The sequence below is a fragment of the Synechococcus sp. R55.3 genome (genome assembly GCF_047461975.1).
GTDB lineage: Bacteria > Cyanobacteriota > Cyanobacteriia > Thermostichales > Thermostichaceae > Thermostichus.
Genome location: NZ_JANSIG010000006.1, coordinates 1,334 through 57,464, shown reverse-complemented (window position 1 = coordinate 57,464; position 56,131 = coordinate 1,334). Strand labels below are relative to the sequence as shown.

57 protein-coding genes and 1 tRNA gene (1 of these 58 only partly in view) are annotated in these 56,131 nt (G+C 59.0%); 34 read left to right on the top strand and 24 right to left on the bottom strand.

The window, feature by feature from the left end; all coding sequences use genetic code 11:
- Positions 1–418, top strand: the 3' portion of a protein-coding gene (gene ruvB, locus NW849_RS01965; protein WP_414355682.1) for a Holliday junction branch migration DNA helicase RuvB. It extends 719 nt beyond the left edge of the window; the window shows 418 of its 1,137 coding nt (coding positions 720–1,137); the start codon falls outside the window, past its left edge; it ends in the stop codon at positions 416–418.
- A gap of 62 nt (positions 419–480) precedes the next feature.
- Here the strand turns inward: ruvB and NW849_RS01960 are convergent, their stop codons facing one another.
- Positions 481–3,174 carry a phycobilisome rod-core linker polypeptide gene (locus NW849_RS01960; protein ID WP_414355681.1) on the bottom strand — a complete coding sequence of 898 codons (2,694 nt, stop codon included), beginning with the start codon at positions 3,172–3,174 and terminating at the stop codon, positions 481–483.
- 193 nt (positions 3,175–3,367) lie between these two features.
- Between NW849_RS01960 and NW849_RS01955 the strand changes: the two genes are divergently transcribed.
- On the top strand, positions 3,368–5,557 hold the full coding sequence (locus NW849_RS01955) for a glycosyltransferase 61 family protein (protein WP_414355680.1): 2,190 nt from the start codon (positions 3,368–3,370) through the stop codon (positions 5,555–5,557).
- Here the strand turns inward: NW849_RS01955 and NW849_RS01950 are convergent.
- The 13 genes from NW849_RS01950 to nifB form a co-directional block, all read right to left on the bottom strand.
- Positions 5,558–5,641, bottom strand: a tRNA-Leu gene (locus NW849_RS01950).
- 156 nt (positions 5,642–5,797) lie between these two features.
- The gene (locus NW849_RS01945) at positions 5,798–6,952 is read right to left on the bottom strand and encodes an OFA family MFS transporter (protein WP_414355679.1); all 1,155 of its coding nucleotides are present in this window, start codon (positions 6,950–6,952) and stop codon (positions 5,798–5,800) included.
- A gap of 200 nt (positions 6,953–7,152) precedes the next feature.
- Complete coding sequence (gene nifT, locus NW849_RS01940) at positions 7,153–7,353, bottom strand: putative nitrogen fixation protein NifT (RefSeq protein WP_011430645.1); 201 nt, start codon at positions 7,351–7,353, stop codon at positions 7,153–7,155.
- Entirely contained in the window at positions 7,350–7,613 is a 264-nt protein-coding gene (locus tag NW849_RS01935; RefSeq protein WP_414355678.1) for a nitrogen fixation protein NifZ, read from the bottom strand. The genes nifT and NW849_RS01935 overlap by 4 nt, the downstream gene beginning before the upstream one ends.
- Positions 7,610–7,759, bottom strand: coding sequence for a hypothetical protein (locus NW849_RS01930; protein ID WP_011432085.1), 150 nt, complete (start codon positions 7,757–7,759; stop codon positions 7,610–7,612). The genes NW849_RS01935 and NW849_RS01930 overlap by 4 nt, the downstream gene beginning before the upstream one ends.
- A complete protein-coding gene (gene nifV, locus NW849_RS01925; protein WP_414355677.1) occupies positions 7,749–8,936 on the bottom strand; it encodes a homocitrate synthase in 1,188 nt (395 codons plus the stop codon). Before nifV ends, NW849_RS01930 begins: the two co-directional genes overlap by 11 nt.
- 253 nt (positions 8,937–9,189) lie before the next feature.
- Complete coding sequence (gene nifK, locus NW849_RS01920; RefSeq protein ID WP_414355676.1) at positions 9,190–10,725, bottom strand: nitrogenase molybdenum-iron protein subunit beta; 1,536 nt, start codon at positions 10,723–10,725, stop codon at positions 9,190–9,192.
- 65 nt (positions 10,726–10,790) lie between these two features.
- The gene (gene nifD / locus NW849_RS01915; protein ID WP_414355675.1) at positions 10,791–12,254 is read right to left on the bottom strand and encodes a nitrogenase molybdenum-iron protein alpha chain; all 1,464 of its coding nucleotides are present in this window, start codon (positions 12,252–12,254) and stop codon (positions 10,791–10,793) included.
- Positions 12,255–12,349: 95 nt separating this feature from the next.
- On the bottom strand, positions 12,350–13,228 hold the full coding sequence (gene nifH / locus NW849_RS01910; RefSeq protein WP_414355674.1) for a nitrogenase iron protein: 879 nt from the start codon (positions 13,226–13,228) through the stop codon (positions 12,350–12,352).
- A gap of 277 nt (positions 13,229–13,505) precedes the next feature.
- The gene (gene nifU, locus NW849_RS01905) at positions 13,506–14,417 is read right to left on the bottom strand and encodes a Fe-S cluster assembly protein NifU (RefSeq protein WP_414355673.1); all 912 of its coding nucleotides are present in this window, start codon (positions 14,415–14,417) and stop codon (positions 13,506–13,508) included.
- 56 nt (positions 14,418–14,473) lie between these two features.
- A complete protein-coding gene (gene nifS, locus NW849_RS01900; protein ID WP_414355672.1) occupies positions 14,474–15,673 on the bottom strand; it encodes a cysteine desulfurase NifS in 1,200 nt (399 codons plus the stop codon).
- A 39-nt stretch (positions 15,674–15,712) separates the two neighbouring features.
- Positions 15,713–16,006, bottom strand: coding sequence for a ferredoxin III, nif-specific (fdxB, locus tag NW849_RS01895; protein WP_414355671.1), 294 nt, complete (start codon positions 16,004–16,006; stop codon positions 15,713–15,715).
- A gap of 25 nt (positions 16,007–16,031) precedes the next feature.
- Positions 16,032–17,468, bottom strand: a complete 1,437-nt coding sequence (nifB, locus tag NW849_RS01890) for a nitrogenase cofactor biosynthesis protein NifB (protein WP_011432078.1) — start codon at positions 17,466–17,468, stop codon at positions 16,032–16,034.
- A 760-nt stretch (positions 17,469–18,228) separates the two neighbouring features.
- On the opposite strand from nifB, the gene NW849_RS01885 reads away from it, so the two are divergent.
- From NW849_RS01885 to NW849_RS01820, 14 genes are all read left to right on the top strand, one after another.
- Entirely contained in the window at positions 18,229–18,522 is a 294-nt protein-coding gene (locus NW849_RS01885) for an Asr1405/Asl0597 family protein (protein WP_414355670.1), read from the top strand.
- Positions 18,523–18,576: 54 nt separating this feature from the next.
- Positions 18,577–19,122, top strand: coding sequence for a ferritin-like domain-containing protein (locus NW849_RS01880; protein WP_414355669.1), 546 nt, complete (start codon positions 18,577–18,579; stop codon positions 19,120–19,122).
- 42 nt (positions 19,123–19,164) lie between these two features.
- Entirely contained in the window at positions 19,165–19,389 is a 225-nt protein-coding gene (locus tag NW849_RS01875) for a DUF2949 domain-containing protein (protein WP_414355668.1), read from the top strand.
- 3 nt (positions 19,390–19,392) lie between these two features.
- Positions 19,393–19,752: a Mo-dependent nitrogenase C-terminal domain-containing protein gene (locus NW849_RS01870; protein WP_414355667.1), complete on the top strand. Its 360-nt coding sequence runs from the start codon at positions 19,393–19,395 to the stop codon at positions 19,750–19,752.
- On the top strand, positions 19,743–21,149 hold the full coding sequence (gene nifE / locus NW849_RS01865) for a nitrogenase iron-molybdenum cofactor biosynthesis protein NifE (protein WP_414355666.1): 1,407 nt from the start codon (positions 19,743–19,745) through the stop codon (positions 21,147–21,149). The genes NW849_RS01870 and nifE overlap by 10 nt, the downstream gene beginning before the upstream one ends.
- Positions 21,137–22,474, top strand: coding sequence for a nitrogenase iron-molybdenum cofactor biosynthesis protein NifN (gene nifN, locus NW849_RS01860; RefSeq protein ID WP_011430662.1), 1,338 nt, complete (start codon positions 21,137–21,139; stop codon positions 22,472–22,474). Before nifE ends, nifN begins: the two co-directional genes overlap by 13 nt.
- A gap of 81 nt (positions 22,475–22,555) precedes the next feature.
- Positions 22,556–22,975, top strand: coding sequence for a nitrogen fixation protein NifX (gene nifX, locus NW849_RS01855; RefSeq protein WP_011430663.1), 420 nt, complete (start codon positions 22,556–22,558; stop codon positions 22,973–22,975).
- Between the two features lie 2 nt (positions 22,976–22,977).
- Entirely contained in the window at positions 22,978–23,433 is a 456-nt protein-coding gene (locus tag NW849_RS01850) for a NifX-associated nitrogen fixation protein (RefSeq protein WP_414355665.1), read from the top strand.
- Positions 23,434–23,499: 66 nt separating this feature from the next.
- Positions 23,500–23,763 carry a CCE_0567 family metalloprotein gene (locus tag NW849_RS01845; RefSeq protein ID WP_414355664.1) on the top strand — a complete coding sequence of 88 codons (264 nt, stop codon included), beginning with the start codon at positions 23,500–23,502 and terminating at the stop codon, positions 23,761–23,763.
- Entirely contained in the window at positions 23,760–24,125 is a 366-nt protein-coding gene (nifW, locus tag NW849_RS01840) for a nitrogenase-stabilizing/protective protein NifW (protein ID WP_414355663.1), read from the top strand. Before NW849_RS01845 ends, nifW begins: the two co-directional genes overlap by 4 nt.
- Before the next feature lie 42 nt (positions 24,126–24,167).
- On the top strand, positions 24,168–24,467 hold the full coding sequence (locus tag NW849_RS01835) for a 2Fe-2S iron-sulfur cluster-binding protein (RefSeq protein WP_099813376.1): 300 nt from the start codon (positions 24,168–24,170) through the stop codon (positions 24,465–24,467).
- Between the two features lie 28 nt (positions 24,468–24,495).
- Entirely contained in the window at positions 24,496–24,873 is a 378-nt protein-coding gene (locus tag NW849_RS01830) for a ferrous iron transport protein A (RefSeq protein WP_011432067.1), read from the top strand.
- Between the two features lie 99 nt (positions 24,874–24,972).
- Positions 24,973–25,230 carry a hypothetical protein gene (locus NW849_RS01825; protein ID WP_011430669.1) on the top strand — a complete coding sequence of 86 codons (258 nt, stop codon included), beginning with the start codon at positions 24,973–24,975 and terminating at the stop codon, positions 25,228–25,230.
- Between the two features lie 343 nt (positions 25,231–25,573).
- Positions 25,574–27,226, top strand: a complete 1,653-nt coding sequence (locus NW849_RS01820) for a helix-turn-helix domain-containing protein (protein ID WP_414355662.1) — start codon at positions 25,574–25,576, stop codon at positions 27,224–27,226.
- 28 nt (positions 27,227–27,254) lie between these two features.
- On the opposite strand, the gene NW849_RS01815 is transcribed toward NW849_RS01820, so the two are convergent.
- Entirely contained in the window at positions 27,255–27,464 is a 210-nt protein-coding gene (locus NW849_RS01815; protein ID WP_414355661.1) for a TOBE domain-containing protein, read from the bottom strand.
- Between the two features lie 258 nt (positions 27,465–27,722).
- Between NW849_RS01815 and modA the strand changes: the two genes are divergently transcribed.
- Entirely contained in the window at positions 27,723–28,484 is a 762-nt protein-coding gene (gene modA / locus NW849_RS01810) for a molybdate ABC transporter substrate-binding protein (RefSeq protein WP_414355660.1), read from the top strand.
- A gap of 37 nt (positions 28,485–28,521) precedes the next feature.
- On the top strand, positions 28,522–30,309 hold the full coding sequence (gene modB / locus NW849_RS01805) for a molybdate ABC transporter permease subunit (RefSeq protein WP_414355659.1): 1,788 nt from the start codon (positions 28,522–28,524) through the stop codon (positions 30,307–30,309).
- Positions 30,310–30,327: 18 nt separating this feature from the next.
- Here the strand turns inward: modB and cobJ are convergent, their stop codons facing one another.
- A complete protein-coding gene (gene cobJ, locus NW849_RS01800; protein ID WP_414355658.1) occupies positions 30,328–32,226 on the bottom strand; it encodes a precorrin-3B C(17)-methyltransferase in 1,899 nt (632 codons plus the stop codon).
- Between the two features lie 76 nt (positions 32,227–32,302).
- On the opposite strand from cobJ, the gene NW849_RS01795 reads away from it, so the two are divergent.
- The 4 genes from NW849_RS01795 to NW849_RS01780 are packed head-to-tail and all read left to right on the top strand — an operon-like array spanning position 32,303 to position 34,669.
- On the top strand, positions 32,303–32,983 hold the full coding sequence (locus NW849_RS01795) for a hypothetical protein (protein ID WP_011432060.1): 681 nt from the start codon (positions 32,303–32,305) through the stop codon (positions 32,981–32,983).
- Between the two features lie 60 nt (positions 32,984–33,043).
- Complete coding sequence (locus NW849_RS01790; protein ID WP_011432059.1) at positions 33,044–33,508, top strand: FKBP-type peptidyl-prolyl cis-trans isomerase; 465 nt, start codon at positions 33,044–33,046, stop codon at positions 33,506–33,508.
- Positions 33,509–33,552: 44 nt separating this feature from the next.
- The gene (locus NW849_RS01785) at positions 33,553–34,179 is read left to right on the top strand and encodes a 5-formyltetrahydrofolate cyclo-ligase (protein WP_414355657.1); all 627 of its coding nucleotides are present in this window, start codon (positions 33,553–33,555) and stop codon (positions 34,177–34,179) included.
- A gap of 31 nt (positions 34,180–34,210) precedes the next feature.
- Positions 34,211–34,669, top strand: a complete 459-nt coding sequence (locus NW849_RS01780; RefSeq protein ID WP_414332474.1) for an FxLYD domain-containing protein — start codon at positions 34,211–34,213, stop codon at positions 34,667–34,669.
- On the opposite strand, the gene NW849_RS01775 is transcribed toward NW849_RS01780, so the two are convergent.
- Positions 34,577–35,947 (bottom strand): amidohydrolase family protein, encoded by a 1,371-nt coding sequence (locus NW849_RS01775; protein ID WP_414352109.1) that lies wholly within the window; start codon positions 35,945–35,947, stop codon positions 34,577–34,579. The genes NW849_RS01780 and NW849_RS01775 overlap by 93 nt on opposite strands.
- A gap of 401 nt (positions 35,948–36,348) precedes the next feature.
- Here NW849_RS01775 and NW849_RS01770 point away from each other — a divergent pair, with 401 nt between their 5' ends.
- From NW849_RS01770 to NW849_RS01740, 7 genes are all read left to right on the top strand, one after another.
- Positions 36,349–37,377, top strand: a complete 1,029-nt coding sequence (locus NW849_RS01770; protein ID WP_099812061.1) for a BMP family protein — start codon at positions 36,349–36,351, stop codon at positions 37,375–37,377.
- A 7-nt stretch (positions 37,378–37,384) separates the two neighbouring features.
- The gene (locus NW849_RS01765; RefSeq protein ID WP_414355656.1) at positions 37,385–38,911 is read left to right on the top strand and encodes an ABC transporter ATP-binding protein; all 1,527 of its coding nucleotides are present in this window, start codon (positions 37,385–37,387) and stop codon (positions 38,909–38,911) included.
- A complete protein-coding gene (locus NW849_RS01760; RefSeq protein ID WP_414355655.1) occupies positions 38,901–39,950 on the top strand; it encodes an ABC transporter permease in 1,050 nt (349 codons plus the stop codon). Before NW849_RS01765 ends, NW849_RS01760 begins: the two co-directional genes overlap by 11 nt.
- A gap of 6 nt (positions 39,951–39,956) precedes the next feature.
- The gene (locus NW849_RS01755) at positions 39,957–40,913 is read left to right on the top strand and encodes an ABC transporter permease (RefSeq protein ID WP_414355654.1); all 957 of its coding nucleotides are present in this window, start codon (positions 39,957–39,959) and stop codon (positions 40,911–40,913) included.
- A gap of 66 nt (positions 40,914–40,979) precedes the next feature.
- Positions 40,980–41,663, top strand: coding sequence for a dual OB domain-containing protein (locus NW849_RS01750; protein WP_011432051.1), 684 nt, complete (start codon positions 40,980–40,982; stop codon positions 41,661–41,663).
- Entirely contained in the window at positions 41,660–42,277 is a 618-nt protein-coding gene (locus NW849_RS01745) for a DUF488 family protein (RefSeq protein WP_414355653.1), read from the top strand. Before NW849_RS01750 ends, NW849_RS01745 begins: the two co-directional genes overlap by 4 nt.
- Positions 42,274–42,705 (top strand): DUF488 family protein, encoded by a 432-nt coding sequence (locus tag NW849_RS01740; RefSeq protein ID WP_414355652.1) that lies wholly within the window; start codon positions 42,274–42,276, stop codon positions 42,703–42,705. Before NW849_RS01745 ends, NW849_RS01740 begins: the two co-directional genes overlap by 4 nt.
- 126 nt (positions 42,706–42,831) lie before the next feature.
- On the opposite strand, the gene NW849_RS01735 is transcribed toward NW849_RS01740, so the two are convergent.
- Entirely contained in the window at positions 42,832–42,966 is a 135-nt protein-coding gene (locus NW849_RS01735; protein ID WP_414355651.1) for a hypothetical protein, read from the bottom strand.
- A gap of 195 nt (positions 42,967–43,161) precedes the next feature.
- Here NW849_RS01735 and hflX point away from each other — a divergent pair, with 195 nt between their 5' ends.
- Together hflX and NW849_RS01725 are read left to right on the top strand one after the other, a co-directional pair.
- Complete coding sequence (hflX, locus tag NW849_RS01730; RefSeq protein WP_414355650.1) at positions 43,162–44,928, top strand: GTPase HflX; 1,767 nt, start codon at positions 43,162–43,164, stop codon at positions 44,926–44,928.
- 115 nt (positions 44,929–45,043) lie between these two features.
- Positions 45,044–46,792, top strand: a complete 1,749-nt coding sequence (locus NW849_RS01725) for a diflavin flavoprotein (protein WP_414355649.1) — start codon at positions 45,044–45,046, stop codon at positions 46,790–46,792.
- A gap of 103 nt (positions 46,793–46,895) precedes the next feature.
- Here the strand turns inward: NW849_RS01725 and NW849_RS01720 are convergent, their stop codons facing one another.
- From NW849_RS01720 to NW849_RS01695, 6 genes are all read right to left on the bottom strand, one after another.
- Positions 46,896–47,342: a hypothetical protein gene (locus NW849_RS01720; protein WP_414355648.1), complete on the bottom strand. Its 447-nt coding sequence runs from the start codon at positions 47,340–47,342 to the stop codon at positions 46,896–46,898.
- Positions 47,343–47,578: 236 nt separating this feature from the next.
- Complete coding sequence (locus NW849_RS01715; protein ID WP_414329433.1) at positions 47,579–48,229, bottom strand: precorrin-8X methylmutase; 651 nt, start codon at positions 48,227–48,229, stop codon at positions 47,579–47,581.
- An 85-nt stretch (positions 48,230–48,314) separates the two neighbouring features.
- Positions 48,315–48,656, bottom strand: a complete 342-nt coding sequence (locus NW849_RS01710) for a histidine triad nucleotide-binding protein (protein WP_011432043.1) — start codon at positions 48,654–48,656, stop codon at positions 48,315–48,317.
- 84 nt (positions 48,657–48,740) lie between these two features.
- A complete protein-coding gene (locus NW849_RS01705) occupies positions 48,741–49,079 on the bottom strand; it encodes a hypothetical protein (protein WP_414329426.1) in 339 nt (112 codons plus the stop codon).
- Positions 49,080–49,868: 789 nt separating this feature from the next.
- A complete protein-coding gene (locus tag NW849_RS01700) occupies positions 49,869–51,950 on the bottom strand; it encodes an FAD-dependent oxidoreductase (RefSeq protein WP_414355647.1) in 2,082 nt (693 codons plus the stop codon).
- Between the two features lie 78 nt (positions 51,951–52,028).
- Positions 52,029–52,730 (bottom strand): molybdenum cofactor guanylyltransferase, encoded by a 702-nt coding sequence (locus tag NW849_RS01695; RefSeq protein ID WP_414355646.1) that lies wholly within the window; start codon positions 52,728–52,730, stop codon positions 52,029–52,031.
- A gap of 77 nt (positions 52,731–52,807) precedes the next feature.
- On the opposite strand from NW849_RS01695, the gene NW849_RS01690 reads away from it, so the two are divergent.
- The 3 genes from NW849_RS01690 to NW849_RS01680 form a co-directional block, all read left to right on the top strand.
- Positions 52,808–53,092 carry a DUF2103 domain-containing protein gene (locus tag NW849_RS01690; protein WP_011432039.1) on the top strand — a complete coding sequence of 95 codons (285 nt, stop codon included), beginning with the start codon at positions 52,808–52,810 and terminating at the stop codon, positions 53,090–53,092.
- Positions 53,093–53,200: 108 nt separating this feature from the next.
- A complete protein-coding gene (locus NW849_RS01685; protein ID WP_414355645.1) occupies positions 53,201–54,643 on the top strand; it encodes a TIGR03279 family radical SAM protein in 1,443 nt (480 codons plus the stop codon).
- A 4-nt stretch (positions 54,644–54,647) separates the two neighbouring features.
- Positions 54,648–56,131 (top strand): UPF0182 family protein (locus NW849_RS01680; protein WP_414355644.1); only part of this gene is annotated, 1,484 nt, incomplete at its 3' end.

The following is a 56,131-nucleotide window of genomic DNA, read 5'->3' as shown; positions in this document are numbered from 1 at the left end:
CTCCACCGATCCAGAAGGGGCTGCAGAGATCGCCCGCCGTTCTCGGGGCACACCCCGCATTGCCAACCGCCTGTTCAAGCGGGTGCGAGATTACGCCCAGGTGCGAGGGGACGGCCACATTAGCCGAGAAGTGGCAGCAGCCGCTCTGGAGCTGTTCCAGGTGGATCCTATGGGGCTGGATTGGACAGATCGCAAGCTTCTGACGGTGCTGGTGGAGCAGTTCGGTGGAGGGCCGGTTGGCTTGGAGACGATGGCCGCGGTGACGGGTGAGGATCCCCAAACCATTGAAGAAGTGTATGAGCCTTATCTGTTGCAGATCGGCTACTTGCAGCGTACACCCCGTGGCCGAGTGGTCACTCCCGCTGCGCTACGGCATTTGGGCTATGAAGCCCAATCCCCCCTGCCTTTGTGGAGCTAACTCGTCTCTCCCCTCACCCCCGACCCCTCTCTCACAAGAAAGAGAGCAGTTGAGAGCCCCATCTAGCTACGGTCATTGCCCACAGGGCTGAAGCTGGGCACCACCAGCTCGCGGTTTTGCTTGGTGAGACGACCGTACAGCTCCTGGGTGTTGGGGAAGTTGGCCGCCGGCAAGGTGGGGAAGCGGCGATAGGGCACCGTGTCTTCGCCGAAGAGATCCCGATATTCCTGGGTGTTCAGCAAAGCGCGCACAAAGGCTTTCACCCCCTGGGTGGCCAAGATCTGGTTGTACTTGCGGATCTCCTGCTGATTGAGGGGCGCACGGCCCAGAAAGTGCTTGGTGCCCAGCTCGATCACCTTGGTATTGGGATAGGGGGCATAGAACTCGGAGCGGTACAGCTCTGAACACCCCAGCGCCTCGATGAACTCCTTGACGGTGATCTCGCCGTTGCGCAGCTTGGACTCGGCGGAGCTGAGCTCGGCACTGATGTTGTAGATGTCCATATCCCGCTCGAAGACCTGCCGATAGGCGGCGCGGATGAGGTTGTTCACTTCCGCTTTGTTGGCCAGGCTGGTGAGCTTGAAGATGGGGATCTCTTGGCGTACCTTGGGCACCCCCTGCTGAGCCCGCCGCTGGATTTCCAGCTCGCCGGAAGGCATGTCCTGGGGCTGGCCCAACTTGACAAATAGCGGAATGTCCTCGTCGGTGCGAATGGGCTTGGTCACTGCCATGTCGGTGGAGCCGGGGCGCATCCGCCGCAGCGCCAGGCCGCCGGGGGTGAGGTAGCGCTCGTAGGGCACGATATCTTCCCCGAAGACCCGCTGGTACTCCTCGCCGTCCAAGATGGCATCCACCACCGCGTAGAACCCCTGCTTGGAGGCAATGTCAAACAGGCGGTTCATCTCTTGCCGTCCGTAGGTGGGTCGGCCCAGTAGCTTGCGGTGGATGAACTCGATGGCTTTGCAGACATACAAGCTGGACCAGTACTTGTTGCGGAAGAGATCCGACTTGGCCAGTTGGCGCACAAACTCTTTGACGGGAATTTCCCCCGACTCCAGCTTGATCTCCCAGCGGGTCAGCCGTTGGCCTTCGTAGGGCACATAGCCGTATACCTGTTGGTAGCAGGCGCGGATCACCGCCTGGGTGGATCCCTCGCTGCCGACAATGCCGGCCCGCACCCCCAGCCGTCGGCTGCGATCTCCCGGAGTCTGGGTGAGCTTGAAAACCTTCGGGCCAAGGCTGCCGGGATCCCCTGCTGCTCTGGGATTGGTGCGCTCGTTGGTGAGGGCAAAGCCGCGCCGGATGAGGATGCGCTTGACATCTTTGTTGAAGGGAGCAGGGCGGGCGCTGAGGGAACGGGTTTCCTTGGGGAAGATGGCCCCAAATTGGATCTCTAGCGGGTCATTGCCGGAGCCATAGGCATGCTGATCCGGCAGGGGCCGGTTGTAGCGGGCAAAGAGGGTAATGAACTGGGGCACCTTGCGGCGGGGGGCAGCGTAGTTGTAGAGGTCGAATTTGGCCCCCCAGTTGGCGCTGGTTTGCGCTTCTACCCCCAGCTTGCGCAGGTAGGGTACCGTCTCTTCGCCGAAGTAGTCTCCGTACTCGCGGCTATCCACCAGGGCGTCCACCAGGCCGGCCAGGCCCTTGCTGGAGATGATGGAGAAGTAGGTCTGCACTTCCTCGCGGGTTTCGGGAGCCCGCCCCAGGAAGTGGCGGAAGGCCAGCTCCACGACGCGGCTGTTGATGTAAGGCTCGTAGAACTGCTTGCGATACAGCTCCGATTTGCCCAGGCGGCGAATGAACTCCTTCATGGAGATCTCGCCGTTTTTCACCTTCGACTCCAGGTCGGAAAGCTTGAGGCCGTAGGCGCGGCGGATATCCCGCTCAAACACCTGTCGATAGGCGGCCTTGATGACTTCTTCTTTCTCGGCGTTGGACAGCCCCGGCTTCATGGCAAAAACGGGAACTTTTTCGGCAGCCAAGTTGTAAACCTGGGGTAGCTGCAGCCCTTGCAGAGGGATCCCGTCGGCGGTGCTGGCATTGCGCTGCCGCAGCTTGTCGGAAGGGGCGGGGGCGATGAACTCGCTCAGCAAAACATCGAAGTATTGGTTGATGATGGCAACCGCTTCGGCATCTTTGCGGAAGTAGCCAGCCGCTGCCCGCTTCATCTCTTGAATGGCGACAATGGTGGCCTCGGCGGAGCAGGCGTTTTCGATGATCTCCCGCAGGCCGCGGGTGTTGACGGCGATGATGCTGGGATCCCCGGCCACCAGGGCGTAGGTAACGTAGCGCAAAAACCAGCTCAGATCCCGCAGCGATTTGCGCATGTTGGCAGCTCCGTAGCGGGAGATGTTGATGGGGCGGAAATTGGGGGGAATCTCCACGCCGCTGGCGCTGAAGATGTTGCGGATGGCCTCGATGAATCCGCCGGTGGATTCCACGTAGAAGGCAGTACCCAGCTTGAAGGCTTCTTTCTCGTCTTGGGTCGCTTCTGGCCGCTCCAGATAGGCCATGGGCGAGCCCCCTGTGAAGATGCGGTTGGCTGCCCGGCTGACGATGATTTCCGAATTGGCCGCAATGACCTCGGCAATCTCTAGCCGTTTCAGGCCGCTGGAGAAAAAGTCCTCGAGGCGATCCAGCTCGGTGCGTCCCAGATAGCGATCCTGCTGTTCCGCCTGGGAGATGGTCGATACAGGCACGGTTTGGTAGAGACGGGGGTTGGAAACGACTGCGCCAGCGGATACGTTGATACCCATCGATCTTTTAAACTCCGTTTTGATCGAAAAAACTGCCGACAAAGGCCGAGGACAGTGCCATCGAAGGGGGTGAAGAGGCTGACCCACGACTGGAGGAGCATCCCTCTTTGAGCTGAGAAGGATCGCTGTCCGATCCCTGAGGGGGAAGCCAAGCCTAGAATACTAGGGGCACGGGCCCAGAGTGGGGAGGTTGTTGCAGTTTGTAACACTGTTTCTCATCCACAAAGACATGGCTCTCAACCCAGCTCTACCCTCCCATCTGTTGTCTTCCGCTTTTCTCCTTGAGGATTGGGAGCAGGGACATTACGAACGCGTTACCCAGGTTTTACAGCAACAGCTCGAGCAGGGATCCCCCTCTCCAGAGCTGTATTGGGAGCTGGGAGTCGCCTATCTCCTGCTGGGTCGGGAACTGGAGGCGCAGCTGGTGTGGCAAGAGGGCTTGGCGATGCTGCAAGCGGGGGGGGTGGCCGAATCCGAGGCCGTCTACCACCTGCTGAGGAGCTTGCAGGCTTTGGCGGAAAGCCTGTGGGAGAAGGGCCATTGGCCGCAGGCAGCAGCTCTGTATCGGCAGCTTCTGGAGTTGGGGGATGGGCTTTCTGGGCTGGAGCTGTCTTCTGGCCAGGCTTTGGCTGCCCACCGCATTGGCCTGACCCAAGAGCGGAGCCGGCTGTGGGCTGCGGCAGCGGAGTGGTTTGAGCGGGCTTGCCAGCAGGATCCGACGGCGGCAGAGAGTTTTTGGCGCTGGGGCTTGGCCCTGATGAAGCTGGGCCGTTTGCGAGAGGCGATTTCCCCTCTGCAGGAGGCTGCGCGGCTGCGCCCTGAGTGGGGGGATCCCTGGGTACAGATGGGCCTGGCGTGGCTGGATCTGCAGGATCCAGTTCAGGCTGTGGGGTGTTTCCAGGCGGCTGAGGCGCGGGGCACCGGGACAGCGCAGCTCTACAGCTACTGGGCGGAAGCGGAAGTGCGGTTGGCTCACCCTGAGGCGGCTTGGGAGAAGGTTTGCCGAGCGGTGGCAGCGGAACGGAATTGGGTGCAGGCGTGGTGCGAGGGCAGTGGCAGAGAAAGCCCTCTGCGGTCTGGACTGGAGCAGGCATGCAGAGGGGAGGGCCCCGATTGCCTGCTGTACTCGGCTTGGCGGCAGCGTTGGGCTCCAGAAGGCGTTGCCCTTCAAGCGGACTCTTTTTCCCAGAACACCCCCCCTACAACTGACTTCTGGCCGGTGCCAACCCAAGGCTACCTCACCACCCGGCAGTGGCATCAGGCCACGGGCGAAGGGGACTACCAACTGCTGGATCCAGGGGGGGTTCTCTGTCTAAAAGCGCCCCCTGCCGCTGATCCCGACATTTTGCAAAAGTTGCGCCCGCAGCGCATCCCCTTGGCAGAGACCTTTGTCGCCCAGATCCCCCGAGGATCCGTCCACGTGGGCCACTATCCCCGCCACCTCTACGCCAGCTTTGCCAGCGGGGTGCTCACCCGCCGGGGAGAATTGCTCGCCGATCTATCCCTGAGCTTGCCGCCGCCGGAGTTCCTCGACTGGGACTACAGGCCAGATCACCTGCGACACCACCCCCTGCTGGGCTTGCCCCATCTCCCCCCACCGATCCCACTGGATGGCCCCGTTGCCCTTTTGCCCTTGGGGGCAGTTAATTACTTTCACTGGATGGTGGATATTCTGCCGGCCCTCGATATCCTGCAGCGGTCGGGCGCCCTGGAAAAGGACATCCCCATCTTGATCCACGGGTATCAGGGAAAACCCTTTCAGGTGCAGAGCTTGGCTGCTTTGGGGATCCCAGCCGAGCGCATCCTCAGCTTTGAGCAGTTGGGGGGATCCCATCTGCAAGCCCAAAACCTGATCGTGCCCTCAGCAGGCGCTCCGGTGGGGTGCTTGACGCCTAGGGGATTGGAGGTGCTGCGGCAACTGGCCCAGCCGAGTTTATCCATTGACCCCTTACAACCGCGGCGAATTTACATCAGCCGTCGCTCTGCCCGCTGGCGGCGGGTGATCAACGAAGCGGAGGTGCTGGCCTGCTTGCGCCCCTGGGGATTTGTACCGGTGCAGATGGAAACCCTCTCTCTTCCCGAGCAAATAGCCCTAATGCAAGGGGCAGAGGCGGTGATCGGGATCCACGGGGCGGGCCTGACCAACCTCGCCTTTTGTCCACCCGGCACCACCGTCATCGAGATCTTGCCCAGCAATGCAGTGCTTCCCTATTTTTGGAGTATTGCTCAGGTGGCAGGGTTAAGGTATTTCCCCTTGGTGGCGCCTGTTTGCGATCCGGCTTTGGTGGCTCTTCTTTCCAGCCCCGATTTGGATCGAGAAGATGCCTGGGTTCGGATCCCGGACTTGCTGAATGTGCTGGAACAGACAGGGATCAAGGGATGATGGGATCGGAGGGACTCGAACCCTCACGTTCTTGAGGAACAACGGATTTTAAGTCCGTAGCGTCTACCATTCCGCCACGATCCCAATCTGTCGGCAATAGCCGTACTACTCTACCAAACTGCTTGCCTTGGGGGGGCAAGTCTTTAAGTTGGTTCACCCAGCCCTGCAGTGGAGGGTATGAAGTAGGGGATTGCTGCCCCTGCTGATGGGATCCCTGCTGTGCCCGCTGGCTTGAAGCTCCTACAACTTCTCTTTCAAAAAAGCGTTGGCCACCCAGATCCCTGCCACCGCCAAGACGGCCATCCCATAAAAGGTGTAGCTATAGCTGCCTAGCCTATCCCGAATTTGGCCCGTGATCATCGTTCCCGTCAAAGCCCCAACTCCATAGGCGGTAAACACGATGCCGTAGTTCTGGGCGTAGCGTCCCGGATCGAACAAGCGCAAGGTCAGGGCGGGAGCCATAGCCAGCCACCCCCCCAGGCAAAACCAAAGCAAGGAAAAGGCTACCCAATAGCCCAGAAGGGATCCCTGGGGAGGCAGGAGCATCAGCCCACAGGCCAGCAGGATGAGCCCGTAGGATCCCGTAGTGACCTGATGGGGATGTAAGCGATCGGCCAACCAGCCAAACAGAGGACGGCTGATCCCGTTGAAAAGGGCGAAGAGAGCCACACTGTTGGCAGCCGCAGTGGGATCTAGGCCGATCAGCTCTTCCCCCACGGGGCCGGAAATCCCAATGGCGCTTAAACCGATCAGAGTGCCGATGGCGTAGCAGATCCACAGGCCATAGAAGGAGGGGTTTCTCAGCAGAGGGAGAGAGCGCCTAGAAGCCGGTAGAGGGTGATCTGGGCTGTCCGTGGATTTTCTTGGAAAAGATAGGGAAGGGATCCAATCGGGGGGAGGAAATCTCAGTTGGGTTGCGATCCCCAGGATCACTGCCGCGAAGAGGATCCCCAAAATCAGCAGCGTAGGTCGAACCCCCAGCGCCTCGATCAAGCAGTTGGCCAGGGGAGCAGTGAGCAGGGGAGATAGGCCAAAGCCGACAATGGTGGATCCCACCGCCAATCCCTTGCAATCGGGAAACCAACGGGCTGCCACGGCCATTGGCACTCCATAGGCTATTCCCACACCGCTGCCGGCAATGACTCCATAGCAGAGGGCAATCCACCCAATAGAAGGGGCAAAGCTAGCCAGCCCATAGCCCAAACCCACCAAGCTGCCCCCCAGAGCCAGTACTCGGCGGGATCCCCAGCGGGGGATGACAAACCCTGTGATGGGCATGAGGGTAGCGTAGAACACGAGGGCAACCGTGTAGGGCAGCAGGCTCTCACTGGCCCCAATCCCCAGCTCTGTTTCCAGGGGCTTGCGGAAAATGCTCCAGGAATAGACGGTTCCCAAGCAAAGAAGAACCAGGAGCCCCAGGAGGATAAAAAGCCATCTCCCCATATGGGCCGGTTGTCCATACAAAGTAACGGGGGATCCAACCCTTTTCATGGGTATTTGGAGCTTGTTAGAGCTGAGTTCAACCCATTCTCTCAGCCCTTTCGAGGATGAGCCGATAGGAATAGAATTGCTTGAATTGTTCAGCCAACCGTTGGCTAGAGGCGTTTGGCCTCTACCGTCTTGGGCAGAGACAAAGGCTCCGGCAGCTCCGGGATGGACAATTCCCAACCGTTGCTCAAGGTGAAAATGGTTTCCCCGGCCTCTGAACGGGTGGCAACAACCGATTCTTCCAGATCTTTTTTGGGAACGTAGACCATCAAATGCCCGTAGGCACTTTCGTGCAGGATGACTTTCATAGCCCTTTCTCCACAAGTTCCAGCTCTTGGGCACGGCACCCCACCACCAAGCCTTTGGCCAAGCAGTGGACGGCATAGACGTAAAACCGTTGTAGAAAGGTGCCAATGGAAATCACGTAACCTTCGTCGCCCGGAACGGCCAAGATTTTCCCCACCGGCTGGCCGAAGAAGGTGCCATCGTTGCGGATGACCTTACGGATGCGGACTTTGTCGCCCAGCTCAAATTCGGGAGGGCGATCCAGCTCCAGTTCGTCGCTCATGGGGTACCTCCTGTGATTTCTGCCAGCACCTGACAAAGCTCTTGGCGGGTTAGGCTGCGGCCTACTTGGCGCGCCCGTCGAGACACGGCTGCCAAAATGGCCTGAGATTTGGAAGTTTCCTTTCCGGACAAGCGGTTAGACAACATCGGGATGGCTCTCCTCTGGGATGGGTTCTGGAGTGTGTTGCGCCCATTGCGTCAGCGTTGCGCGGCAATAACGGGCCAGTTCCGCCGGTGGGATCGGATGCTTGCAGTGGGTGACGTGCTGCCGCACCTGTTCCAGGAGCTTTTCCAGTTGGCCAGGTGGGATCTGCTCGACAGGGATCCCCTGTTCCTTGAGGATTTGCAGCAGCAAATGCCTGCCGGAGTGTTTGCCCAACACCAGCCGCCGCTGGCTGCCTACCGCCTCTGGCGGGAAAGGCTCATAGGTCTGGGGATCCCGTAGCACCCCTGCAGCGTGAATGCCCGACTCGTGGGCAAAGGCGTTGTCGCCAACGATGGCCTTCCAGGGGGGGAGGGGAGCACCGCTGGCCCGTGCCACCTGTTGAGACAGCTCCCGCAGACGGCAGGTATCCACCCCAACATCGATCCCCAAGGTGTAGCGCAAAGCCATCACCACCTCTTCCAGGGGGGCATTGCCGGCCCGTTCCCCCAGGCCGTTGACGGTGGTGTTCACCGACTGAGCGCCGGCGCGGATCCCGGCTAAGGCATTGGCAGTGGCCATGCCCAGGTCGTCGTGGGTATGCATCTCCACAGGGATATCGATGGCCCGCACCAGACGGCGAATCTGCTTGTAGGTGCTAAAAGGATCCAAAACGCCCACCGTATCGCAGTAGCGGAAGCGCCGACAGCCCCAGCTTTGGGCCATTTGGGCCAACTCGATCACCTGCTCCAGGGGGGTGCGGCTGGCATCTTCTGCCCCCACCGAGACCCACAGCCCTTGCTCCAAGGCCATCTCCACGCATTGGCGCAACTGTCGCAGCAGCCGAGGGCGATCCCCTTGGAACTTGGCAGCGATTTGCCGATCCGAGACCGGCACGGAGATGTGGATCCGCTTGAGGCCGCAACGAATAGAGGCGAGGATATCGCTGGGCACAGCCCGGTTCCACCCCAGCAGGTGGGCCCGCAGCCCCAGGCTGAGCATGGCGCGAATGGCTTCCGTTTCCACGGCGCCCATGGCCGGGATCCCCACCTCGATCTCGGGCACGCCAATGGCATCCAAGAGGGCAGCAATGGAGATTTTCTCGGGGATTTGGAAGGCTACCCCTGCCGCTTGCTCCCCATCGCGTAGGGTGGTGTCGTTGATGGTAACAGAGGAATTCATGGGATCCATCCTCCAAGACCTACGGCCCGCCTAGGCAATCGGTAACCGTCGATGGTGCTCCGCACCGCTAGCGGGACCCCGGTTGCGTCAGGGCAATCATGTCCAGGGTAGAAAGCTCAACCAAGTTGCCGCAGAATTCATCAGATTCCTGTAAGGCTTGGCTGTTCCTCTTAGCGGGGTGGAGTCTTTGGAGCAGGGGATCCTTGACAAAGTCCGACAAAGTCCGGCCTTTGGGATCCCGCTGCTCTGGCCATCAACGAATTAAGTCGAAGGAGATGTCGGTTTTGCCGGGGATGATGCTGCGCCGATCTGCCTCATCCAGAATGGTGTTGACAATCCAGTTAAGGAGGTTGAGCGCCCCCACATAGCCATAGGTGGGGTAGCGGTGCAGGTGGTGGCGGTCGAAGATGGGGTAGCCGATGCGCACCAAAGGTGTGCCCGTATCCCGCCACAGGTATTTGCCGTAGGAATTGCCGATCAGCAGATCCACCGGCTCGGTGAACATCAGAGAGCGCAGATGCCAGAGATCCTTGCCCCCCCAGACGGTTGCCCCCTGTCCATAGGGACTGGAGGCCAGCAGTGCCCGCGCCTCGGCTTCGAACTCCTCGTTGCTGTTGGTCACCACCACATGGATCGGCTCCGCTCCCAGCTCCAGCAACAGGCTGAGCAAGCCCATCACCAGATCCGGATCCCCATACAGGGCTACCCGCTTGCCGTGGATCCACGCTTGGGAGTCGGTGAAAGCATCCACCGCCCGGCCCCGCTCGATCTCCAGCTCGGCGGGAATGGGCTTGCCCGTTAACTGGGATAGCTGCATCAAAAACTCATCCGTGCCCCGAATACCCACTGGCCGCGCCGTCAGGGTGGGCCGACCCGAGGCCTCTGCTAGAAACTCCAGGGTCTTGGGCGTGGTGTAGCGCTGGAAGGAAAAAGTAGCCTCGGCGTTGAGGCATTGGGCAGCCGCCTCCAAAGGGGTTCCTCCGGGATACATGTGGAAAGTGCCGTCGTTGGGCGAATCCAAATAGTCGGAGTTGTCCGCCAGCAGGGTCAGCGGGATCCCGAATAAGCCGAAGATGCGCTTGATCTCCCGCAAGTTGCCCATGTAGGTATCGAAACCGGGGATGACGTTGATGTAGCCATTGCTACCCGTGCGGCCCACCGGCTCGGTGAGGGTGCTGAGAATGCTCTTGAGCATGTTGTCGTAGCCGGTGATGTGGGATCCCACAAAGCTTGGCGTGTGGGCATAGGGCACCGGGAAGTTGTGGGGAATAACTCCCTCATTTCTGGCCGTGGTGATGAAGGCTCCCAGGTCATCCCCGATCACCTCCGCCATGCAGGTGGTGCACACGGCGATCATCTTGGGCTTGTAGAGGGCGTAGGCATTTTCCAGTCCCTCGATTAGGTTTTTGAGGCCGCCAAACACCGCCGCATCTTCCGTCATCGAGGTGGAGACCGCCGAAAAGGGCTCCTTAAAGTGGCGGGTGAGATGGGTGCGAAAATAGGCCACACACCCCTGGGATCCATGGACAAAGGGCAGAGTTCCCTCAAAGCCGACAGCGGCGAAGATGGCCCCTAAGGGCTGGCAAGCCTTGGCAGGGTTTATCGTCAAAGCTTCCCGCTGAAAGTTTTTCTCCCGGTATTCCCAAGATTTTGTCCATTCGGCCACCCGGGCCACTTCTTCTGGGGAAGGGAGATCTTCAAAGGTTTGCTTGCACTGCAGAAGCGCCTGATACTCCGGATCTTGAAACAGGCGGGCATGATCTTTGATGTCTTGGATATCTTGCGGCATGGTCGGTCTCCTAATGAGGGGCAGGGGAAGGAAGGGCCGTTGGCGTCTGGGATCCCGGCGGCAAGCTAAGACTTCCAGGGGGCTTTGACCAGATCCCAGGTGGGGCTATTCAAAGCCAAATCCATATCGCGAGCGAACACGGCAAAGCCGTCGTAGCCGTGGTAGGGGCCGGAGTAGTCCCAAGAGTGCATCTGGCGGAAGGGCAAAGCCATCTTTTGAAAGACGTACTTCTCCTTGATGCCGGAGGCGATGAGATCTGGCTTCAACCTCTTGGCAAATTCTTCAAACTCGTAGCCGGACACGTCATCGTAGATGAGGGTGCCGTCGTCGATGTACTGGGTGGTGCGCTTGTAGTCGTCGCCGTGGCCGAATTCGTAGCCGGTGGCAATCACCTCCATGCCCAGCTCCCGGAAGGCCGGGATGACGTGGCGGGGTCGCAGTCCGCCCACCATCAGCATCACCCGTTTGCCCTCGAGGCGGGGACGATACTTGGCAATGACAGCCTCGCTCTGGGGCTGGTACTTGGCGATCACCTGCTCCGCCTTGGCCTGAATGGTCTCGTCGAACCGCTGGGCGATGGCCCGCAGCGACTTGGCAATTTGGGTGGGGCCAAAGAAATTGAACTCCAGCCAGGGGATCCCGTAGGCTTCCTCCATGTGGCGGCAGATGTAGTTCATGGAGCGGTAGCAGTGGATGAGATTCAGCTTCACCCGAGGGGCAAGCAGCATCTCGTTCCAGGTGCCATCGCCGGAAAACTGGGTCACTACCCGCAGGCCCATCTCCTCCAGCAAAATCCGGGAAGACCAAGCGTCGCCGCCGATGTTGTAGTCCCCAATCAGGGCCACATCGTAGGGGCCGGGCTCAAAGTTGAGGGATCCCTCCTTCGCTTTCTTGTCAGCAATGGGCAAAACCCAGTCCCGCACTGTATCGTTAGCAATGTGGTGGCCCAGGGACTGGGAGACCCCCCGAAAGCCCTCGCAGCGCACCGGCACCACCGCTTTGCCAATCTCTTTGGCCGCTTTTTTAGCCACCGCCTCGATGTCATCCCCAATTAGGCCAACGGGGCATTCGGATTGGATGGTAATGCCTTTGGCCAAGGGGAAGAGTTCGCTGGCTTCTACCAAGAGTTTGGCCAGTTTTTTGTCCCCCCCAAACACCACATCCCGCTCCTGGAAATCAGAGGTGAACTGCATGGTGCCGAAGGTGTTCACCCCGGTGATTCCCACGTAGTAATTGCGCCGTCCCGACCAGGAGTAGTAGCCGCAGCCCACGGGGCCGTGGCTGAGGTGGATCATGTCTTTGACCGGCCCCCACACCACTCCTTTGGAACCGGCATAGGCACAGCCGCGAGTGGTCATGACGCCGGGGATGGATTTAATGTTAGATTTTACTCCGCAATCTGCTTTGCCCTCGTCATAGACGTTGAGGTGCTTAGCTCTCTTTTTCTGAGCTTTTTCGGGGTAGGTTTCCAGAACCTCCGTTACGATTTTCCGGGTTTCCTCTTTGAGGGTACTTTTCAGAGTAGTCATGAGAACCTCAGCTATTGGGTGTCATGGATAAAAGCCACAGTGCGAAGGGGGGCTGAGGGAGGAAACCAGCTACCCCCAGCCCGTCTTTTCGGGGATCAGACAGGGGCCAGCTCTTTTTCGGTTTTGCCGATGAGGTGGGCGATTTTCTGGTCGTCGTCCAAAACGCCGAACTCTATCAACAACTGCTCCAGCTCATCCATAGAGATGGGGGTGGGGATCCTCAGATCCGTGTTGTTGATGATTTTTTTGGCCAGGGCGCGGTACTCGTCAGCTTGGTTGCAGTTGGGGGAGTACTCGATCACCGTCATGCGGCGCAATTCCGCGTGCTGAACCACGTTGTCGCGGGGGATGAAGTGCAGCATCTTGGTGTTCAGCTTTTCGGCCAGAGCCTCGATCAGCTCGATCTCGCGATCCACTTTGCGGCTGTTGCAGATCAAGCCACCCAAGCGCACGCCGCCAGAGTAGGCGTATTTCAGCACGCCGCGGGCGATGTTGTTGGCCGCATACATGGCCATCATTTCGCCGGAGCAAACAATGTAGATCTCTTGGGCCTTGCCCTCCCGAATGGGCATGGCAAAACCGCCGCAGACCACGTCCCCCAGCACGTCGTAGCAGACAAAGTCCAGATCCTCGTAGGCACCGTTTTCTTCCAAGAAATTGATGGCGGTGATGATGCCTCGTCCGGCACAGCCAACACCAGGCTCGGGGCCACCGGATTCCACGCAGCGCACCCCTCGGTAGCCGGTGAGCACCACTTCTTCCAGCTCCACGTCTTCTACGGATCCCCGCTCAGCAGCCAGGTGAAGGACGGTGGTCTGGGCTTTGCAGTGCAACATGAGGCGGGTGGAATCGGCTTTCGGGTCGCAGCCGACGATCATGATCCGCTGCCCCAATTCGGCCATACCGGCAACGGTATTCTGACAGGTGGTGGATTTGCCGATACCGCCTTTGCCGTAGAATGCAATTTGTCTCATGGTTCAGTTCTCCTAATGAAGACTTGAGGAAAAACTTGAGGGCGACTTAAGGGTTAGAAATCTCTTGCCAATGGGCGCAACTGGTCGCATTAGCGAGACGGGATCCTTACTGCAAAGGATTTCAGCTCGCGGGAAGGCAGCCTTGGATCCCTTGGAATCCAAAAGCAAACCGGTTGAACGGTGGGGCTCTCCCGAATCGAGGCAGGAGATGGGGGAAGCGACGGGGAGTAACAGTGGGGCAGATCATAGGGCTCTCAGGCTTATCGAGAATGGGGAACTAGAGGGCATGCACGGTTAAGGTGGGCCACACCTGTTCTTGCAGGCGGGTTTCGATGAGCAACCGCAGGGTGTTTTGCTGGCTGGGGCAGGTGGTGCAGGATCCCTTGAGGCGCACCCACACCTGATCCCCTTCCAGGTCGTAAAGCTCCACATCGCCGCCATCGGCCAACAGCAGCGGGCGAACTTCCTCCTCCAGGACGGCCTGAATGCGGGCGATCTTTTGCAAGGTGGTGAGGGGAGAGGGAGCAGCGGGAGAGGGCTCTGTCTGGTTTTGGGAGTTCCCTTTTGAATTTCTTGAATCTTCTGAAGGGGTTGCGTCAGTCTCGGCCAGAACAGCGGCGATCAGGTCTTCAATCTGGGCCAGGCAGGAACCACAGCCACCACCCGCTTTGCTGTAGGCTGTTACTTCCTCAGCGGAGGTGAGGTGGTTTTCCCGGATCAAGCGGCGGATCTTTTGCTCGCTGACGCCAAAGCAGGAGCAGACCAAAGCGCTGTCATCATCCGTGTGGTCAGGCAGAGGAAGGCCGCGATAGCTGTAGATGGCTGCCTCCAGAGCCTCTTGCCCCATCACCGAGCAGTGCATCTTGGCGGGGGGCAGGCCGCCTAGGTAGTCAGCGATTTGGCGGTTGTCGATCCGCAGGGCTTCATCCAGAGTGAGGCCGGTGATCAGCTCCGTCAGAGCCGAGGAAGAGGCGATGGCGCTGGTGCAGCCGAAGGTTTGGAAGCTGGCAGCTAAAATCCGCTCGCTAGCCTCGTCCACCTTTAAGTAGAGCCGCAGGGCATCGCCGCAGGTGATGCTGCCCACTTCTCCAACCACCACCCGAACACCGGGCTCGGAGCTGGGATCCATCGCCCCTTGGTTTTTGGGGTGGTAGAAGAGTTCCAAAACTTTTTCGCTGTAGTCCCACATGGCTGGATCCTGAGTTGAGGATGCGAACGGTCGAGGGAAGATGAGTTTGAGGGGGGTCAGCGGCGAGCCAGTTCCCGTTCCTGCTGTTGCAGCCAGTCTTCCGCCTCGTGGCTGAAGGGGGAGATGGCCCGCAAATGCTCAATGATCCCCGGCAAAACCTCCAGCACCCGCTCCACCTCTGCCGGCTGGGTAAAGCGAGAGAGGCTGAAGCGGATTGAGCCGTGCAAAACGGTGTAGGGCAGGCCCATGGCCCGCAGCACATGGGAGGGCTCCAGGGATCCGGAAGTGCAGGCGGAGCCGGAGGAGGCGCAGATGCCGTATTTGTTCAGCCAGAAGAGGATCGCTTCCCCTTCCACGAACTTGAAGCCCAAGTTGGTGGTGTTGGGCAGCCGCTGAGTGGGGTGGCCGTTAACCTGGACATCCGGGATCCGCTGTAGCAAGCCCTGCTCCAAGCGATCCCGCAGCAGCCGCTCCTGGGGATCCCCCAGGTGGGCTTGGGCCAGCTCCGCTGCCTTGCCCAGGGCGATGATGCCCGGCACATTTTCCGTTCCGGCGCGACGGCCCCGCTCTTGATGTCCTCCCAGCAACAGAGAACGGAAGCGAAAGCCCCGCCGCACATAGAGGGCGCCGATCCCCTTGGGGGCATGCAGCTTGTGCCCGGAAAGGGTGAGGAGATCCACTGGCAGGCGCTGCAGATCGAGGGGGATTTTGCCCACCGCCTGCACTGCGTCCACATGGACAACAGCCCCGTAGCTGCGGGCCAGGGATCCCACCGCCTCGATGGGGAAAAGCACGCCCGTCTCGTTGTTGGCGGCCATGCAGCTCACCAGGGCAGTATCGCCGGTCAGGGCTGCCTCCAGCTCCAGCAAGTCCAGGCAGCCTTGCTCATCCACCGAGAGGTAGGTGACGCGGTAGCCTTGTTTTTCCAGGTGCTTGCAGACGTTGAGCACCGAGGCGTGCTCTACCTGCGTGGTGATGATGTGGCGCTTCTGGGGTTGGGCTGCCAAGGCTGCATAAATGGCCGTGGTGTTGCCTTCGGTGCCGCCACTGGTGAAGACGATCTCCGTCGGGTCGGCTCCCAGAAGGGCTGCCACCTGTTCGCGGGCTTGGTTGAGGGCACGCCCCACCTGGCCGCCAAAACTGTGCATCGAGGAGGGGTTGCCGTAGAAGGTCTGCAAATAGGGCAGCATCGCCTCCAGAACCAGGGGATCCACGGCGGTGGTGGCGTTGTTGTCCAGGTAGATCACGGGGTTCATACAGGCTCCGAATCGATACAAGGTAGGGGTTGGGCAACGTTAAACGGCTTGCGGAGCGTGGGAATGGCACTGCTTTGGGCAAATGCGGGCGCAAGCCTGACAGCCGATGCAGAGGGCGGCATTGAGGATGGTCATCACTTTGCGCTCACTTTCCTCTTCCTCTTCGTTTTCGACAAACTCGCCGTCTTCGTTGAGGGCTCTGAGGGCGAACACACCCCGGCCACAGACCTTGAGGCAACGGCTACAGCCGAGGCAGCGGCTGATATCCAAGCTTTCGATAAACTGTGGGATCCAGGGCAGTCCGCCTTTGGTGAGAGCAGTTGCAGTAGCCATGGCCGCGTCTCCAAAAGATGAGGTCTCAAGATCGGGAAGATTTGCTGTCCAGGGCCTGGTTGACCAACCAGGTGCGGTAAAACTTGAGGGCCACCGTTTCGATGAGGTCGTAGTCTTCCACCACTTCGATGCCGGCCTCGCGAATACGCTTCATGGGGCAATCGCCGATCTTGGAGACCAGCACGGCTCGGCAATCCCTGATGAGATCCAGGATTTGCTCTAGGTTGTTGTCCTCCCCGGATCCCCCGTGGCAGTACTGCGGGATCTTGCGGTGGCCGACAAACTGCGCCCCACGGGCGTTGACCTCGTAGATCAAAAACTCCCGCGCATGGCCGAAGTGGCGATTGACCAAGCCACCGCCTTTGCTGGCCACGGCCACCAGGATGGAGGGGCTGTCGGGAGGCAGGTCGGCTGTCCAGTGGGTCGGGGCTGCCTGCTGCTGAGCTTGCAGTTGGGCAATGCTTGCCTGTACCTGGCGGCGTTTTTCGGGGTCGTACTCGGGGGTCATCTGCATAAAGCGCTCCTTGGTGAACTCTTGGCTGCGGTCTTCCCCCAGAAGGCCCACCGCGTCCGCCCGACACTGGCGACAGTGGCGCATCATCCGCATGTTGCCGGAGCACCGATCTTGCAGGGCTTTCAACTCCTGAGGGGTGGGGCCCCGCTGGCCGATAAGGCCGAAGTAGGTGCCGTGTTCAGGCGCCGAGATCAGGGGCATGATGTTGTGCAAGAAAGCCCCTTTCTCCTGGATCACCCGGTTCACTTCCAAGAGGTGGGTGTCGTTGATGCCGGGAATCAGGACGGAGTTGACTTTGCAGAGGATGTCTGCCTCCCGCAGCAGATCCAGGCTTTCCATCTGCCGTTCGTGCAGGATGCGGGCTGCCTCCACCCCTCGAATGCGCTTGCGCCGCCAGCGGATCCAGGGGTAGATCTTGGCTCCGATCTCTGGATCCACCATGTTGATGGTCAGGGTGACGTGGTCAATGTTCAGCCGTTTGATCTCGTCGATGTAGTCCGGCAACATCAGGCCGTTGGTGGAAAGGCAAAGCTTGAGATCCGGAGCTTTCTCGGCAATGCGGGCAAAGGTCTCGAAGGTTTGCTTGGGGTTGGCCAAGGGATCCCCAGGCCCAGCAATGCCCACCACCGTCAGTTGCGGGATCTTGCCGGCAATCACCAGCACTTTGTGGGCGGCTTCCGCCGGGGTAAGCAGCTCGCTGACCACACCGGGCCGGCTCTCGTTGGCACAGTCGAACTTGCGGTTGCAGTAGTTGCACTGGATGTTGCAGGCGGGGGCTACCGCCACGTGCATGCGGGCGTAGTGATGGTGAGCTGCTTCGCTGTAGCAGGGATGGGTGGCGATGCGTTGCTGCAGATGAGGGGGGAGAGCCTGGCGGGGGCTGCTGCTGCAAGCGCAGGCCGATGGGAAGGGGGATCCCTGGCGGGGCGGAGTTGAAAGGGGCGGCATAGTGGGGTCAACCAGGGGATAGAACGTTACTGGCGGTTATATCAACCGCCCTCTGCCCGCTCCGTTGCACTCAGCCCGGTAGAACTGATCGAGTTTATTGGCTTTGTACTCAAGACCTGCAAAGCCTGATGGCAGGCCAAATCCAACTTTTTTTAGGGGTCAAGGGTCTGGTTTTTCAAGGCCGGGGATGCCGTATTTTGACCCAAAGGGGCGGGGGATCCGGCTGTGGGGAGGATCCCCGGAATCCCTGATTCGACAAGGGCTTGGGGCAATGCTTAAGAAATACTAAAAATCTGCTCAGATGCACTCAAGCGCCGCAGCCTCGGCTGCGTTTTGCATCAATTGCTACGATTTAATATCGTATCAGCCCAAAAGTGTATTGAAAATAGCCGTTTGAGTTTGAGGAAAGATCCCCCTGGGGCAAAGTCCTCGCCAAGGAAGTGAAGACTATTGCGGCGGCAGGCCGTCGGACTTTCTTGTTGTGACAGGGGGGATGTACTCGCTCAAATACCCATACCCTTCCCCGAAAATACTGGATCCCTGCGGGCAAAAGACTCAACCCCCTGCCCTCAGAAAAACTTTTTTTGCCCTCTGGGCCAAGCTTCCAGGGTTTGAGTACATCGGCAATAACTCAATCAATCCTGATCGCCCGCTGCCAAGCCTGAGCCACCGCAGCCGCTTGCTATAAGCGGGGGAACAGAAACCCAACGGTTCTGCCCCTCTGTTGAGACTCGCCCCCTGCTTCCCAACCGGTGAGCTTATGTCCCCCCTTGTTTCTCCCCCACCGAAAACGGCTGAAGTGCTGCAGGTGCCCCGTTGCGATCGCTGGCGGATTCTCTACCGTCTGCAGGAGCTGGATTTGACCTGTGGCTGTACCCCGACCGGCCAACTGTGGGTGATGATTCGCACCCCCACCGAAGCCCTCCTCGTCCACAGTGTGCTCCGCCTTTTCACCCTCAACCGCTCTGGCTGGCTGAGTTGGTTGGATCGCTGCTGGTCTCTCCAGACCTGGGATCCCCCTGAGAGACATTCGGGATGGGACGAGCGCCCCTGAACCTCCGCCGTTTGCCTTCTTGCTTCTCCTGTTCACCTCGTTTTGGTAGCGCCAATGACCACTCCATCCCCCTCAACTCGCTCCTTCCAACAAGTCCGAGACAACCCCGTTCACCTGGGACGGGAGATCACGGTTCCCATCTGCGAGGGCCTCAACCTGGCTTGGGCCAGTCTTCAGGGGCTGTATTTGCAGTATCTGAAGCACCATCTGGTTGTCGAAGGAGCAGAGTTCTACTCAATTCACCAATTTTTCAACGAAAGTCTACAGGAAGTTCAGAACCACGCCCATGAGGTGGGGGAGCGCCTGAACGGCCTAGGTGGGATCCCGGCCTCCAGCTTTGCCAAGCTGGCGGAGCTGTGCTGCTTCAGCCCGGAAGGGGACGATGCATTGGCCGTGCGGCCCATGCTGGAAGCGGATTTGCGGGCCGAGCAAAGCCTGATCGATCTGCTGCGTCGCCAGGCGGCTCTGGCGGAAAGTGTTGGGGATCGCGCCACCCGTCACCTCTACGAGCAGATTTTGCTGCAGACAGAAGAACGGGCCTTTCACCTGGCCCACTTTCTCGCTGCCGACAGCTTGGTTTTGGGCTTGTCCCCACCCTAGCCTGCCCATTCACGCCCACCTCTCGTTTTGGGAGACTCTGCCATGCTTACCCCCGATCGGGCGCCGCTGCTCCAGTTTTTGCAAGTCGAGCTTGGGATCCCGGAATCCGCCCTCACCTTCGCCCTGAAACGGCATGGGTGTGAACAGGGCCCCCTGCCGATGATCCTCTGGCATTACGGGCTGATTTCTTTGGAGCAACTGGAGCAGATTTTTGAATGGTGCGCTCTACGTTCCCTTGTTACAAGTCCTACCCATTCGGAGGTTTAAGCCATGACTTATCCCTACCCTTCTCTTCCCTATCCCAGAGTCGGCAACCCTTTGGGATGGCTCGGCCTGGTTTTTAACCCAATTTTCAGATCTGCCCTGCAGTGGCCACGCCGCTGGCTCAACAGCATTGAAATTCGCGGATCCCGGCAGGCCCGTTGGATTTGTCGTTTGATCCCGGCTTCCTGTCCCTTTGAGCGGGATATCCGACTGGGATCCCGCACCGTCCACATTCCGGCCCTCTGTCGCATCAACCCCCTCTACGAGGAGATCATCGCCCTGCGGCTACGGGCGGCGGCTTATCTGGCCGAAGCTGCGGCTCAACCCCAGCCCCCCTCTTCTCAGGAGATCCCATCATGCCCATGATCAGCCGAACCAAAGTGGCGGAGCTGCTCAACGAGACCGCCTGCGAGCACAACCACAAGAAAGACGGCAAAGGCAAAAACAAAGTCTGTGCCGAGCAAGCCAAGCCAGGAGGAGCGCAGGGAGGCTGTGCCTTTGACGGGGCTTCGATTGCCCTGGTGCCGATCGCCGATGCCGCCCATCTAGTACATGGGCCAATCGCCTGCAGCGGCAACTCTTGGGGGACGCGGGGCAGCCTCTCTTCCGGCTCCCGACTCTATCAGGTGGGCTTCACCACCGATCTGAGCGAGAACGAGATCATCTTCGGAGGGGAGGAGAAGCTGTTCCAGGCCATCTGCAACTTACAGGCCAAATACCGACCTGCCGCCATTTTCGTCTATCTCACTTGTGTGACTGCCCTCATTGGGGATGATGTAGAGGCGGTGTGTCAGCGGGCCAGCCGCCAGCTTGGGATCCCGGTCATTCCGGTGAATGCGCCCGGCTTTGTGGGCAGCAAAAACTTGGGTAACCGTCTGGCCGGAGAAGCGCTGCTGGACTATGTGATCGGCACGGCCTCCCCGGAATACACCACCCGCCGCGACATTAACCTCATCGGCGAGTACAACATTGCCGGCGAGCTGTGGGATGTCTTGCCTCTGTTTGACGAGCTGGGGATCCGCATCTTGGCCAAGATCACCGGCGATGGCCGCTACCACGAGATCTGTACCGCCCACCGGGCCAAGCTGAACGTTCTCATCTGCGCTAAAGCCTTGCTCAATGTGGGCCGCAAGATGCAGGAGCGCTATGGGATCCCCTACATTGAGGCTTCCTTTTACGGGCTGCAGGAGATGAACCACTGCCTACGGGCCATTGCCCAAGGGCTGAAGGATCCCGAACTGCAGGAGCGTACCGAGGCCCTCATCGAGCGGGAAACTCGCGCCACCGAGGCGGCTTTGGCCCCCTACCGGCAGCGGCTGGCGGGCAAACGAGTTGTCCTTTATACCGGCGGCGTGAAAAGTTGGTCGATCATCTCCGCCGCTCGAGATCTGGGGATGCAGGTAACGGCCACCAGCACCCGCAAAAGCACCGAAGAAGACAAAGCCCGCATCCGCGAGCTGCTTGGCCAAGAGGGCATTCTCCTGGACAAGGGCAGCCCCCAAGAGCTGCTCCAAGTGGTGAGGCGCACGAAGGCGGACTTGCTCATCGCCGGCGGACGCAACCAGTACACCGCCCTCAAGGCCCGCATCCCCTTTCTGGACATCAACCAGGAGCGGCACCATGCCTATGCCGGCTATCGCGGCCTGGTGAACTTGGCGCGGGAAATCGATGCTGCCCTCCACAGTCCCATTTGGGAGCAGTTGCGACGGCCTGCCCCCTGGGAGACCTCAGCAGCAAAGGAGGTGGGAGGATGGCCCAGTTGATTCAAGAACGCAAGCCCCTCAGCGTCAACCCCCTCAAACTCAGCGCTCCGCTGGGGGCGGCCCTGGCCTTTCTGGGGATCAAGGGCTGTCTGCCCCTCTTCCACGGTTCCCAGGGCTGCACGGCCTTTGCCAAAGCGCTGCTGGTACGCCATTTCCGCGAGGCCATTCCCATGTCCACCACTGCCATGTCCGAGGTGGACACCATCTTGGGAGGCGAGGAGAATGTCGAAGCTGCCATTCTCACCTTGGTGGAGAAGGCCCAGCCGGAGCTAATCGGCCTCCTCACTACCGGCCTCACGGAAACCCGCGGCGACGATATGCCGCGCATCCTGCGAGAGCTGCGCCGGCGCCAGCCGCAATTGCAGGATCTGCCCATCGTGTTGGCCTCTACGCCTGACTTTAAAGGATCCCTGCAAGACGGCTATGCCATCGCCGTCAACAGCTTGGTCAGCACCCTGCCGGAATCGCCGTCGGGATCCGTCCGCCCTGCCCAGGTAACGGTGCTGTGCGGGCCTGCCCTCACCCCTGCCGACGCCCAGGAGATCAAAGAAATGGCGGAGGCTTTTGGCCTAGAGCCGATCCTGGTGCCGGATCCCGCGGGTTCCCTGGACGGACACTTGGGCACCGGCTTTAGGGCGACCCCAGACGGCGGCACCACCCTTGAGCAATTGCGCCAGCTCGGGCGTTCCGGCCTCACCATAGCTGTCGGCGAGAGCATGCGCCCTGCCGCTCAGATCCTGGCCCAGCGCTTTGGCACCCCCTATCGGGTTTTCCCCCACCTGACCGGTCTCAAGGCTGTGGATCCCTTTTTGGCAACCTTGGCCGATCACAGCCAGCAGCCGGTGCCCTCTCGCTACCGCCGCCAGCGCAGCCAGGTTCAAGATGCCCTCCTGGATTGCCACTTTTTCTTCGGCAACCAGCGGATTGCCTTGGCCCTAGAAGCCGATCTGCTCTGGGGGTGGGTGGACTGGCTGCTGGATATGGGCTGTCAGATCCAGGCGGCCATCAGTCCCACACCGGATCCCCACTTGACCACCCTTCCCATTGAGGCAGTGCGGGTGGGAGATCTGGGGGATCTGGAGGAGCTAGCACCCGGGGCTGACCTGCTGGTGGGCAACTCCCACGTGGCGCGCCTGGGCAAGCGGCTGGGGATCCCGGTGCATCGGATGGGGATCCCCATCTTCGACCGGCTGGGGGCCAACCACATCTGTCAGGTGGGCTATCGCGGCACCCTATCCCAACTGTTTGCTGTCGGCAACCTGCTGATGGAGCAGGAGGAAGCCCGTCACCCCAGCCCACCCCAGGTTTCTGGGCATGGATTCTAAGGGATCCAGAGCTTCGAAGGGCAGCCCAAGTGCCCCTAGCTCCCCCAAACCCTCAAGTTCACGTTTCTAAGGAGAACCCTCATGCAAGTGGCCTTTACAACCCGCGACGGCAAGCACGTCAATGCCCACTTTGGCTGGGCCAACCAGATCGACCTCTACGAAGTCACCCCCGAAGGCTACCGCTTCTGCAAAACCCTTACCTTTGGGGGCAACTTGGAGGCAGATGGCAACGAGGACAAGCTGGTGCCCAAGCTGCAGGCTTTGGCCGATGTCACCCTCATCTACGTGGCTGCCATTGGCAGCAGTGCCGCCGCCCGCCTGATCAACCGCCGCATCACCCCCATCAAAGTGCAGTCGGAAGAAGAATCCATCGAGAGCTTGCTGCAGCGCCTGGTATCCACCCTGCACAACCCTCCCCCCTGGCTGCGCAAAGTGCTCTTGGCCGAGCGCGCCCGCAAAGCCGAAGCCCCAAATCCCTCTACTTCCCCTGCGGAGGTTTAGCCATGACGGTTACCCCTCTTTCCCCCTCGACCAGCCCCATCCTGCAGGAGATCGTCCGCCAGCTGCGGGCGGCGGATCCCTACGGCACCTACCGCACCTGGAGGGATGAGTTGCTGCTCAAGCCCTTTGTCGTCACCAAAGCCCAGAAGCGCCAAATATCCCTGGAAGGGGAGGTGGATCCGGCAGTGCGGAGCCGCATCCTCATCTACTACCGCGCCATTGCCGCCCTGATCGAAAAGGAGACGGGCCTCCTGGCTCAGGTGGTGCTGGATCTCAACAGTGAAGGTTTTGGTTGGGTGCTGGTCTTCTCAGGGCGGCTGTTGTTGGTGGTCAACACCCTGCGAGACGCCCATCGCTTCGGTTTCGAGTCTCTCGAACAGCTCAGCGAAAAAGCCACTGCCCTTATCGACAAAGGGATCCAACTGGCCCGAACCTACCCTGAGGTGGGCCGACTGTAGCCGCTTGTCTCCGTCCCGGCAGCCATTTTTTCTTCTTTTTCTTCAGCAATTAGGAGTGCCTTGCCCATGTTGAATGAGAGTGACGTTGAGAATGTTGTGAACGGCCTGGATTTCGAGCCCTTTAAACACCTCTCTGCCGACCAGCTCCGCACCGAGATCAAACGACTAAACAGCAAAGCAGGCCAACTGAAAATGGATCTGCACGATCTGGCCGAGGGGCTACCCGACGGGTTCGAGCGACTCCCCGACTTGGCAGCCCGCACTTACGCCCTATTTGCCCGGCTGCACACCCTCAGACAACGCTTGAAAACCCTGGAGACCTGCCGATGAGTTGGAACCACAACCGCCGTTGGAAAGACTTCCAAGCCCTAGTCAATGCCGAGGATTATTTCGCTTTTTTCGAGCTCCCCTACGATCCGCGGGTGGTCAACGTGAATCGCCTGCATATCTTACGCAAATTCGCTCAGTATCTAGGCCCTCTGGAGTGTTTCCAGGGCAGCGAAGAAGAGCGATTGGAGCAAGCTCGGCAAGCGCTGGAAAAAGCGTACCAAACCTTTCTCACCTCTACTCCGCAGCAGGAGAAGCTATTCCGAGTCTTTCAAGACTACGGTTGTCCAGATGCTGTCGGCGGCTGTGCCGGCTGCAGCTCTTTGGGAGAGCGGGGCGAATGCAGCCCTGGGATCCCTGCCTAAGCTCCCTTGTTTACCCCTCGTCAACTCTCTGGAGATCTCATCATGGCTACCTACACAGTTCACTTGGTTAACCCAAAACGACGGCTCGACACCTATATCTCAGTAGATGAAGATTCGACCATCCTAGAAGCGGCTGAGGATCAAGATGTGGATTTGCCCTCTTCCTGCCGCTCCGGTAGTTGTTCCTCTTGCGTGGCCAAAGTGGTAGAGGGAGAAGTCGATCAATCGGAGCAAACCTTTCTGGATGAGGAACAAATAGCCAAAGGATTTGTGCTGCTCTGCGTGGCTAAACCTCGCTCCAATTGTACGATTCGCACTCACCAGGAAGCTTACTTGGTTTGATAGATCGCTGCTTCCAAGCTGCTCGCAAATGGACTCGGGCAAGGCTCAAATGGCCTCTTCTAAGATTAGGGATCCCTATATGTTGGCACCGCCCACCGTCCCTAAGATCTCAATAACCATATCTCCTCTCCAACTCATGAAGGTTGGAGAAGAAGGTCGCATCTACCAACTGCGCGGATCCGAAGCTGCTTGCGCCCAATTGCAGCAAATGGGTCTCACTCCAGGTACCTATCTCCAGGTTATCCAACGTCACCCTGAGTGGATCCTACTCCTACCCAGTGGCCAACTTTCCCTTCCTGCTCATTTAGCTAAACCCATCTGGGTTTACATGGATCCCCGTTGCGCCTTGATGTCTACCCAAGAACCGAATAAGAAAACAATCTTAAATTTGCCAAGAGCCTTCTAAAATGTAGTCTATTTACCCAATTTTTAACCTGTAATGAGGGACACTCAAAGTAAGGGAAGCTCATCTCTTCATAACCTATCTTGATTTGGGAGCAAAGCCATGAACACCTGTTTGTTGCACCTGGGCTCCATCCTTAAAGCTGCTGAAGAGCTTAGCCTTGTGGAAAAGCCTTTCCCCAAGTTGCAACACATCCAACTCTGCACAGGACTAAGCCCAGAGGAAATCGTGCGGGCGCTGGAGCTAGAACCCAATCCCTTGGGTTGGCATCTGGAGCCAAGCCACAACCTGGCCGATGAATCGGCGTATTGGGTGGGCGGACGACCTTGTGTCGGCTTGGTTATTGAGCGTTTTGCCTGACACTTGCTGCAGTTCGGATCCCTAAAAGGCTCTCAAGGGGGGAGGAGTAGCCTGCAAAGCCATCTCAAAAGTTCACTGCAAACATTAGAAGTTAAGAGAAAACAAAGCTTTCCAGAAGGTTCACCCTAGACCAAATCTCCCTGGCCTGCCGGGGATCTTTTGAGGTATCGTTCAATCCAGTTCACGAATTGAGCTTAGGAAACAGACCTTAAACTAAGGTCTCTCGCCGGGCTGCCACGGCTTTGCGAGGAAGGTCTCCATGGCCGGGTTTAGGGTTTTGCAGATGCGATAGCAGGCGTGAACAAAGGAGAGCTACAGGGAAACGCTATGGAGTTCGAGGGCTATGGCTTATCAAATCTCAGGGGATTGTATCGGTTGCCACGCTTGCGTAGATAGCTGTCCTACGAAAGCTATTGTTGTTCAGGATGGGGAATACTGGATTAATCCTCTGTTGTGCAATGACTGCGAAGGTTTCTTCCCAGAACCTCAGTGCGTTAGCCTGTGTCCCGGTTCTGCCCCGCAGCCTTATGAAGCCATGAAGGGGCGCAACCGCACGGTCACGGCCCGCATTCGCAGCAGTCCACCTCTATTTTTGAACGGCCATAGCCAGGCTTTTGCTTCGTCAATTGTGGTCTGGGAAGCTTGCAATTTCCTATCTCAATTTCAATCTCTCAATCTGCAAAAGCAGGGAGATAACCAGGTTTGCTATCAGAAATCTGTTGGCCACAACCAGGGATCTCTGACCCTAACTCTATGTTTGGACGGGATCCCACAAAGTGCTCCGATCGATGTGCGAACTGCCTGTTTGCATCTTATTTTTGCTGCCTATGCCGCCGGGTTGGATAGCCCCTGGAAGGAATCCTTTGTTTTCACCGACTCACAATTGGAGTCCTATTTGGGCTGGGATAAACGTAAAGATCTGAGCAAGATGACCCGTCTCCACCTGTTCATGACCTGGATAGAGCAGCTCTGTCGGATTCAAGTCTCCATCGATTGGCCGGATCAGGGGCGGGTGAAGGGGTTTTCGGTACCGGCTGGCCCTCTGTGGAGGCTGCTCAAGATGCATCGCCACTTTCAAAAAGATGAGCAGGGCTGCAACCATCTGGTGGGCCTGACTTGGGCGATTCAGCCCGGCGAATGGACACGGTACTTTCTCAATCGACAAGGGTGCCGCCAGGGGCAAGCCTTTTATCAGTACAGCAGCCTGCCCCTATCCCTGCTGCAGGCCGTGATGAGCCATTGGCAACACCATGAAGGAGCCATGCGCCTGCTGCTGTGGCTGTTGTTCAAAGTGAGGATGGGGCGGCAACAGCGTCTGACGGTGCCCACCCTGATGCGAGTGGCCTACGGGGAAGAGCGACTGCAGGAAGCTTATCTCAATCTCCAAGAACGCAAACGGCTGGTGCGCACCTTTGAAAGCGATCTGGAGGTTCTCAACCACTACGGCCTCAAGCCGGAGTTCGATCCCCTCACCTATCCTTCTTCCATTCAACCCCTGTGGGCTCGCCTGGAAGCTGTGCCCGAGGATGCGGACGAGGCATTGAACTTTTGGATTGAAGATGCCAACAACGGTGGCTTGCTGACGGCTGCCGGGCCGCGGGGCAAGTGGGGACTCTTGATGCAGGCTCGCATTCAACGATTTCATCTGCCCTCCGACTGGCATCGTCGAGTAGTTCAAGAAGCCAGATCCCCAACCCGAGAATCGGGATCCCGGCGGCAGCGTAGGGCAAAGTCTGCGCCTGCTGCAACAGCCTCTGATCTCCCTTGCCATCCCGAAGACCCAAAAGATTTTTCCTCAGGCAAGGCTTTGCGTGGGGCAGATATCTCAGCGGCACGCCAGCAAAAGGGAATCAGCCAGCGGGAATTGGCCCAGAGGCTGGGGCGCAGCCAGAGCTGGGTGCGGGATGTAGAGAATGGGCGGCTTCAGATCAGCCTAAACGATCGCCAGCGCCTTATCAAAGCCCTGTATTTGGATCCCAGGCAACAGCAAGTCTAGGCCAGTCACTCAATTTGCTAATCCACCACTAATCCACGGCGATGACCACATCTGAGGCTTTAATGGCAGCATACGCTTCTTTTCCAACTGCTATACCCAACCGTTCGGCAGAGTGCTTAGAAATAATGGCTGTTATTTCTATACCCGGTGCAACTTCCAGAATAATTTCGGCATTGACCATGCCCACCTGGACACTTTTTACAGTTCCTTTAAACAAGTTGCGAGTGCTGATTTGCATGATTTCTCCTTTGTTGAACACTTAAAGCAACAGGGGTGTTGACCAAACTGAACAAGAAGGGATCTCGGCAGATGGCCATTCAACATTGGTTTCAATACTATCAGATGCTTATCGTTGCCTCTGGGGAGGAAGGGCTGCCGATAGTCTAGGTGTGTATCTACAGATACAAATTACAACCCAATTCCGACAGTCAAAAGCACCGAACCATTGGCGGATTTTCCTGTTCTGAGAGTTGTCACGGGTCAAAGAAGAATGGCTATGAAACGAAGAACTGCAATGTTATTCCTAGGGATCCTGGCCGCCCTGGCTTTGAGGTGGGGGTCGGCTCCCGGCTTGGCACAATCTCAGCCCATTTTGGTGGGGGCTGCGGTGAGCTTGCAACCGGCTTTAACGGAAATCGACCGGTTGTTCACCGCCCGCTATCCCGACATCAAGGTTGAGTACAACTTCGCCAATTCCGGCTCTCTCCAGCAACAGGTGGAGCAGGGGGCGCCTCTGGACGTGGTATTTTTCGCAGCCGCCTCTTTTATGGACGCCCTTGCCCAGCAAAACCTGCTGGTGGCAGGATCCCGGCGAGATCTTCTCAGCAACCGCATGGCTTTAATTGTGCCTGCCAATGCCAGAACCAAGGTTCAGGATTTTGCCGACTTGGTGGCGGAAGAGATCCGGGTTTTGTCGATTGGAGATTTGCAGGCCATGCCCGCCGGACGCTACGCCCAGGAAATTCTCACCCAAGCAGGGGTGTTTGAGACGCTGCGGCCCAAGATGGTGTTTGCCAGCACGGTGCGGGAAATCTTAACGGCGGTAGAACAGGGCAATGCTGACGCTGGGATCCTGTTTACCTCGGATGCTCAGCTTTCAAATCGGGTGCGAGTAGTGGCTACGGCGGATCCCATTACGCCAATTATCTACCCGGTGGCCTTGGTGCGCGATACTCCCGCCGGACGGTCTTACTTGGAGTTTTTAACCTCAGAAGAAGCAGCAGAGGTGTTTGTGAAGTACGGCTTTATCCGCCTGTGAGGGATCCCTCTGCAATGGCGCGGATGAGTTACTCCAAATGAGCGACTACGACCTATCCCCGCTTTGGATCTCCCTACGGATTGCCGGCTTGGCCACGGGCATCACCTTTGGGGTGGGGACGCTGGCGGCTTACGGGATGTTGCACTACCGAGGTCGCTGGCGCTCTCTCATCGAGGCCCTCTTGTTGGCGCCGCTGGTGTTGCCGCCCACCATGGTGGGCTTCCTGTTGCTGCTGCTGTTTGGCCGGCGAACCCTTCTGGGACAACTTTTGGCCTCGCTGAACTTGTCGGTCATCTTCACCTGGTATGCCGGGGTGATCACGGCAGCGGTGGTGGCCCTGCCCCTGATGTACCGCACGGCCCTGGGAGCTTTCCAGCAGATCGACCCGACGCTGGTGGCGGCAGCCCGCACCCTGGGAGCAAGTAGGGCCAAGATTTTTACGCGGGTGCTGATCCCACTGGCCTTGCCGGGGATCCTAGCGGGGGTTACCCTCAGTTTTGCTCGCGCTCTGGGGGAGTTTGGCGCCACCTTGATGCTGGCAGGCAACATCCCAGGCCGCACGCAAACCCTATCCATGGCCATCTTCTTTGCCGTTCAGGCGGGGGACATGCGGGGGGCAGCCATTAGCTCGGCCTTGGTCTTGATGTTGTCCTTGGGGGTGATGACGGCAGTTAACCTTTGGTTTCAGCGACAGCCTCTGCAGCAGCTTCCCCCTCGCCCCCTGCGGGTTCTGGCCAGAAGGGATCCGGATTTCTCAACTCCGGCCCCCCGCCTCTGGGTGGACATTGACAAGAAGCTGCCCCAATTTGAGCTGCAGGCGCAACTGAGCTGCGACGGGCGGCCATTAGGACTGCTGGGGGCCTCTGGATCCGGCAAAAGCCTACTTTTGCGCTGCATTGCCGGGATCGAAACCCCGGATGGTGGGCGCATTTTGCTCAACGAGCGGGCGTTGTTTGACGCCGAACAGGGGATCCGGCTGCCTCCGGCTCAGCGGCGGGTAGGGGTGATCTTCCAGAACTACGCTCTGTTTCCCCACCTCACCGTTGCCCAGAACATTGCCTTTGGGATCCCTGCGGGCTTGAGCGAGGCCGAAAAACAGGAGCGGATCCAGGCCCAGCTGCGGTTGGTCAAGCTGAAAGGCTGGGAAAACCGCTACCCCACCGAGCTCTCTGGAGGACAGCAGCAGCGGGTGGCCCTGGCGCGAGCGTTGGCTTCTGAGCCGGAGATCTTGCTGCTGGATGAGCCTTTTTCTGCTTTGGATGCCCACCTGCGCAGCCAACTGGAGCAGGAGATGGGGGAAATCCTAGCGGGCTACAAGGGAGTCACGCTTTTGGTAACCCACAACATTGAGGAAGCCTTCCGCCTCTGCGGGGATCTGGCTGTAATGGAGCAGGGGCGAATCATTGCCCAGGGGGACAAGCGTCAGCTATTTGAGGCTCCCCCCTGCCTTAGTGTGGCGCAACTGACGGGTTGCAAAAACATCTCGCGGGCCAAGCTCCTGGGCCCTCAACGGGTGCTGGCCTTGGATTGGGGCTGTGAGCTGCAGGTACAGGGATCCCCAGCGGGAGAATACATCGCCATCCGCGCCCACCACCTCACCTTCCGGCCCGACGGGAAGCTGCCCAACACGTTTCCCGCTTGGCTGGTGAAGTGGAGCGAGACCCCCCACCGGCTGACCCTCTTCTTTAGGCTGGGCGGTCCTCCTGCCCACAGCCAGGACTACCACCTGCAAGCCGAGGTGTGGCGGGAGCGCTGGCGAGAGGTGGAAGGTTGGGGATCCCCGTGGTGGCTGCAGTTGGATCCCCGGCATCTGATGGTGTTTTGAGTCTGGGCTTAACACCCGTCAAGTGGGTTCTTCGCCCAGGCAATAGCCCCGCGGGGTAATCAGCCGGTCTCCATGGCGAAAGGTCTGAGAGTTGCCGATAAAGACCAGGGTGAGCATGTCCACCTCCTCTGGATCCAGCTCCCCCAGGGTGGTAAGGCGGAGAGTTTCGCCAGGGCGGTAGAGGTTGCGGGCCAAAGCCACGGGGGTATGGGCGGGTCGGGCCTGCAGAAAGATCTGTAGAGCCTTGAAGAAGGGATCCACCCGCTGCCGGGAGCGGGGGTTGTAAAGGGCCACCACAAAATCGGCAGCTGCAGCCGCCTGCAGGCGTTTTTCGATCACCGGCCAAGGGGTAAGCAAATCCGAGAGGGAAATGGCGCAGAAGTCGTGCATCAGCGGAGCCCCCAGCCGGGCAGCAGCCGCCTGGAAGGCAGAGATCCCCGGCAGCACCTCCAGAGAAGGGCGGATCCCATCCCAGCCAGAGCGGACCAAGCACTCCAACACTAGCCCCGCCATGCCGTAAATGCCCGCATCCCCCGAAGAAATCACCGCCACCTTCAGCCCCTGCTGCGCCCAAGCGATGGCCTGTTTGGCCCGCTGCAGCTCTTGGGTAATGGGAGAGGCCTCCCGGATTTGGCCGGGGTGCAAAAGGGGATCCACCAGATCCAGATAAAGCTGGTAGCCAACAACCACATCGGCCTGAGTTAAAGCCATACGGGCAGCCAAAGTCAATTGACCCAGATCCCCAGGACCAGTGCCGATGAGCCAGAGGTGGCCGCTGCGAGGGGAATACTCCTGCGCCGCGCGGGCAATGGCCAGGGTGCAGGCCCCTTCGGTTTCTGACGTGAAGACCTGCTTGGGGCAGAGAAGAGTTGCCTTCCCCTCCGCAACGCAAGAGGGCCTCTCAAAAGCTCGGTCACCTCTTCCCCAGATCTGAGCCGCCAAAAGAGCAGCCGCCTCGGCTACGGAGGGAGTGCCCACCGCCTGCCGAACGGCCTCCGAAGGGTGGGGAACCGGGATCCCAGCCAAAGCCTCTGCCGGGAAAAACTCAATGGGCCAGCCATAGGCTTGGGCCAGCTCCAGAAGACCTGGCTCGTTTTGCTTCAGCTCCAAGGTGGCCAAGCCGGCAATGGCCTCGAACGCCAGCCCATGGGCCTGCAGCAGGCGGCGCAGGGATCCCTCTAGCCAAGCGCGGGTGGTGCCCCGCTCGCAGCCCACCCCCACCCACAGCACCCGCGGATGCCAGTGCACTGTCGGGATCCCCGTGGGAGGGGAGAGGTATTCCCCAATCCAGATCTGGGCAACGGGATGGGGAGGAGAGGAGGCCACTAGGGGATGATCTGCCGGCCAAGCTTGTCGCCAAAGCCGCGTGCCGCAGGTCTGGTGAACGGCCACCGGCTCTCCCCGCGTCAAGGCGGCTGCCACCCCGTTCCAATCTCCAGCGCCCCGCCGCCAGCCGTAGGGATCCCCCAGCAAATCCAAAGGCGGGATCCCCAGCCCCTCGGAAGCAGAGGTGAGAACCGGCTGGGCTCCCAAGGTAGCGGCCACCTGCCGCGCCAGGGCATCGGCCCCCCCCACATGTCCCCCGCACAGGCTAATGGCCCAGCGACCGGCTTCGTCCACCACCACCACCGCTGGATCCCGCTGCTTGTCCTGCAAGAGGGGGGCAATGAGCCGCACCACCGACCCTGCGGCCAAGATGAAGAGACAGCCCTGCACCTGGGGCCAGGTTTGGGCAACGGCTTCTGCTAGGGAGCCTGGCGCTGTGGGATCCTTGGGATCCCCGTAAGCCTGCCAGGGGGAGGGCAGCCCCTGCGGGTCAGCTTTGCTCCAGCAGCTCACCTCCTTGCCCAAGAGCGGGATCAGAGAGTTGGCCAACTGGCGGGCGCGCGGGCTGGGGGCAAACAGAGCAAGCTTCATCGAGCGTGGGCCAAGGCCAGGATTCTCCCCGGATCCTATACTGGACATAGAGCCACCCGCGAAGGGAAAAGTGCCGATGGTCATCCCACCTGGACTGATGCTGCCCCTAATCCCCCTGGAGGTTTTGCTCTCCACGAAGGGGCTGATGTTTTTGCTGCTATCGGCCTATGGGGGGGCCATGTGGACATTCTTAAGCGGCGCTCCCCGCGTCCACACCATCATCGTGCCGGACTTGGAGCAGGCCAGAGGGTTTTACGAGAAGGTGTTGAAACTGCCGGAAGCGGAGCTGCCCCTGCAGTACTACTACGGCTACGAGCAGAGCATGGTCGGCTACAGCCTAGGATCCGCTTACTTTCCAGGGGATATTGGCCTCAGTCCCCGCTTCGATGCCAAAGCCCGTCCCACCTCTGGGCCCACCCAATTGGATACCCCCGGACTTTGGTACCAACTCTCCGACAATGTTCAATTGCACGTGATCCCTGGCTCTACAGATCCCTATGCGGGGTCCGGTTCCTACGGCAACGCCTCTAGGCCTAGCTCCTCATCTGCTTCTGCTTACGGGACTGTACCGGCAGCGGGCCGCAGCAGCGGCGTTCGCTATCGCCATGTCAGCTATGAGCGGGAGTCCCTTAAGGCCCTTCTGAAGCGAATCAACAAACAAGGGATCCGCAACAGCATTCGCTCCGAGAAGCCCTTCGTCTTTTGGGTGCGGGATCACCAGGGTCAGATTATCGAATTTGCCGAACTGAAAGGCTAGCGGGATCCTCTAAGATTGGTAAAGGAAAGCCAAAAGTCGGCGGTGGGGAGACGCCAACGGATGAAACGGGTGCTGCTGTTGGTGCTGGGCTTGCTGTGGCTTGGGGTGTGGGGCGGCCAGCCGGCCATAGCTCTATCGCGGGCCAAGGACAATCCGGTGGTGAGCGTGCAATCCCCAGCCAAGGACTTCATCACCACCGAGTCGGGATTGCAGTACTACGATATTGCTCAAGGCAGTGGGCCTTCGCCTCAGCCGGGGCAAACGGTGGTGGTCAACTACGTGGGCAAGCTACAGGATGGCACCATCTTCGATAGCTCCTACAAGCGCAATCAGCCTTTTGTCTTCACCTACGGAGTAGGGCAGGTGATCCGTGGCTGGGAGGAAGGGCTGGCCACCATGCGGGTGGGGGGCAAGCGGTACTTGCGCATTCCGCCGGAGTTGGCCTATGGCAGCCGCGGGGCAGGCGGGGTGATCCCCCCCAACGCCACCTTGGATTTTGAAGTGGAGCTCCTGGCCATCCAGTAGATTCAGATCTTGCAGAGACCGAATATCCAGGCGGCATTGGGCTTGTGCAGGAACTCCCTTCCCCGGAACTGTCTTCTTCTTGGCGGCCCAGTTCTCTAGCAGCAGATCCTGCCCTAGAAAAAGCTCGCCTGCGCCAGCATTTTCGCCAGGTGCGGCAGGGGTTGGACAGATCCCTTATCAGTCAAAAGGTAGTGGCTCACTTGGCTTCTTGCCCCCAGCTCTTGGCTGCCAAAACCATCCTGGCTTACGTAGCTTTTGGCTCCGAGGTAGATCTGGGATCCCTGTTTGCCCTTTTTCCAGAGAAGCAGTGGGGGATCCCCCGTTGTCTGCCGCGGCGGCAAATGCAGTGGCACCGCTACCAGCCGGCTGAGCTTGTCCCCAACTGCTGGGGCTTGCTGGAGCCTTCTCCCGGCAGCACAGTTATCGACCCTGGCAAGGCGGATTTGATCCTGGTGCCCGCCCTGGCCTGCGATCGTTGGGGAAGGCGTTTGGGCTATGGCGGCGGCTATTACGACCGCTTTTTGGCCGCTTTGCCGGATCCCAGTGTGCCCAAGTGGGGCATCCTCCCCCAAGCCTGCTTGCTGGAGCAGCCCCTGCCTCAGGATCCTTGGGATCAGCGCCTGGATGGGATCCAAACCGAGGAGAGGTTCTACGAGACGGGGATCCCCTAGACTAAAGAGGGTGGGCCTTGGAGGAAAAACGATGAGCCAAGTTTGGAAGCCGGCGCAGTGGCTAACCCAAAAGCTGCGTCTTGTCTGCATGAGCTTTGGCTGTGTGGCATTGGCGGTGCTCTTGATGGGCTTTGGGGCGATCCCCCTGCAACTGAAGGATCTCCACGTCACCCCCTGTCCCGATACCCCCGAATACACCAACCTGGTGACCAGCAACGGCAACCCCATACCGGCCAGGTGCCTGTTCGTCGAAGGCACAGTGGTCAACCGCTCCAAAAATACCCTGCTGAACGCGGATGTCTTCGGTCGGCTTTACGATGCCAACGGCAACGAGGTTCTGCCGGAGCGTACCCGCCTGGGGGCCATTGCAGAAGTTCCTCCCGGCGAGAGCCCTTTTTCAATTCGCATCTCGGTGCCCATAACCAGCCCCCTGCCCCTCACCCTGGAGCAATTCAAGGCCAGCGGCTTCAGCGGTACCGTGCGCCGATGAGGTCCAAAGCTGGCGGCTGAACTCCACCTGGGTGGGGCGCTCAGGCAAATGGAGCTGGGCAACCACAGGCGGGGTTTGGGCGATCAGCCGGCCCCGGCGGAAGACATACAGGCAAGCTGGTTTCAGGCGAATGGCTTCGACGGCATCGGCGGCCTGGAGCACCACCAGATCGGCGTAGCAGCCGGGTTCCAGGCCGTAGCCTTCCAACCCCAGAATGCGGGCCGGGTTTTCTGTTACCGCCAAAAAACACTGGCGCATCTGCTCATAGCCAGTCAGTTGGGCGGCGTGGATGGCCATGTGGGCCACCTCCAGCATGTTGCCGCTGCCCAAAGGGTACCAGGGATCCATCACGCAATCCTGGCCAAAGGCTACCGTCAAGCCTGCGTCCATCAGCTCGGGCACCCGGGTCAGCCCCCGCCGCTTGGGGTAGGTGTCGTGGCGCCCCTGCAGCACTAGGTTTACCAGCGGGTTGGCAACCACCCCCAGCTCCGCCTCGGCCATCAGGGGGATCAGTTTGCTGACGTAGTAGTTGTCCATCGAGTGCATCGAGGTTAGGTGGGATCCGGCTACCCGCCCCTGCAAGCCCAGCCGCAGCGTTTCGTAGGCCAAGGTTTCCACATGGCGCGAAAGCGGATCGTCGGTCTCGTCGCAGTGCAGATCCACCCGCAGGCCGCGCGCCGCAGCAATCTCGCACAGGGCCCGCACCGAAGCTGCTCCCTCGGCCATCGTCCGCTCGAAGTGGGGGATCCCGCCCACCACCTCCACCCCCAAATCCAGAGCCTTCTCCAGAAGCTGCACCGCCCCTGGCGAGCGATAGTAGCCATCCTGAGGAAAGGCCACCAGTTGCAAATCCAAGTAGGGAGCCACTTTTTGCTTGACTTCCAGCAGCGCCCGCACCGCCAACAGGTTGGGATCGCACACATCCACATGGGTGCGGATGGCCAGGATCCCACGCGCCACTGCCCAGTCGCAATAGGTCAAGGCCCTCTCCATCACCGCCTCGGGGGTCAACAGCGGCTTCAACTCCCCCCAGAGGGCGATCCCTTCTAGCAAGGTGCCCGACTGGTTGACGCGCGGGATCCCATAGGTGAGGGTGGCATCCATGTGAAAGTGGGCATCCACGAAGGGGGGCGACACCAAGCGGTTGCTGACATCAATTTCTTGGGGGGCAGTGGCTTGCAAGTTGCTTTCCAGAGCCACAATGCGATCCCCCTGGATACCGATATCGATTCCCTTGCGGCCATCCGGCAAATTGGCCCGGCGCAAAATGAGATCCATATGTTGTGGCTATTTGTTTGAACTTAGGATGGAAAGAAGCAACTACAGTTGACTGAATGATAGGCCAAATCAGATAAAGATGTCTTAAATTACCTCAAAGCCCGAATTTAGGAAACCAGTTGATTGGGTTATTGCTCACTTTATAAAAGAGGGCTGTAGTCCCCAACAGCATCCGGTTGTGCAAGATATCAACCAAGTAGTCAGAGGGATAATCTATCGAGAGCTGATTTGAGAGGACTTGGCCCTTACATCCATTCCAACCGTCAGCGAAACTTCGTTGTCCATTACAAACAAGCTCCTTCTCAAAAAATTGTATTTCAGGACACATATTTTCAGGGATCCCCCCTTTACGATAAACCGGTCAGTAACCCGATCTCGAACTAACCTCAACAGAAGCGACTATGGCACGTTTAGAACTCTCCCGGCGGGACTTCTGCCTGCGTTCTGGGGCTTTTGTGGCTGGCCTGATGGGGAGCCGCTGGTTGGTTCGCGATGCCGCGGTGGCTCAAGGAACCAAGCTGAAAGTGGCTGGGGTTTATACGGTTCCCATTGAGCAGCAGTGGGTGAGCCGGATCCATAAAGCGTTGATGGCTGCCCAGAAGCGGGGGGATATTGACTATACCTGGTCGGAGTCAGTTTCCAACACCGACTACCCACGGGTGCTGCGTCAGTATGCCGAGAGCGGCGTCCAACTGCTGGTGGGTGAGGTCTTTGGGGTGGAGCGGGAAGCGCGGGAGGTGGCCAAAGACTATCCTAAGGTCAGCTTCTTGATGGGATCCAGCCTCAAGCCGGATCCTGCCCTGAGCAATTTTGCCGTGTTTGACAACTACATCCACGAGCCTTCCTATTTGACGGGAATGGTGGCCGGGGGGCTGACCCGCTCCAAAATCATCGGCATGGTGGGGGGCTATCCCATTCCAGAAGTGAACCGCCTCATGAATGCTTTTATGGCAGGGGCGAGGGAACTGCAGCCGGAGGTGAAGTTTTTGGTCACCTTTATCGGCAGTTGGTTTGATCCCCCCAAAGCCAAAGAGGCGGCTTTTGCCCAAATTGATGCCGGCGCAGATATCCTTTACGCGGAGCGGTTTGGGGTATCTGATGCCGCCAAAGAGAGGGGCGTTTTGGCCATCGGCAATGTGATCGATACCCAGCCGGACTACCCGGAAACGGTGGTGGTCAGCGCCCTGTGGCACATGGAACCCACCATCGACAGAGCCATTGCCGCGGTGAAGGCCGGAGAATTTAAGGCAGAGGACTACGGGATCTACAGCATGATGAAATATGGGGGATCCAGCCTCTCCGACTGGGGAACCTTCGCCGACAAGGTTCCGGCTGAACTGAAAGCTAAGGTGATGCAGAGGCAGGCAGAGATTCTGGCAGGGTCTTTTGTTGTAGCCATCGATGATAGCGAACCCAAGTCCACCCTCTGAAGCGCCTTTGGCCTTGAAGGTGGTGGGCATTACTAAGCGCTTTGGTGCTCTGCTGGCCAACGACCAGATTGATCTTGAGCTGCGGGCCGGGGAGATTCTGGCCATCTTGGGGGAAAATGGGGCGGGCAAAACGACACTGATGAACATCCTGTTTGGGCACTATGTTCCCGATCAGGGTCAGGTGTGGGTGTTTGGTCGGCCCCTCAAGCTGGGATCCCCGGCGGCTGCCCTGGCGGCAGGGATAGGCATGGTGCATCAGCATGTGGTCTTGGCCGATAATCTGTCGGTGCTGGACAACATTCTTCTGGGCACTCAGCCCCTGTGGCACCTGTGGTCTCGGCGGCGAGAGGGACGGCGGCGCATCCAAAAGCTGGCCGAGGAATTGGGGTTGGCCGTGGATCCCGAGGCCCTGGTGGGATCCCTGACCTTAGGGGAGCGGCAGCGGGTGGAGATCCTCAAGGTGCTGTATCGAGGGGCGCGGATCCTGATTTTGGATGAGCCTACGGCGGTGTTGACCCCACCGGAAATTGAGCCGTTTTTTCACACCCTACGGCAGATGGCCGGTCGCGGGCTGGGGATCCTGCTGATTTCCCACAAGCTCCAGGAGGTGATGCGCATCAGTGACCGGGTGATGGTGCTGCGCTCAGGGCGGGTGGTGATGGCGGGCAAGACGGCTGAGATCCATCCCACAACTCTGGCGGAAGCGATGGTGGGGCAGCGGTTGGCGGCGGTGGTCAAAGCGCCCTTGTCTGTTGGGGAGACGATCCTGGAGCTGCAGCAGGTCTCCTGTCGGGCAGGGCAGCAGCATCTGGAGCAGGTTTCTCTGACGGTGCGGCGTCACGAAATCGTGGGTATTGCCGGGGTGGCGGGCAATGGGCAGGCCGTTCTGGCAGATCTGGTCTGTGGGGTGATCCGGCCCCACCAAGGTCATCTCCATCTGCATGGCCGAGTCCTGCGGCTGATCTCTCCTGCTGAGATGGTGCGGCAAGGCATGGCCCGGATCCCAGAAGACCGCCACAAAACTGGGCTGATTGGTTCCCTTAGCCTGTGGGAGAATTGGGTGATCGAGCGCTATCGGGATCCCGAATTCTCGCGGTGGGGGATCCTGCGTCACCGCCAAATCTATCAGCAGGCCCACACCTGGCTACAGACCTACGACGTGCGGGGACTCCAGAGTGGGGATCCGCGGCAGGCGCTCCAGATGCCAGTGCAACTGCTGTCCGGCGGAAATATGCAAAAAGTGATCCTCTCGCGGGAGCTGTGTCGGGATCCCCAGGTGATTGTGGCTCACCAACCGACGCGGGGACTGGATCTGGGGGCTGTGGCCTATGTGCATGCCCAACTTCTGGCAGCAGCCCGGGCTGGAGCCGGGATCCTGCTCATTTCCGAAGACCTGGATGAATTGCTGAGTTTAGCGGATCGAGTGGCGGTGCTCTATCGCGGTCGGCTTTCCTCGGCAGTCCCGACCCAAACCACAACGGTGACCGCCTTGGGGTTGCGTATGGCCGGGCAGGAGGTGGCTGATGCGTGTTGAACCCCGTTCCACGGTGCCCCTTTGGCTGATCCTGAGCGCGCCGATGGCAGCCATTGTCCTGGCTTTCCTCTCCTGCAGCCTGCTGATCCTGTGGACGGGATCCCCAGTTTTGGCAGCCTATGGAGCTTTGCTGCGGGGAGCGGTGGGATCCCCCTTTGCCCTAAGCGAGACCTTGACTCGGGCCGTTCCCCTGATCCTGACGGGATTGGCGGTGGCGGTGTGTTTTCGGGCCAAGTTGTGGAACATCGGTGCAGAAGGCCAGTTTTATGGCGGGGCTCTGGTTGCCAGCCTCTTGGGCACCGGTGGGCTTTTGCTGCCGCGCCCATGGTTGGTGTTGGTGCTGCTGCTGGCGGGCTGGATTGCTGGAGGGCTGCTGCTGTGGATCCCGGCCTGGCTCAAGACCCAGTTCCAGGTGGACGAAGTGGTGACCACCTTGCTGCTCAATTTTGTCATTCTTCTCGGGATTAGCTATCTCCTGGAAGGCCCCCTCAAAGATCCTCTGGCTCTGGGTTGGCCCCAAGGTCGTGCCCTTGTGGATGCTGCCCTACTGCCGCGGCTGATCCCCCGCAGTCGTCTCCATGCCGGTTTGATCATTGCCCTGCTCGCTGCCCTGGGGGTGTGGGCCATAGAGCGGTTCACCGTTTGGGGCCTAGAAATGCGAGCCGTAGGCGCGAACCCGGAAGCGGCCAGGTTTCTCGGCATCCCAGTCCAGGGAGTTATTTTGTATACCTCACTGCTGGGAGGGGGGCTGGCAGGCTTGGCGGGAGCTTGTGAACTTCTCGGGCTCAAGGGCTATCTCACCTTGGATTTATCCCCGGGCTTTGGCTACACCGGCATTGTTGTTGCCCTGTTGGCCCAACTGCATCCCTTGGGAGTGGTGGGGGCCGCAGTTTTCATTGCCGGGGTTTATGTGGGAGCCGATACCATGGGGCGTAGCTTGGGCGTTCCCACCTATCTTGCCGATGTCATTGTTGCTGCTGCCCTGCTGTGGATGTTGGTCTGCATGGGATTGGCCCGTTATCGTCTGCGCTGGGACTGAGCACCCGTGTCTGCACTCCTGAGTCTAATCAGCTTAATCAGCACCACCAGCTTTTGGGTGGCCACCCTGCGCATTGCCACTCCCTTGCTCTTTGGCACTTTGGGCGAAGTCCTCTGTGAGCGGGCCGGCGTTCTCAATTTGGGCATCGAAGGGATCATGACCCTGGGGGCCATGACCGGTTGGCTGGTGGTCTATCAGGGATCCGGATTGTGGTGGGGCGTAGCCTTTGCTGCCGTCCTCGGTGCAGGTGTGGGCTTGATTCACAGCCTGTTGACCGTCCGCCTTGGGGTTTCCCAGCACGTCACCGGCATTGGCATTACCCTCTTGACCATCAATGCTGCTTATTTTGTTTATCGCATGGCCCTGCCCCAGGTCACCTCTCCCCCCAAAATCGTCCCCTTCAGTCCTTGGCCGATCCCCGGTCTCTCCAGCCTGCCCTTTCTGGGAGAAACCCTGTTTACCCAGCCGCCCCTCACCTACCTCGGCCTTCTCCTGGTGCCCCTCATGGCCTACATCCTCTACCGAACTCCGCTGGGCCTGGCCGTGCGCATGGTTGGAGAAAATCCCCAGGCTGCCGCTTCCCAGGGGATCCCGGTCTATGCCGTTCGCACCGGGGCCGTGATGGTGGGCAGCGCTCTCATGGCGGTGGCCGGCGCTTTTTTAACCCTCTCTGCGTTCGATGCGTTTTTCTTCAATATCGTCAATGGACGGGGGTGGATTTGCATTGCCCTGGTGGTTTTTGCCGCTTGGGATCCCTGGCGAGCCTTGGCAGGGGCATTGTTGTTTGCTGGATTTGATGCCTTGCAATTACGCCTTCAGCAGCTTTGGGGCAGCCGGATCCCCTATCAGTTTTTCTTAATGTTGCCCTATCTGCTCAGTATTGTGGCGTTGATTTTGGTCTCTCGCCATGCCAAAGCGCCCCGCGCCCTTTTGATCCCCTTTCGCCCTGAAGAACGGATTTGACTACTGGACTTTCAAGAAGCCGAAAATTACTCCTATTGAGCCTTTGCCCTTGCCCCAGAAGCCTGTATGTCTTACGTCAAGACGATTGTCTGTTTCGCCAACTCCAGAAAAATGGCCGGTCGCTGTATTGCCGGCAAGGAATGGCAGAACGGAGAGCCAGGAGAATGGGTGCGTCCTGTCAGCAGCCGCCCGTCACATGAGGTCTCTGAACATGAGAGGTACTACGAGAGCGGTGGCGACCCAGAACTTCTTGATATTCTCTGTGTCTCTTGTGATACACCTCAGCCACTACCTCACCAGAGGGAGAACCACGTTATCAATCCAAAGCACCGCTGGAAAAAAGTTGGCCACCTGCCTTGGGAGGATATCAACAGTTGGCTAGACAACCCTGAGAATCTCTGGGGCACTGGCGAGAGCAGCTATGCTGGGTGGAACAACCGGTTAAGTGTCGGGCGAGAAAGCGGAGTTTCTCTTTACCTTGTACCGGTCGAGCATTTGCGTCTGTTGGTTGGTTACAAGGCACCAGGATACCCGAATTCTAAGCGTAGAGTGCGCGGCGAGTTTGTATACAAGGGAGTAAAATACTGCATGGATGTTACCGATCCTGTGATTGAACGGGATTTCCTAATGGGCGAAGACGGTCAATATGACATCCCCGATCCGGTGCTGTGTGTTAGCCTTAGCGATCCCTACTTGGGCTATTACTACAAGCTGATAGCGGCTGTTCTCTACTCAGGTCGACTCATATGAAATCAGAGATCTACACGATTGGTCACTCAAACCACGAGATTGATTTTTTCATAGACTTACTGCGCCAGTACAACATCACCGGTATTGGCGACGTTCGCTCACGTCCATATAGCCGTTACGTCCCTCAATATTCACAAGAAAAGTTGAAAAGTGCTTTAGCGGCAGCAGGTATTGCTTACGTCTTTCTGGGCAAAGAATTGGGAGGACGTAGCGAAAATCCGAGCTGCTATGATCAGGGTAGGATTCAGTATGAACGACTGGCAAATGAGCCAGCCTTCCTCGAAGGGATCGACCGTCTGATCCAAGGTTCTAGTCGGTATCGGATCGCACTGATGTGTGCTGAGAAAGACCCTATTGAATGTCATAGATCGTTGCTGGTGGCGCGTAAACTTTTTCAAAGTGGGATTCCGGTCAACCACATCTTGGCCAATGGCTCTTTGGAGACTCATGAGGCTCTAGAATCTCGTCTTCTTGCCCTTTGCAAACTTCCAGAGGGGGACTTGTTTAGAAGTCGGGAAGAGTGTATAGCCGAAGCCTATCTCATTCAAGGCAGGCGTGTCGCCTATCGAGATGAGAAAATGTCAAAAAGTGATGAGCGGAGCGCGAGGCCATGAAGATATTTACAATAGGGTTCACGAAGAAAAGTGCAGAACAGTTCTTTAATCGTTTAAAACAGCCTGGTCTAGTTCGAGTTGTTGATGCTCGACTTAACAATACCTCACAACTGGCAGGATTCACGAAAAAGAATGACCTAGAGTTCTTCCTTCACGAGATCTGTAAGCTTGGATACATTCATTTGCCAGAATTGGCACCGACCCAAGAAATTCTTGATGCTTATAAAGCTAGTGGTGACTGGTCTAATTATGAGAGACAGTTTTTGTCGTTGATGGCCGAGCGTCGTATCGAAGATCAAGTGGATAAAAGTATTCTCGATGGAGGGTGTCTGCTTTGTAGTGAAGCTACTCCTGAGCACTGTCATCGTAGGCTGGTTGCTGAATATTTGCACAGAAAATGGGGTGATGTTGAAATCGTGCATCTATAAAAGCCAAGAGCTGGCACTACGGCTTTTTCCGATTTATGCAGCTATTCCAAGTTGCAGCAGGGTTCTGGCAACACGGAGCGAAAGGGATGCCCAACTGATTTGGAAACTCTCTCACCGACAGCAAGCTCAATACAGGGATCCCCGCTTGGGCAGATCCAACACATTGACATCTTTGGGGTTGACCTTGAGCAGATGATGGGCGAGCAGGAAGCCTGTGATCGTCTGGGTTTGGCTGCCCCATGCGTACCTCTGTTGGGTCATGGAAGTATTCCGCCTACTTTTGTTCGGGAATGACCTTGGTTTGAATGTTGCACCCGTTGCTGATGACATCGCCGTACTGTTGCCCCCGCAACACTGGGCCAGTGTTTGCCGCCGTTGCTTTTGGATCCCAAGTTCCTGCTGTCAGCTAGCGTGTATGGTAGATGAAAGCTTGTTTTTGGGTCTTTCCCCGTCCCTATGCCCAGGGCTAGCACCTCTCGCCATCAGACCGACCCCCGCTTCAGCTCTGCTATCGCTACGCGAGGCTTTCGCGAACAGGCCAAAGGGTTAAAGCCCCACCAACAAAAGCAACTGCAACGGCTTTACCAACTGCGCCTACCCCCCAACCGCCTGGTGACGGTGGAGTTTGCCCAACGGCTGGGATCCCTGACCCAAGAGTTGGAAGGCCGGCCCATCAGCGTTTACCTCAACCGGCGCGGCCAGGTAATCCGCGTAGGGGTGGGATCCCCTTTTGAAACCCAGATTCCCGCTTGGGAATTGCCCCGCCAGGGGGCCGAGCGCCTATCCGGGATCCGCTGCATCACCACCCAAATGGGGGAGGGGGGCCCCGGTCAAAAAGCGCTGACGGCCATGGCTTTGCAGCGTTTGGATGCCCTCATCACCCTTTCCGTGTCCAAGTCAGGAGGGCACCGACGCCGGGGAGGAGCGGCTACGGGCTTTGTTCACCGGGCCTATCTGGCCCATCTGCTGCCGGAGGGAGAGCGCCGTTGGCAGGTTTCTGAGCCTTTGCCTTTGGGGATCCTGGCAGAACAGGATCTGCAGGAGCTGGTGGCGGAGCTAGAAGATGGCTTTCGGCGCCAGTTGACCGCCCGCCAGGTGGATCTGGATCAGGATCGGGCCATCCTGGTGGGGCTGCAGGAGTCCGGGCAGAGCTACGAGGATCTCATGGATGGGTTGGCGGAGCTGAGCCGCCTGGTGGAGAGTGCCGGCGGACAGGTGCTGCAAGCCCTCTGGCAGAGGCGCGAAGGCCCCAATTCGGCCACGGTAATCGGATCCGGTAAGGTGCAAGAGCTGGCTCTGCTGGTCCAGGATCTGGGCGCTAACTTGGTGGTGTTCGACCGGGAACTCACCCCCAGCCAGGTGCGCACCTTGGAAGAGGCGGTGGGGGTGCGGGTGGTGGATCGCAGCGAGGTGATCCTGGATATTTTTGCCCAGCGGGCCAGAACCCGGGCCGGAAAATTGCAGGTGGAGCTGGCCCAACTGCAGTATTTGCTACCTCGCTTGGCCGGTCGAGGGCGCACCATGTCGCGGCTAGGTGGGGGCATCGGCACCCGTGGCCCGGGGGAAACCCAACTGGAAATGGAGCGGCGGGCCATCCAGCGGCGCATCAGCAAGCTGCGGCAAGAGGTGGAAGAGCTGCGCCGCCACCGCCAGCGGCTGCGCCAACGGCGCGAGGCATCCCAAATTCCCGTGGTGGCCCTGGTGGGCTACACCAACGCCGGCAAATCCACCCTCCTCAATGCCCTCACCCATGCCCAGGTCTACGTGGCCGACCAACTCTTTGCCACCTTGGATCCCACTACCCGGCGGCTGGATCTGCCCAACCGGCAGGCGGTCCTGCTGACCGACACGGTGGGATTTCTAACCGAATTGCCAGACCAACTGGTGGATGCCTTTCAAGCCACCCTGGAAGAGGTGACGGAAGCCGATGCCCTACTACATGTGGTGGATCTCTCCCACCCCAACTGGGAGGGGCAAATCGAGGCGGTGGAAACATTGCTGGACGAGATGCCCTTGGCCACCGGCCCCCGGCAACTGGTGTTTAACAAAATCGACCGCCTGGATCCCGAATGGGTAGAGGATGTGCGCCTGCTCTACCCGAAGGCCCTGTTTGTTTCCGCCACCACCGGCCAAAACCTGGATCAGTTGCGCCACACCCTGGCCCAATTTGCTGCAGTTCTAAGCCCCAACCCCTTCGATAGTCAGGAACCCAGAGATCCCTAGAAGCATTCCATAAGGATTTCGCAACTTGCAAATTGCATTTATACCCCCTGTCAACATAAACATTCGGTTACATTGAGATCGAGATTGTTACCCGACTTAAAGTTAGGGAGAGAACATGGCCTCTACTGCAGTTGTACCTCAAGTCGCACCTCGCTTGGCCCCATCCCACCTGACGCTGCAAACTCTGCCTATCGGGGCCGACACCCTCGCCATTCGCTCCCAAGATTGGGATCGGGATCGATTTGACATCGAATTTGCTCTGGAAAACGGCACCACCTACAACTCCTTTTTGATTTGCGGCGAGAAGGTGGCCTTGATTGACACTTCCCACGAGAAGTTTCGCCGGTTGTACTTGGATTGCCTGCAAGGGATCGTGGATCCCACTGCGATCGACTACCTGGTGGTCAGCCACACCGAGCCAGATCACAGCGGCCTAGTCGGTGATCTGCTGGAGCTGGCGCCCCAGATGACGGTGGTGGCCTCCAAGGTGGCGGTGCAATTTCTGGAAGATCTGGTGCATCGGCCCTTCCAGCGGCTGGTGGTGAAACAGGGAGATCGCTTGGATCTGGGCAAGGGGCATGTCCTGGAATTTATCTCTGCCCCCAACTTGCACTGGCCCGACACCATCCTCACCTACGACCACGGCACCCAGATCCTTTACACCTGCGACGTGTTTGGGATGCACTACTGCGACGACTTTGCCTGGGATGAGCATCCCCATCTGCTGCAGGCGGACTTTAAGCTCTACTACGACTGCCTCATGGGGCCCAATGCCCGCTCGGTGTTGTCTGCCCTGAAGCGCATGGAAGCCTTGCCTCCCATCGCTGCCATTGCTACCGGCCACGGCCCCCTGCTGCGCCATCACCTGTCCGACTGGGTGGGGCAATATCGCACCTGGAGCCTCGAGCAGGCCAAAGCCGAGCGCCTGGTGGCAGTGTTCTACCTGTCCGGCTATGGCCAGGCGGAAACCTTGGCTCAAGCCATTGCCCGTGGGATCCAAAAAACCGGCATCCAGGTGGAGCTGGCAGATTTACGGCTGGTGGATGCCCACGAGGTGCGGGAGCTGATGAGCTTGGCCGCCGGTGTGGTGATAGGCATGCCGCCCCAATCAGGGCCTGAGGCCGCCACCACTCAAGTGCTGCTGAAAACCCTTTTGGCCTCTGCCCACAGCAAGCAAGGCTTTGGTCTGTTTGAGTCGGGCGGCGAAGATGATGAGTCGGTGTACCTCTGCCGCAACACCCTGCAGGAGATCGGCGCCAAAGAGGTGTTTGCCCCCATTCTGCTTAAGCAGCCTGCCGGCGAGGCTCTGCTGCAACTGGCCGAAGAAGCAGGTACCGATCTGGGGCAGTGGCTGACGCGGGATCGCAACATTCAGCAGATGAAAGCCTTGGATGCCGACTTGGATCGCGCCCTGGGCCGCATCAGCAATGGCCTCTACATTATCACAGCCCGCAAAGGGCAAGCCACCAGCGCCATGCTTGCCTCCTGGGTGGCCCAAGCCAGCACCGATCCGCCGGGGATCAGCATTGCAGTAGCCAAGGATCGGGCCATCGAATCCTTCCTGCAGGTGGGAGATACCTTCGTGTTAAACGTGCTGCAAGAAGGCCATTACCAACCCTTGATGCGCCACTTCCTGAAGAGATTTCCACCGGGGGCCGACCGCTTTGCCGGGATCAAGACCTACCCTGCTGCCAACGGATCCCCCATCTTGGCCGATGCTTTGGCCTACCTGGAGTGCCGCGTGGTGAGCCGCCTGGAAACCAGCGATCACTGGGTGGTGTACAGCACCTTGGAAGCCGGTCGGGTCTCCAGCCCAGAGGGCCTTACTGCCATCCACCACCGCAAGGTGGGGAATCATTACTGATTGAGGCGTGAGCAGTGAGAAGGGAGAAGTGAGAGATGATCCCTCACCTCCAGCCCTTCTCCCTGGGGAAGCTGGGATCCCTGTAGCGAACAGACTCACAAATTCAATAGGACTGCCGATAGACCAAGCCATCGGGATGTAGGAAAAAAGGGCTGTCTTCTCCCAGGCGGATCCCGCTCTGCTCTAGCCAAAAGGGCAGTCTCTCTGTTCCCTGTTGAATCCTTTGGGATCCCTGCTGGGCTGGCCGATAAGGGACGCTGCCCAAACCCGAAGAGAGGGGATCTGAGGGGGCATACCTCTGTCGCCAGCGCTGGTAGGGGCTGACCGGTTCGCGAAAATGTTGCGTAGCGATAACCTCTGCCTTGTCGAGTGCAGTAGCAGTGTGGAGCACTTTCTGGGCTGTCGAGAGAGTAGAGGCAAGTGTTGACGATTCTGACAACTGCAACTGTGAAGAGGGCGAAAGGACGACCACCGGGCATGGCTCAGCTTGTGCCCAAGCCCCCGGCGCAAAAACCCAGGCAAGCCAGCAAAAGAAGATGGCACACTGCATGGGAAGATCCCTCCATAGGCCCAACCCAGTCGTCTCTCAGGCCATTTTTCAAGGGCAGGACTGAGAGCACAGCTCCCATCTTGCCCATGCCAATTTGCAGGCCGAGTGACCGGGATCCCCCCAGTTGAGTGATCTCGATCAGATCAGCAGACCTACTCTAGAAATGGGGTCTAAAGCCCTGCTCTACCGCTGCGCAGTTTGCCTTGGCTTAGCCAGCCAGTAGAGCAAGGAGCATGTCAAGAAACGGCGGATTTGCCAGGATAGTCTGCGCTGCTGACCCGTACATAGGCGTGCCAAGCCAAGTCCAGCAGGCCATCCAACACCGCTGCAGCCACTGCCGGGCCTCCTTTGCGTCCCTCAGTGCGGATGTGGGGCACCATGGAATCGGCTAGCTCCTGCTTGGCTTGCACCACGTTCACAAACCCAGCCGGCGTGGCGATGACCAGAGCAGGGGCCACCTCCTTCTTTCTAATCAGCTGCACCAAGGTGGAGAGGGCAGTCTGGGATTGGCCAATCACAAAGATCGCCTCAGGGTAGCGTTGGGCCAGGGTTTCCAAGCCCCAAGCAGAGCGGGTCTTGTCCCTTTGGGGGCGGGTAATGGCTTCGCTGCTGCAATAGATGGGGTTGGAAAAGGTGTTCTGAACAGCCCAGGCAATGCCCACCTGCACCATCGGCTCATCGACCACAATGGTGGTACGCGCTGCCAAGGCCGCCGCCCCAGCCTGTAAGGCTTCGTTACCAAAACGGATGAGGTTCAAGTACTCAAAGTCGGCAGTAGCATAAATAACCCGACGAACCACCTCATACTCAGCAGGAGAAAGCTCGTGCTTGCCCACCTCCTGGTCGATGATCATCAGGCTCTCTGCATCGGTTACGTGCCACTCCATCGATCCCAGACCCCGCCCGCCGTTTATCCTCAGTAATGACAGGATTGTACCTGCAGAGGCTCCAATGGGTGGGAAAAACCATCGCTCAACCTGGGGGCCAGCCCATCCCCCGACCGCCCAGAACGTGAATGTGGAGATGAAAGACGGTTTGGCCGCCGTCTTCTCCTTCGTTGATCACCAATCGGTAGCCTTTATTTAAACCTGCCTCGGCAGCCACCCGTTGAGCGGTCAGCAGGAGATGTCCCAGCAATGCCTCATGTTCGGGCTTGGCCTGGGAAATGCCGGGGATGGGCTCTTTGGGCACCACCAAAATGTGGACAGGGGCTTGGGGGGCAATATCTTTGAAGGCCAGGGCTCTATCGTCTTCGTAAACGATTTGTGCAGGGATCTCCCTGCGAATAATCTTGCCGAAAACTGTGTCGCTCATGGGTGCTCACAAATTAGTTCTGCCCTTAGCCTACCTGCTAACCGCACATTCTCCCACCCAGGTGGCGAGAGTGGCGCTCGGCACCTACTGCTTCAGCAGCCATTCAAATTCCTGCCGCAGTGATTGAATATGCCCCACTCGCGAGACCAACAGCGCATCTCGCCCGGCATCGCGAAAACGAGAGCGCCACAAACTCACCAAATCGGGGTTGCTGCACCAAAAGCGGATAACAGCGTCGACCAACTGATCCAAGTCCCAGCCGCGCCGGGCCGGCACTTCCTCCACGGATCCCAGTAACGCATCGAGGGTGCAGGAGCTGGTACCCAGGTATTCCACCCCACAGGGCCGCTGGGCCAGCTTCTGTTGCTGATGAAAGAACTGTAGAGCAGGGGCGATGCCGATGATCTCGAAGGTGTAAACCATGTTGCTCCGCAACGCTGACGCGACTGGGCTCAGTCCTACAGAGTTTTTTGCGAAAGATCCTAAAAAGGGGACTAGCAGTCTCAAAACCAAATCAAGGTTGGGATCCCTTCCCAACTATCCTCGATCTGATCCTGGATGTTAGGTATTGATTATACTCAACTTGGGCAAAATGCCAAGGCAAAGGACAGGCAGATCCCTGCGTGGCGAAATACTTTTGCGCCACAGAGGAAGGCTTTGCCTGATGGGCACTCCCTCGTTCAGCTCTGTGTAAATAATCTGTGCAGAAATCTGTGCAGATAAGAGGTAAAGCTGCTAGCAAACACAAGTGAGGACTGCTAGCATCCAATGGGATCTTTTGCTAATTGGCTTTAGCTACACAACTACAGCCCACTAAGGGACCACGGGATACGGTTGTATGGTCATTCTAGGCTAATTGAGACACTCCCCAAGCGTTCCGCGCCGCTGCCGCGACCACCCCCAGCCCCTCTCCCAGAGGGAGTCATCCCTCACCCCCAACCCCTCTCCCAAAGGGAGAGGGGAGTTAGGAAGCAATACAACAGAAATCTTTCAGTTCTGTTTAAAATGACTATAAACCTGCTTGTTTTAAACCTCGTTGGGGTCAAGCCTCGTAAACACGATTTTTGTATCCCCCAGTTTGTGAACAGGCTGTATTGTCACCTGCCTTTTCTGCAGACATTGAAGCAGACATTGAAGATTGTGACTTGAGGCAAGCAAAAGCACAGGCATCAAAAAACTGGCGTGGCCGCATTCTCCGACCGCGCCACCAGCTCAAGCCCTCTCCTCTACCCAAGTCGGTATTGCGTCTTGGGCCTTTTCTTGAGTGGGGGGGAGTTGAAACTGGATGCGCGGCTGCCCTACCCCATAGGTGAGGGTGTAGCTCCACTGCAGGCAGCGCAGCCACAGGCGGGGGTAACGCGCTTCTAGCCAGGGCTGCAGGCGACGCAGCAGATTTGGAAGCCAGCCCCTGAACAAAGCAGAGGTCAAGGCCAGGCCGGTATAGCTGAGGTAGGTAGGTAGCCACTGGGCAAAGCCTTTGGCCCCTACGGCCTCCCAGATCCACAGCAGCAGCCGTGGGTTTTGCAGGGCAGCTTTGATGGCCATGCGGTTAAAGGCCAGCCAGCCGGCCCGGTCTTTGATGAAATCGTCCACCACCTCCGGCGGCTCGGTGGCGAGAATGCCGAAAAAGCTGTTGAGAGTGGCATTGATGCGCTCGGGGGGCAGCACCTTGCCGGTGGGCACCATCATCCCCCGCGAGAAGAGCCAGGTGACGGCCGAGTTGCCCTGGTAGGCCCGGATCTGGGCTAAGTCCGCCGCCCTGAGCAGGTCGTGGCGCAGCGCCGTATCCAGCAGATCGCACAGGCGGGGGCAATTGCGCACCAGGGATCCAAAGCCGGTAAAGCTGAGGGGCGATTGCATGGCTGCCGCATCCCCAATGAGCAGCACCCGGTCAAACTCCGTCCCGCTGCCGCGAACAGGGTGCCGGGGCTGGCCAAATCGTCCGGGGATATAGCCGAAGGTCGCTTTTTTCCACTGCAGGCGCTCGGGGTCGCAGCGGCAGTATTCCGGCAGAATAGCGAAAAAATCTTCGTACAGTTCCAGCAGGGATCCGGGGTTTTCCGGATGCACCTGGTGGTAGTGGAACAGATAAAAGGTAAGATCTTCGCCTGGGCCGGGGAACAGCTCCCAAATGAGTTGCCGACCGCGGCTGATGTCCCCGTGGCTGGCCAGAATGTCCCCAAACTGGGGATCCCATACCCCTGGCTCAAACCCCCCCGCAATGGTAGCCCCCACCGTGGGGCAGACGCTATCAAAAGCCCGATGGCGGTAAAGCTGCTGGGCAATGGGAGAGACTGTTCCCATAGCATCCACCACAAGGCGGGATCCCAGCCGAAACTCCTCGCCGGTGGGCAAATCTTTCAAAACCAGCGTGACGCCTTGTTCGCCAACATAGGCCCGCTGAAACTCGGTGCGCTCGTAGATAGCTCCCCCGCAGGAAGTGAGAATTTGGCCACAGAGCTGCAATAGCTTTTCCGCGTCAATGGCCAGATTGAGTACCGTCGGCGTGTGCAAAACGGGAGCGCGAACCGGGCTATTGCCGTCAAAAAACTTGTTGAACCCATCCGTGTATTCCCGCAGGATCAAGCTCTCCATCTGCTCGGCGCTCAAAAGGCCCAAATCCACCAGGGTTTGCAGCTCCCGCCGGGAGATGTTCCACTCACGGTTCATGCGGCCAAAAGGGAGTCGCTCCACCAAGGCCACGCGGTAGCCCAAGCGGGCCATGGCCGCTCCATAGAGGGCTCCCAGCGCTCCCCCCACGATGGCCAGATCCCACTCCACTGGGGCCGGCTCAGGGCCAGGCTGGCAAAACAAGACCGGCTGAGCAGAGCGGTGGGCTGCGTGGCAATGTTGCACTTCTTCCCGCCAGCGCTTTTCCCACCAGTACACCCGCTGTAGGTCGAACTCGCCATTGGGGATCCGGCGAAAATACTTCACCGTTTGCGGGTAGAAAGGCTCAAGCTGATCGAAGATGGATCCCCGGTTCAGATCGATCTGGGGCAACTGCGGGTAGCGGTGGGGAAATTGGCTTTGAATGGCCTGTTCCAGCTCTCTCAGCCAGCGAGCTTGGCGGGGGAAGGGCTGCTCCGACCACTGGAACACCTTGAGATAGGTAGTGTTCAGCCCCGACCACAAGAAAAGGGCCAGCTCAGCGCCGGATCCCTGTAGGCGCAGGCCCGTGGGGGTAAGAACCTTCTGGCTGCCTTGGGGCAGGGGGATACACTCCTGTAGCCAGCGCAGCACTTGAGCACTATCGGGGCAAGGGATCTCGCGGTAGTAAAGGGAAGTAAGCACGGCGCCGAGATAAGAAACCGAGCAAATCTTTACCCATTGTGACATGAGGGGATCCCTTCCCCTTGCCGATCCCAGGGATCACCCCCTACCCAGGTTTCCCCCCAGCTGCAGATCTGCAGGGGTGTTGCAATTGGTGAGCATCCTCTCAAGAGACTCCGTCCCGCTGTCGGGAACGGTCAGGGGCAGGATGGCTGTTGGCACCTGGGACAACCAGCCCTGAAAGGATCTTCCTCCTGCCTGCAAGAAACTCTCCAGAGAACCTAGCTGCGCCAGGCGATAGAAGCCACACAGGGGCTCCCAGCCCCGCTGACTTTTGGGCAGGGCGGCCACCGTCTGAGGGGGCAGGGTGGCAAGGCGCTGTCGCCAATCCCCAAGAACCTGCTCCTGCAAGCAGGGCAGATCGCAGGCCAGCAGCAGGATCCACTCCGGGGGAGCAGCCAAGGTTTGTAGCCGCCGGATCCCCTCTTGAAAGGCCAGCAGCGGGCCTCGGTGTTGCTCCGCAATGCTGTCCCGACCACGTGGGTCTTGCCCGACCAGGGGGGGAACGTTTTCCCGCCAGAGGTGCCAACCGGGATCCACCACCGGCGCATAGCGCTCCGGCCAGGGGGTGAGGATGTAAACCGCGTCGGCGCAGGCTGCTGCCACCTGAGCCACCCGTCGCAGCAGGGGGATCCCATCCCAAAGCACCAAGGCTTTGTCGGATCCCATGCGGCGGCTGTTGCCCCCGGCCAAGATCAGAGCCACGACCGCAGGCGGGGAATCTTCAGGCATTTTGGACATCCAGTTTTCCACAACGAGCAGCAGGTATTTGTGGAGGAATAGGATAGGGATCCCATCCTCTCCTCACTCTAGCCGCTATGTCTGAGCCCTCTGGTCGTCTGGTTTGGAACCACTCCACCCACATCTCAGGGTTGATCCCTGTTTTGGAACGCCTGACCCGGCAGGCGGGCATTAAAACCGTGACGCCGGGCGCTCTGTCCTGCAGCCGTGGGCGGATCCCCCAGTTGCAGTTGCGGGTTTCGGTGCCGATCCGGGGCGGGTACAAGCTGGTGGCCCGCAAGGGAAGCAGCGTGCAAGAGGTGTTTGTGGTAACGGATCTCAGCCAAACCGAGCTAGAGGCGGCTATTCTCCGCTGTTTGTAGTCAACTGTTTGTAGTCAACCGAGCCTCGTTATTGCTCCGCAACGCTGTACCGACCCAGAACTTCGTCCTGCTGGGGCAAATGGCACATCAGTTGAGGATGAGTTAGCTATGTCTCGTGCTAGTCTCAAGCCCGCCCGTATCAGCGCTGTTTTACCCGGATCCCTGGCAGCAGAAGTGGGCATCCAACCTGGAGAGGCCCTGGTCAGCATCAACGGCGAACGCCCCCGCGATCTCATCGACTACCGCTTCCTGATCGCTGAGGAGTGTGTAAGCCTGGAGATCTTGAATAGCCAAGGGATCCCGCGCACAGTTGAGCTGGAGAAGGGGATCGACGAGGATCTGGGGCTGGAGTTTGAAACGGCCCTGTTCGATGGCCTGATCCAATGCGCCAACGCTTGCCCCTTTTGCTTCATCGACCAACAACCCCCGCAGATGCGGGCGACGCTGCACCTCAAGGACGACGACTACCGCCTCAGTTTTCTCTACGGCAGCTACCTCACTCTCACCAACTTGCCTGCTGCCGAATGGGAGCGCATCGCTCGCCTGCGCCTTTCTCCCCTCTACGTGTCAGTGCATGCTACCGACCCGGAGCTGCGCAGCCGCTTGCTCAAAAACCCGCGGGCTGGCCTGATTTTGGAGCAGTTGGCCTGGTTTCGCCAGCATCGCTTGCAACTGCACGCACAGGTGGTGGTCTGCCCAGGCTGGAACGATGGGGATCACCTCACCCGCACACTCCTCGATTTGGCCGCCTTTCGCCAGCCCGTAGACGGGATCCCCACCGTCCTCTCGGCAGCAGTGGTGCCGGTGGGGTTGACGCGCTTTCGCCCCCCTGGTGATGAGCTGGTTCCTGTCGATGCGGCCAAGGCCCGAGAAGTGATCCAGCAGGTGGAAACTTTGCAGGTCGGGTTTCGGCAAACATTGGGATCCACCTTTGCCTGGCTGGCCGATGAGTGGTATCTGCTGGCGGGGTGGGAACTGCCCCCGGAAGAGCACTATGAAGATTACCCCCAACTGGGGAATGGCGTGGGATCCCTGCGGCTTTTCCTCAGCCAGTTCGAGCAGCTCAAACTGCCGCCTGAGCTCCCTTCTCCCCTCAAGGTTCTGTGGGTGGTGGGCAATGCCGTGGGGCAAGCCTTCCAGCCCATTGTGCAGCGCCTGAATCGCATCCACCATTTGCAGCTCACGCTGCTGCCCATCGCCAGCCGATTTTGGGGCCAAACCCTGACGGTGACCGGGCTGCTGACGGGGCAGGATATCTTGGATGCCCTGAAGTCTGTGGAAAACTTGGCGGACTATGATGGGCTATTGCTACCCCAGATCGCCCTCAAGGACGGGGAGCGCTTTTTGGACGATCTGACCTGGCAGGATCTGCAGGCCCAGGTGGGGATCCCGGTGGTGCGGGTGGACGGCGGGCCGGCAGGCTTGGTGCAGGCGGTGCAACAGCTAGAACAGGGCTATGCCTACGGCACCCTGTGTTGTTCCGCAACGCTCGGGCGAAGGGAAACTGCACCGCTGACGCGACCAAGAACAGCTTTGAGCCGAGGATCCTGAGGCGATGCAGAGGTTGCGGCGAGGATTGTTTCTGCTGCTGGGGGTGGGGCTGGGGATCCTGGCCATCACGGCTTTGGCCTCTTTCTATGTAGATCTGGCTTGGTTTGCCGAGCTGAATGCCCTGCCGGTGCTGTGGACGCGGGTGATTGCCCGCTGGGGGCTGGGCCTGGGCGCTTTCCTCTTTGCCCTGGCGGTGACGGGATCCAACATCTGCTCCTGCTGGCGGGGGGCAACCTTGACCGGGGCCTGGGCGATTGCCACAGGTTTGAGTGTTTTCTTTGCTTGGTCTCTTTCCAATCACTGGTTCACGCTGTTGCTCTGGCTGAACCAGGGGCCCGTCGGGGAGTCGGATCCCATTTTCAACCGCGATCTCGGCTTTTTTCTCTTCAGCCTGCCTTTCTGGGAGACGCTGCAGCATTGGTGCTTCAACCTGGTGCTGCTCACCTTGATTGCCGTTGTCCTCATCTACTTGGTGGAGCTGGGGCTTTCCGAGCAACGGCTGACCTTGGCCCTCTCTCTCTATGCCCAGCGGCACCTGCTGATCTTGGGGGGATCCCTGTTTCTCATTCGCGCCTGGGGCCATTGGCTGGATCGCTACGAGCTGCTCTATTCCACCCGCGGCGTTGTGTTTGGGGCCGGTTTTGCCGATGTGCATGCAACCTTGCCGGCCACGACCTTGATGAGCGGGGTGGCGGGCTTGACGGCAGTGGGGTTCTGGGTTTTGGCCCGCCAAGGGATCCGCCTCAACCTCCCTTTTCTCAAGTCCTGGTGCCCCCCCTGGGCCAGCTCTCTCTTGGCGCCGGCCATCCTCTGGGGAGCCTACCTGGGGTTTGGGCTGCTGACCACCCAACTTTACCCCCAACTGGTGCAAACTTTCTTGGTGGCCCCCAACGAGCTGGAGCTGGAACGCCCTTACATCGAGCACAACATCCGCTTTACCCGCGCCGGTTTTGGCCTGGCCGATGTCGAAGTCCAACCCTTCCCGGAAGGGGGAGCCCTCACCTGGGAGATCCTGCAGCAAAATCAACCCATCCTGAGCAACGTGCGCCTCTGGGATGCGGAGCCTCTATTGGCCACCTATCGACAACTGCAAGAAATCCGCCCCTACTATCAATTCCCCTATGTGAATGTGGATCGCTACCGCATCGGGGGAGAATTGCGCCAAGTCATGCATGCCGCCCGCGAGCTGGACTTTGCCCAGGTACCCCCCGCTGCCCAAACCTGGGTCAACCGGCGGTTTTTTTACACCCACGGCTACGGCCTCACCCTCAGCCCGGTGAACGTGGTGACCCCTGAGGGCCTGCCGGACTTTTTCCTGTCGGATATCCCGCCGCGGGTTTCTCCCCGCTACCCTGAGGTGGCCCCCGTCTTGCGGGTGGAGCAGCCGGCCCTCTACTATGGCGAGCTGACTACCACCGATGTTTTCGTGGGCGCTGAGGCGCGGGAATTGGACTACCCTGCAGCAGAGCGCTATGTGTACAGCAGCTA

Bases quoted from the DNA above. Each gene is read 5' to 3' on its own strand.
- NW849_RS01960 (WP_414355681.1), bottom strand. From the start codon at position 3,174: ATGGGTATCAACGTATCCGCTGGCGCAGTCGTTTCCAACCCCCGTCTC.
- nifT (WP_011430645.1), bottom strand. From the start codon at position 7,353: ATGAAAGTCATCCTGCACGAAAGTGCCTACGGGCATTTGATGGTCTAC.
- NW849_RS01935 (WP_414355678.1), bottom strand. From the start codon at position 7,613: ATGAGCGACGAACTGGAGCTGGATCGCCCTCCCGAATTTGAGCTGGGC.
- NW849_RS01930 (WP_011432085.1), bottom strand. From the start codon at position 7,759: ATGTTGTCTAACCGCTTGTCCGGAAAGGAAACTTCCAAATCTCAGGCC.
- nifV (WP_414355677.1), bottom strand. From the start codon at position 8,936: ATGAATTCCTCTGTTACCATCAACGACACCACCCTACGCGATGGGGAG.
- nifK (WP_414355676.1), bottom strand. From the start codon at position 10,725: ATGCCGCAAGATATCCAAGACATCAAAGATCATGCCCGCCTGTTTCAA.
- nifD (WP_414355675.1), bottom strand. From the start codon at position 12,254: ATGACTACTCTGAAAAGTACCCTCAAAGAGGAAACCCGGAAAATCGTA.
- nifH (WP_414355674.1), bottom strand. From the start codon at position 13,228: ATGAGACAAATTGCATTCTACGGCAAAGGCGGTATCGGCAAATCCACC.
- nifU (WP_414355673.1), bottom strand. From the start codon at position 14,417: ATGTGGGACTACAGCGAAAAAGTTTTGGAACTCTTCTACCACCCCAAA.
- nifS (WP_414355672.1), bottom strand. From the start codon at position 15,673: ATGAACCCCGTGATCTACCTGGACAACAACGCCACCACCGCCGTGGAT.
- fdxB (WP_414355671.1), bottom strand. From the start codon at position 16,006: ATGGCTACTGCAACTGCTCTCACCAAAGGCGGACTGCCCTGGATCCCA.
- nifB (WP_011432078.1), bottom strand. From the start codon at position 17,468: ATGCCGCCCCTTTCAACTCCGCCCCGCCAGGGATCCCCCTTCCCATCG.
- NW849_RS01885 (WP_414355670.1), top strand. From the start codon at position 18,229: ATGTCCCCCCTTGTTTCTCCCCCACCGAAAACGGCTGAAGTGCTGCAG.
- NW849_RS01880 (WP_414355669.1), top strand. From the start codon at position 18,577: ATGACCACTCCATCCCCCTCAACTCGCTCCTTCCAACAAGTCCGAGAC.
- NW849_RS01875 (WP_414355668.1), top strand. From the start codon at position 19,165: ATGCTTACCCCCGATCGGGCGCCGCTGCTCCAGTTTTTGCAAGTCGAG.
- NW849_RS01870 (WP_414355667.1), top strand. From the start codon at position 19,393: ATGACTTATCCCTACCCTTCTCTTCCCTATCCCAGAGTCGGCAACCCT.
- nifE (WP_414355666.1), top strand. From the start codon at position 19,743: ATGCCCATGATCAGCCGAACCAAAGTGGCGGAGCTGCTCAACGAGACC.
- nifN (WP_011430662.1), top strand. From the start codon at position 21,137: ATGGCCCAGTTGATTCAAGAACGCAAGCCCCTCAGCGTCAACCCCCTC.
- nifX (WP_011430663.1), top strand. From the start codon at position 22,556: ATGCAAGTGGCCTTTACAACCCGCGACGGCAAGCACGTCAATGCCCAC.
- NW849_RS01850 (WP_414355665.1), top strand. From the start codon at position 22,978: ATGACGGTTACCCCTCTTTCCCCCTCGACCAGCCCCATCCTGCAGGAG.
- NW849_RS01845 (WP_414355664.1), top strand. From the start codon at position 23,500: ATGTTGAATGAGAGTGACGTTGAGAATGTTGTGAACGGCCTGGATTTC.
- nifW (WP_414355663.1), top strand. From the start codon at position 23,760: ATGAGTTGGAACCACAACCGCCGTTGGAAAGACTTCCAAGCCCTAGTC.
- NW849_RS01835 (WP_099813376.1), top strand. From the start codon at position 24,168: ATGGCTACCTACACAGTTCACTTGGTTAACCCAAAACGACGGCTCGAC.
- NW849_RS01830 (WP_011432067.1), top strand. From the start codon at position 24,496: ATGGACTCGGGCAAGGCTCAAATGGCCTCTTCTAAGATTAGGGATCCC.
- NW849_RS01825 (WP_011430669.1), top strand. From the start codon at position 24,973: ATGAACACCTGTTTGTTGCACCTGGGCTCCATCCTTAAAGCTGCTGAA.
- NW849_RS01820 (WP_414355662.1), top strand. From the start codon at position 25,574: ATGGCTTATCAAATCTCAGGGGATTGTATCGGTTGCCACGCTTGCGTA.
- NW849_RS01815 (WP_414355661.1), bottom strand. From the start codon at position 27,464: ATGCAAATCAGCACTCGCAACTTGTTTAAAGGAACTGTAAAAAGTGTC.
- modA (WP_414355660.1), top strand. From the start codon at position 27,723: ATGAAACGAAGAACTGCAATGTTATTCCTAGGGATCCTGGCCGCCCTG.
- modB (WP_414355659.1), top strand. From the start codon at position 28,522: ATGAGCGACTACGACCTATCCCCGCTTTGGATCTCCCTACGGATTGCC.
- cobJ (WP_414355658.1), bottom strand. From the start codon at position 32,226: ATGAAGCTTGCTCTGTTTGCCCCCAGCCCGCGCGCCCGCCAGTTGGCC.
- NW849_RS01795 (WP_011432060.1), top strand. From the start codon at position 32,303: ATGGTCATCCCACCTGGACTGATGCTGCCCCTAATCCCCCTGGAGGTT.
- NW849_RS01790 (WP_011432059.1), top strand. From the start codon at position 33,044: ATGAAACGGGTGCTGCTGTTGGTGCTGGGCTTGCTGTGGCTTGGGGTG.
- NW849_RS01780 (WP_414332474.1), top strand. From the start codon at position 34,211: ATGAGCCAAGTTTGGAAGCCGGCGCAGTGGCTAACCCAAAAGCTGCGT.
- NW849_RS01775 (WP_414352109.1), bottom strand. From the start codon at position 35,947: ATGGATCTCATTTTGCGCCGGGCCAATTTGCCGGATGGCCGCAAGGGA.
- NW849_RS01770 (WP_099812061.1), top strand. From the start codon at position 36,349: ATGGCACGTTTAGAACTCTCCCGGCGGGACTTCTGCCTGCGTTCTGGG.
- NW849_RS01760 (WP_414355655.1), top strand. From the start codon at position 38,901: ATGCGTGTTGAACCCCGTTCCACGGTGCCCCTTTGGCTGATCCTGAGC.
- NW849_RS01750 (WP_011432051.1), top strand. From the start codon at position 40,980: ATGTCTTACGTCAAGACGATTGTCTGTTTCGCCAACTCCAGAAAAATG.
- NW849_RS01745 (WP_414355653.1), top strand. From the start codon at position 41,660: ATGAAATCAGAGATCTACACGATTGGTCACTCAAACCACGAGATTGAT.
- NW849_RS01740 (WP_414355652.1), top strand. From the start codon at position 42,274: ATGAAGATATTTACAATAGGGTTCACGAAGAAAAGTGCAGAACAGTTC.
- NW849_RS01735 (WP_414355651.1), bottom strand. From the start codon at position 42,966: ATGACCCAACAGAGGTACGCATGGGGCAGCCAAACCCAGACGATCACA.
- hflX (WP_414355650.1), top strand. From the start codon at position 43,162: ATGCCCAGGGCTAGCACCTCTCGCCATCAGACCGACCCCCGCTTCAGC.
- NW849_RS01725 (WP_414355649.1), top strand. From the start codon at position 45,044: ATGGCCTCTACTGCAGTTGTACCTCAAGTCGCACCTCGCTTGGCCCCA.
- NW849_RS01720 (WP_414355648.1), bottom strand. From the start codon at position 47,342: ATGCAGTGTGCCATCTTCTTTTGCTGGCTTGCCTGGGTTTTTGCGCCG.
- NW849_RS01715 (WP_414329433.1), bottom strand. From the start codon at position 48,229: ATGGAGTGGCACGTAACCGATGCAGAGAGCCTGATGATCATCGACCAG.
- NW849_RS01710 (WP_011432043.1), bottom strand. From the start codon at position 48,656: ATGAGCGACACAGTTTTCGGCAAGATTATTCGCAGGGAGATCCCTGCA.
- NW849_RS01705 (WP_414329426.1), bottom strand. From the start codon at position 49,079: ATGGTTTACACCTTCGAGATCATCGGCATCGCCCCTGCTCTACAGTTC.
- NW849_RS01695 (WP_414355646.1), bottom strand. From the start codon at position 52,730: ATGTCCAAAATGCCTGAAGATTCCCCGCCTGCGGTCGTGGCTCTGATC.
- NW849_RS01690 (WP_011432039.1), top strand. From the start codon at position 52,808: ATGTCTGAGCCCTCTGGTCGTCTGGTTTGGAACCACTCCACCCACATC.
- NW849_RS01685 (WP_414355645.1), top strand. From the start codon at position 53,201: ATGTCTCGTGCTAGTCTCAAGCCCGCCCGTATCAGCGCTGTTTTACCC.